Genomic DNA, 43,889 nt, shown 5'->3' with positions numbered 1-43,889 from the left:
GTCCGTCTATTTGGGCGACCGTTAGAAGCTGGCGAAACCGCCGCGCCCCGTCCGGTGAGATGGCTTCTATGAGGATCGACTGATTCCGTCAAACGCTTTTTTGCAATTTTATTGCGCTTATCTTTAAGGCACTGATTAACAGTCTAAATTTCCGAAATTCTGCCGTGTTTTCGTGATCGCAGAACGCTTGGCGTGGGTCTGCCCGGATCCGTCCATACGCTGTGATCTGAGCGTTCCTGGCCACGTAAAGCACCAGAGAATCCTTCTAAGCCTTGGATATTAAGGGATATTTCGAAAAATGATGGGATTCTTTGATCCGTAGAATCACTGATTTGATTCTGCGCGAGTCAGTTGCGCGCCTTCCTAAGAGACATGCGCCGTAGGGTCTGACTATCGAACCACCACCATAGGAGATGTCTGCGCGGCCGCAGCCTTTGCATATTCTCGCTATAAAGGTTTGCCACCTTCGGCGGCAGACCGGACCCGCCACCTTTGGCCATCACTGCCGTGATCATCCGGTTCTGAAAATGCCGCAGGCTATAGTTTTGCATCCGGCGATATTGCAGCAGCAGTGATCCCGGCGTCACCTTGAGCGGCTCACAGAGAAAGCCTGCGTCTTCGCAAGGTATCACCCGCTCATCTCGCCACTGGCTCTCATTATGCAGATCCGTCTTGGCCAGTGCTCCGATCAGACTGTCATCGCCGATAAGATCATTCGGTAAGCGCACACCCTGCTCGCGCATCTTCTGCAGAAATGATCCCTGCAGCGCATAGCAATCACCAAACAGCCCCCGTTCAGCCCGGAGCTGCTGCGCATAGAGGGAAGCCTTGCGGCCATTGCGGGGGAAGGCCGATGCAGCATTGGCCTGCGGATGAGCCTTCAGACATTCATGAAGTGCCTGAATCGAGCCCGGCAGGATCTCGGCATCTCCATCCATAAAGACATAGCATTCTGCCGGTGGCGCTTCTTCGAGTGCGAACCGGTTCCAGCTACGCGCTTTCCCGCCCTGGGCATATTCATGCACCTCAAGATGCTCACCCCCCATCTCCCGTGCGATCGACGCTGTCTTATCGCTCGATCCGTTAACGACGAGATGAAAGGCAATCGCCGGATCATCCAGCGGCAGACTTTGCAGGCATGCGCGTATCCGGCGCTGTTCATTATGCGCGAGAATCGCGCAGACTATCGGCGGCTGGGAAGCGGTGTTGTCCATTGCCAAAAGCTATAAAGCATCTGGCCCACGAAACGAGAGCCATTGCCGTTCGCCTTTGCAATCGCCACTTGGCGGGCATGACGGGGCAACACAACACCACAAAATCGCATGAGCTTGAGCAGGCCGGTTGGAAAACCATTCGCCGCTTCCTCCCCTATCTATGGCCGGCGGGGCGGCCTGATCTGCGCTGGCGGATCGGTTTCGCCATTGTGTTCGTCATTCTGGCGAAGGCCGTCGTGCTGGCTTTGCCCTTTGCCTATTCCACCGCAGTGGACACGATGTCCGCCGATGGAAACCCTGCCCTATGGGTCGCGCTGGGACTGGTGATTGCCTATGGCGCGGGCCGTTTTGCCACCACGGCCTTCGACAATATACGCAACATAATATTTGAAAGGGTGGGCCAGGATGCCGTGCGGCATCTGACCGAAGACGTCTTTCATCGCCTGCACCGCCTCAGCCTGCGCTTCCATCTGGGCAGGCGTACGGGCGAGGTCACCAAGATCATCGAGCGCGGAACCAAGAGCATCGATACGATGATCTATTTCCTGCTGTTCAATATCATGCCGACGGCAGTGGAATTGATCGTGGTCGGGGTGATCTTTCAAACCAAATTCGGCTGGCCGATCGTCGCTGCGACGATGGCCACTGTTGTCGCCTATATATATGTCACCCGGCTGATCACCGAATGGCGCACCAAATTGCGCCACGAAATGAACGAGCTGGATGGCCGGGCCTTGTCACGCGCAGTGGATTCGCTGCTCAATTACGAAACGGTGAAATATTTCGGCGCCGAAGCACGGGAGGAGGAGCGCTATGCCTCCGCAGCCCGCGCCTATGCCAAGGCCGCCATCAAATCGGAGAATTCGCTCGGCGCGCTGAACATTGTGCAGGCGGTGATTACCAATCTGATGATGGGCGGCGCCATGGCCTATACGGTGTGGGGCTGGAGCACCGGACGGTTCAGTCCGGGTGATCTGGTCCTGATCAATACTTATCTGATGCAGCTGTTCCGCCCGCTCGATCTGCTGGGCTGGGTCTATCGCACCATCCGGCAGGGGCTCATCGACATGGCACAGATGTTCCGCCTGATTGATACCCCGGTTGAAGTCAGCGATGTACCGGGCGCGCCGGCGCTGGTGGTGCGCCGGCCGACCGTGGTGTTTGATAATGTGGTGTTTGGCTATGAAGACGACCGCAATATTCTCCACGGGCTGAGCCTGGAAGTGCCCGCTGGCGGACACGTCGCCATTGTCGGTCCTTCCGGTGCCGGCAAGTCGACCATCGGCCGGCTGTTGTTCCGCTTCTATGATCCGCAATCGGGCCGCATTCTGATCGATGGTCAGGATATCGCACAGGTCACGCAGGAAAGCCTGCGCAGCGCGATCGGCATCGTGCCGCAGGACAGCGTGCTGTTCAACGACACGATCGGCTACAATATTGGCTATGGCCGCGAACATGCCGATGCCGCCGCGATTGAGCAAGCCGCACGCGATGCCGCGATTCTTCCCTTCATTCAGTCGCTGCCCACCGGCTTCGATACGGAAGTAGGGGAACGTGGGCTGAAACTGTCGGGCGGAGAGAAGCAGCGGGTGGCAATTGCGCGGACCCTGCTGAAAGACCCGCCGATTCTGTTGCTGGATGAAGCGACCAGTGCACTCGACACACGGACAGAGCAGGAAATTACCGGCACATTGCGCCGCGTGTCTCAGGACCGAACGAGTATCGCCATCGCCCACCGGCTTTCCACTATTGCCGATGCGGACACGATTTTCGTGCTGGAGGCCGGACGATTGGCGGAAAGTGGCAGCCACACACAATTGCTGCGCCAGGGCGGTCTCTATGCGGAGATGTGGGCGCGGCAGGCGAATGAACGGCTGCAGAAGGTCGCAGAATAAGCTTTCAAATCAGACCAATCTGGTTCTCGTCGCGCTCTGAAACCAGGGCCGCGTAAGTGATGGCCGGGGTTGCATCATACGCTGGATTGAGGCAGGCGCGCGATAGCCGGAAGGCCTGATTCAACTTTTACGACAATCCGGCGCGGATCTGCTTCGCGCCCTGCAACACGGGATCGCTTTATGAGCTTCACCGGTTCGCTGCGCCGCGACTGGCTTGCAAACCCCCGGGCTGACATCCTTGCCGGGATCGTCGTTGCCCTCGCCCTCATCCCCGAAGCTATTGGCTTTTCCATCATTGCCGGGGTCGATCCCAGGGTGGGGCTTTATGCATCGGTCGTGATTTCGGTGATCATTTCGATCACCGGCGGGCGTCCGGGCATGATTTCCGCCGCAACCGCCGCCGTAGCCGTGGTGGTGGTACCGCTGGTGCGCGAATGGGGCGTGAATTACCTGTTTGCCGCGACCATCCTGATGGGCGTGTTTCAGCTGATTGCCGCCGCCCTGCGCCTCGACTTGCTGATGCAGTTCGTCTCGCGCTCCGTGATTACCGGCTTCGTCAATGCCCTCGCCATCCTGATCTTCATGGCGCAATTGCCGCAGCTGACCAATGTCGGGTGGGAAACCTATGCCATGGTCCTGGCCGGTCTGACGATGATCTATCTGCTGCCCCGTTTAACTACGGCGGTCCCGTCACCGCTGGTGGCGATCCTTGTGCTCAGCGCGATCTCGATTTCAATGGATCTGCCGGTGAATACGGTTGGTGATATGGGCAAATTGCCTGAAGGCCTGCCTTATCTGATCTGGCCGGATGTCCCGCTCACCTGGGAGACCCTGCGCATCATTGCCCCTTATTCGCTCACCATGGCGGCGGTCGGCTTGCTGGAATCTCTGCTGACCTCGCAAATCGTGGACGACATGACGCATACCGATTCCAACAAGCAGCGCGAAGCAGGTGGTCAGGGCATCGCCAATATCGGTGCAGCCTTTTTCGGCGGCATGGGCGGCTGCGCGATGATCGGTCAGTCGGTCATCAACGTGACCTCAGGCGGTCGCACGCGGCTATCCACCATGACGGCGGGCGTCACGCTGCTGATCCTGCTGGCTCTTCTTGGCCCATGGGTTGGACAAGTGCCGATGCCATCGCTGGTTGCGGTCATGATCATGGTGTCGATCGGGACATTCAGCTGGAATTCCATCCCCAACCTGCGGATCCATCCACTGACATCATCCTTCGTGATGATTGCCACCGTCGTTGTCGTGGTCGCCACGCATAATCTGGCGCTGGGCGTGTTGGTCGGGGTGCTGCTATCCGGTGTGTTCTTCGCCTATAAGGTCCGCAACATGTCTCATGTCGTGCGTGTGCGGGAGGCAGATCAGGCGCTCTATACAGTGACCGGTCAGATCTTCTTCGCTTCGGTTGATCGTTTCCAGCAGGCGCTGGGCCCGGAAAGCACGCAGCCAGACCCGGCGGACCATGTGGTGATCGACGTCACCCGCGCACATTTCTGGGACATCTCTGCCATCGAGGCGCTCGACAAGGTGGTGGAACGGATGCGCCGAAATGGCCGCAGCGTGCAGGTGCTCGGCCTGAATGAAGCCAGCGCCGATCTGGTCGATCGTTTTGCCAATACTGACAAGACCGGTGTGGAAATCGGTCTGGCGCCGCATCCCTAAGCGGCGCCAGACGGTTACATTCCTTTACCGAGGTCGCTTCTGATCGCGTCGAGATAGTCTTGCCGCGACCAGTCGAGGCCCTCCGGCTGAAGATCGGGTCGATAGAATTGGCCCGATTTTCGTTCTCGCCCGCGATAGACCTTCAAGGGAATAACCGCGACGCCGGGCCCCGCAGGCAAATCCACTGTCCGAACATCCATATAGGTTGAATCTGCCGAGGTGGGGGCACCGATCAACTTGGTGTTGTCGAACAAGGTAAAGTAATCCACCGCGTCGAGGCAGGCGCTGCCGCAGCCTCCCCAGGTCACCACATAAACAGGGGTCGTGAAATCGCTGTCCGCCGATTGGGGTGGCGGCGCCTCTGAAGCCTGCTCATCCTCCGCCTCGCGATAGAATGTCTGGCCCTGCTTCAGTGCGGATTCCATACCCGTGGCAATCTCGGCGACGTAACCCGCCACATCCTCATTGCCGATCCTGCGGTATTTCTCGACGATCTCTGCGACATGGGCGTATTACCCGGACTTGCCCGCCAATCGACGTGTGCCGAACTCCTGTCGCGGCTCGCCATGGCCGATTTGCCCCAGAGAATTTCGGCAAGGTCATGGCTCCAGACCGATGAACCACCATTGTTACGCCTCAGATCCAGAACAAGCGCGGTGGCGTGTTTCAATTCTTCGCGGCGCGCGGCGACCTCTGCATAGAGCTGCTTGAACTCGGCAACACCTGCATCATCAGGTTGAAAATCTTGCAAACCGATCCAGAAGATCCCCGGTGCGGCTTCGCGCAAGGCGGTGGGCGTCTTTTCGCCATAAATCAGACGCGAAGCAAAATCCTCTGCTTCTTCATCCAATGACTGCCAGGATAAAGGCAGCGTGACATTGTCCCCGCCACGCATCGCAAAAGTACATTCCGCCGGTTCGTCGCCCAGCTTTCCGCTCCGCGCAAAAAATAGCTGAGAGGGGCGCACATACCACTGGCCCTCTTCGGAGGCGCGGAAATAGCGGGTCAGCAAAGTGTCCTGCAGAAATTGAACGATCGGCTCACCATTGCACGCGGTGATCCGGGCACGGTTCAGCGGCTCCGCACTATCTTGCGTGCGGGCATACAGCGCACCATCACGCCACAAGGCGACGAAGCCCGGCCAGGCAGCTTCGCTTTTTTGCTGATTGGTCGGGTCATAGACCACCGCATGGCCATCTTGAAGCTGCGCAGAAAATGCGGCCAGTGCGCGGCGGTAATCCAGCTCACTTTGGGCAGTTTCGGCAATTGCCAGCCCGGCGCTGCGCGCTTCGGCCAGCTGAGCGGGGAAGCCGGGATTTTCCAGATCATAGGGCCCGGGGTGATTGCGCAGATATTGATCGTAGGCGGCAAGGATATCCTGCCTTGCCGCTTGCGACCAATCCATTGGCGCAGCCTCCATAGGCTCAGCAGCGGGAGGCTCCGCCCGCAATGGTGCGGATAACAGAAGGGGCAGCGCAAGCGCCGCCCCTGAAATCTGAATTGCAGAAAGTTTTCGCATATCCGTCTTCCTTCTGAAGACGATCTACCCTGCTTTCGCGACAATTTTCAACGGCGGCCTTAACCAATAAAGCCTTTCCACTTCACCGCCTGGGCGACGATCACGGTTTCACCGTTGAAAGTGAGTGCTGGCGAACCATGCAGTTCCCAGCCCTGCTCCAGCGCATCCGAAACCCGGCGGCAGAATTTGTCGTCATCCGGCCCGGTCAGACAGCGATAGATGGGCTTTCCATCAGGCGGTGTGGTGCTCATGAACTATCTCCTCACAGAACATATTTGGACAGATCAGTGTCCTCGGCGAGATCGGCGAGACGTTCCCGCACATAGGCCGCATCCACGGCTATCGTTTCGCCTGTGCGCTCTTCTGCTTCAAAGCTGATATCTTCCAGCAGCTTTTCCATCACCGTCTGCAGACGGCGGGCACCGATATTCTCGACACTTTCATTTACCTGCGCCGCAATCCGCGCAATTTCGGCAATCGCTTCATCGGCAAAGTCCAGTGTCACCTGCTCGGTGCCGATCAGCGCGCGATATTGCGACACCAGATTTGCCCGCGTGTCGGTCAGGATTGAGACGAAGTCCGCTTCGGTCAGAGCCTGTAATTCGACCCGGATCGGCAGGCGGCCCTGCAATTCGGGCAGCATGTCCGAGGGCTTGGAAATGTGGAACGCGCCGCTGGCAATGAAAAGCACATGATCGGTCTTCATCGGACCATATTTGGTCGAAACCGTGGTGCCTTCGATCAGTGGCAACAGATCGCGCTGCACCCCTTCGCGGCTGACCGTGCCGCCGCGTTGATCACTAACGGCGATCTTGTCGATCTCATCCAGAAAGACGATGCCGTTTGTCTCGGCATTTTGCAGAGCGACCCGGGCGACATCGTCCTGATCCAGCCGCTTCTCCGATTCCTCATCGACCAGCTTGTCCCAGGCTTCAGGTACTTTCAGCTTGCGGCGCTTGAGATTTTGTCCGCCGCCAAAGGCCTTGCCCATCATGTCGGACAGATTGATCATCCCGACATTGCCGCCCATTCCGGGAATTTCCATCGGCATTGCGGGGCTGTCTTCAACCTCGATTTCGACCTCTGTGTCATTCATCGCATTCTGGATGATGCGCTGGCGGAAGCTTTCGCGGGTCGCCTCTGACGCGCCTTCACCGACAAGGGCATTGAGCAGCCGGTCCATCGCGGCCTGCGATGCGGCTTCGCGCACCGCTTCACGCCGGCGGTCCTTTTCCAGACGGATTGCTTCTTCAGCCAGATCACGCGCGATCTGTTCCACATCGCGGCCGACATAACCGACTTCGGTGAACTTGGTCGCTTCGATCTTCACGAAAGGCGCTTCGGCCAGCTTCGCCAGACGGCGGCTGATCTCGGTCTTGCCGCAGCCGGTGGGGCCGATCATCAGAATGTTCTTGGGCGTCACCTCATCGCGCAATTCCTGCGGCAATCGCTGACGGCGCCAGCGATTGCGCAAAGCCACTGCGACCGCGCGCTTGGCGTCCTTCTGGCCGATAATATGTTCATCCAGCGCGGCGACGATCGCCTTCGGCGTAAGATTTTCTTGCATAAATATCCGGAAATCAGAGGGTTTCGACCGTCACGCGGCCATTGGTAAAGACGCAGATGTCCGCGGCCACTTCCATGGCCTTACGCGCGATCATTTCGGCATCTTCTTCATAGGCGTCTATCGCCCGCGCAGCGGCCAGCGCATAATTGCCGCCGGAGCCGATTGCCGTAATGCCGCCTTCGGGTTCCAGCACATCGCCATTGCCGGTGAGCACCAGCAGGCTGTCCTTATCGGCCACGATCATCAATGCTTCGAGATTGCGGAGATATTTGTCGGTTCGCCAATCCTTGGCCATCTCCACCGCAGCGCGCAGCAATTGGCCCGAATGCTGTTCCAGCTTGCGCTCCAGCCTTTCAAACAGGGTGAAGGCATCGGCTGTCGCACCGGCGAAACCGCCAATAACATCATTTTTGGTGGAACCGCCGGTTTTCAGCCGGCGAACCTTGCGGGCATTGGGCTTCATCACCGTGTTGCCCATCGAAACCTGACCATCACCCGCGATGACGGTCTTTCCGTTCTTGCGTACGCCGATAATGGTGGTGCCGTGCCACTGTGTCAGGCCGTGGCTCGCTCTACTGTCATCCATGGCGGGCATATGGGGGGCGGCCCATAGGGTTCAAGCGATTCGCTGCCCTTCGCCCGCGGGAAACCAGAAAATGCGGTCAAATTCCGGGAAATGCGCCCGATTGCGCTTACATGCCGCCGCCTGGCCCTCCGGCTCCGCCGCCAGCACCCATCGCGCCGACCTGCCCGATATTGCCGAACAGATCTTCCAGAAAACTGCGTTCGCGGCCCAATGTCGGCGTCTCATCACTTTCGGGATTGATACGTACGACCTGAGCCATTCCGCTTTCGTCAGCCGAAATGACGTTGCCCTGCGCATCGAAAGCCACCGCCAGCACGCGCTGCTGCGCGATTCTAGGCGTGGTAAAAGGCGCCTGTTCCGTGCGGCTGGAAACATAATACCACACCGGATTGCCAAACTCGCTGGTGAAGGTGGGCCGGCCCAGCGTCTGTTCAACGGACAGCTGGTTATCAAGGCCCGGCTGGACCGACTGGACCAGCGCCTCATCCATCACATAACCGCGATGATTCTCGATCGAGCTGCACCCCGTCACCAGAATGCCCAGCGTCAGTATCGCACCGATCTGCCCGAGTTTCGCCATCATCAACCTTCCAACTGGATGCCAAGGTCAAAGCGTTTCATTTGCCTTGTGCATCGTCAAATCCTATCGCAGCACGCTTTAGGGGCAAGCACCGCGCTTCGCAATGGCGGTTGCCCCGCTGGCATTTAATCGCCGCTGAACGGCCACGGATAATATACATGTCATTCTTTTCCCGCCTCTTCCACCGCAAGCCCAGCGCAAGAGAGGAATTGCGGCCCCTATGGCACCGGATCGTCGAAATATCGCGCGAACCGGACTGGTACCGCGACAAAGGCGCCGCAGATACGCTGCCGGGCCGCTTCGACATGATCACCGCGATTCTGAGCCTGACACTGCTGCGGATGGAGACCGAGGAGGAACTGACCCCCGCCTCTGTGTATCTCACGGAATTGTTCGTCGATGATATGGACGGTCAATTGCGTGAACAGGGCGTGGGCGATGTGGTGGTCGGCAAACATGTTGGCCGGTTAATGTCGGTGCTGGGCGGGCGGCTGGGCGCCTATCGCAGCGGGCTCGCGGCATCCGAATTTGCCGAGTGGACCTCCGCCATTGAACGCAATGTAACCTTGCGCGATGGCGTATCCGCCACCAGCATGGCTGAAGGACTGAGAGAATTTTACGACCAATTGCTGGCAACCGACAAAACGGCTTTGCTGGCGGGACGGATTGAACGATGAGCGAAAACACCCCCGAATTACCGCCGGTGCAACCACCCGAAATGCCGCGCCCGATTGACCGGCGAAGTCTGGAAGACCGCGTCTATGAAATAGAGGCGAGTGCTGAGGAAGCTGCCGCACTGGCTCGCCGATTTGCGCTGGTGGCTGTGAAATCCTTATCCGCCCGGATCGAGCTGGAACCTGATGGTGATGCGATTCACGCCGAGGGGCGGCTGATCGCCCGTATCGTGCAGAGTTGCGCCATTTCGGGCGATGATTTGCCGGTGGAAATTGACGTTCCGGTAAGCTTCCGCTTCGCGCCTGAGCGCGCCATCGATGCGGATGAAATTGAGCTGGAGGAGGATGAATGCGACGAAATCCCCTTCACCGGCCACTTCTTCGATCTGGGAGAAGCCGTGTCGCAGAGCCTGGCGCTGTCTATCGATCCCTATGCTAGCGGCCCGAATGCAGAAGAGGTTCGTAAAAAAGCAGGGCTCATGGATGAAAGCGCCAGCGGCCCCTTCGCCGCGCTGGCCGCCCTAAAAACAGACAACTGAAAGCCGACACCTGAAAACTGGGCTCTCAAAACTGCGGGCCGCCCAGCCCGCCTTCAACGCGCGCAAAACAAAAGCCCGGCGAATCACGTGATTCGCCGGGCTTTTTGTTCGGTATCGACCGGAGCGATCTCCGCTGCGGTCAAAATGGAATATCGTCATCCAGATCGTCACCGAAGCCGCCCGCTGCGCCCGCACCGGCACCGGCACCGCCGGAACCACCGCCTTGATTCCAGCCGCCGCCCTGACCACCGCCGGAGCTGCCACCCTGGTTCCAGCCGCCACCTTGGCCACCACCACCTGAGCCGCCGCCCTGCGCGCCGCCGGGACCATCAAGCATGGTCAGCGTGCCATTGAAACCGCGCAGCACCACTTCGGTGGAATAACGGTCATTGCCCTGCTGATCCTGCCATTTGCGAGTCTGCAGCTGGCCTTCGATGTAAACTTTCGACCCTTTGCGCAGGAAACGCTCGGCCACATTGACCAGACCTTCGGAGAAGATCGCCACAGTGTGCCATTCGGTGCGTTCCTGACGCTCTCCGGAATTACGATCCTTCCATTGTTCGGACGTCGCAATCCGCAGATTGCAGACCTTTCCGCCATTCTGGAAGCTGCGGACTTCCGGGTCCGCGCCGAGGTTGCCGATCAATATGACCTTGTTGACGCTGCCCGCCATGATGTTTCTTTCCCTTAGCTAGAGGCCGAGCCCAAGCGCGACCCAATAGGTGATTCCAGCGAAGATGTAGGCGAGTGCGAACAGATAGAGCAACATGAAGATCGGCCATTTCCACCCATTCGTTTCGCGGCGGGCCACGGCGATGGTCGAAAGACACTGCGGCGCGAAGACAAACCACGCCAGGAATGACAGCGCCATCGGCAGGCTCCAGCGCGCCCCAAGCTGATCCGTCAACGCGGCAGCGGCCGCATCTTCATTGTCATTATCCACTGCATAGGTCGTGGCGAGAGAGGCAACGGCGACTTCGCGCGCCGCCAGTGCCGGGATCAGCGACAATGCCATATCCCGGTTAAAGCCGATGGGCTCAACCAGTACCGTCACGCCATTGGCAATCTGACCAGCGATGGAGGCATCAACCTGACTCTCACCCGGCTGCGCTTTTGGAAAGCTGAGGAGGAGCCACAGAACCACGGTGACGGTAAAGATTATCGTACCCGCGCGGCGCAGGAAGATGAAAGCACGCTGCCACAATCCAATCAGCAGATCGCGCAGAATCGGCAGCTGATAACGCGGCAATTCCATAATGAAGCCGCTCGCTGCGCCGGCTGTTACCGTCCTGCGCAAGATAAGCGCCACCACAATCGCGCCGACAATTCCGGCGACATACAGCGCGAACAGCACCAGTCCTTGCAACCCGAAGCCCGGCCCGACACTGCGGTCTGGAATGAAGGCCGCGATAATGATGGCATAGACCGGCAGACGCGCCGAACATGTCATCAAGGGGGCAATCAGGATGGTCGTCAGGCGGTCCTTCGGGTCGGCAATGCTGCGGGTCGCCATGATGCCCGGAATGGCGCAGGCAAAACTGGACAAGAGCGGAATGAAGCTGCGCCCTGACAGGCCCACCATCGCCATCAGCCGGTCCATGATAAAGGCCGCGCGGGCCATATAGCCGCTTTGCTCCATCACCAGGATGAAGGCGAACAGGATCACGATCTGGGGCAGAAAAACCACCACCGAACCGACACCGGCCAGCACACCTTGCGTCAGAAAATCACGCAGAATCGATTCGGGCAGGCTGGCATTGGTCCAGTCGATCAACATGCCCACGCCGCTATCCAGCGCATCGGCAAATGGCGTCGCCCAGGCAAACACTGCCTGAAAAATCACGAACAGCAGGCCGAACAGGATCGGCGGCCCTATCCAGGGGTGCAGCAACACCTTGTCGAGACTGGTATGCAGCCGGTGTTCCGTACTCTGTGACAGGATCACGCCCTTGGCGATATTCCTGGCCGCAAGCCGCCGTTCCGTGGCGGTAACATGGGTCTGCGGGGCGACTTCTTCATTGTCAGCACGCTTTTCCGCTGAAGCCAACGCGCCGATCAGTTCATCGATTCCCTTTCGGCGGACCGCCACCGTGGGAATGACCGGCACGCCCAGCGCTTCTGACAGAGCAGCCGGATCGAGGATCAATCCATCCCGCTCAGCCAGATCAAGCATGTTAAGCGCGACGATGGTCGGGAGGCCGAGTGCAATAATCTCCTGCGCAAATACCAGATGCTGATCCAGATTGGCCGCATCCAGCACCAGAATAAACACTTCAGGCTGCGCTTCCCCGGGAAATTCACCCAGCACGACCTTGCGCGTGACTTCTTCGTCAGGGCTGGCGGAATCGAGGCTGTAACTGCCGGGCAGATCGATCAGCTCCAGCGGCTCGCCCGAGGGCAGAACCATGCGGCCGGCCTTACGCTCAACCGTAACGCCCGGATAATTAGCGATTTTTTGACGCGCGCCAGTGAGCACATTGAACAAGGCGCTCTTCCCGGCATTGGGGTTGCCGACCAGCGCAGCGGTTCTCAGCCGGCTCATGCCAGTTCCTCCACCTGCATCGCGAGCGCATGCGCCCGGCGCAGCGCGATGGTCATACGGCCAACAGTCAGGGCAATGGGATCTTTACCGGCGAAAACGCCGCGATGGGCGACGGTCACTTCCGCGCCTTCCTCAATCCCCAGCGCGCGCAGTCGCTTACCTTCGTCCGCCGCCAGAAGAGACCAGTCAACCGCGGTAATTCGGGCGCGGCTACGAGGGGAGAGAGCATCGAGTGTCATGAAAGCTCGCCTGCCAGATGCACTGGTTAATTGCAACTGCTTCGCAATATGTGGTGATTTTAATCTTGTGGCCGGGCGTCAAGTGGTGGGATAGCGCAGCCGCCCGAGGAAGCGGGAAATGCTAAACCCATCGCGATTGCGCAGCAGCTGACCTTTGAACTTCTCAAACCGCATCACACCTTCGATCCGGCGATCAAGAAACGCCCGTGTCTCGCGCTTATCCTCGCTCTCATCGCTGATGAAAACGCTCAAGGTCGCGCCATAAATCGCCGCCAGCGTGGCGCGCTTGGTATAGTGGTTGTAATCGGTGGCATTATCGCCTGCCAGACGCCACATGACATCAGCGCTGGACCAGCCCAGCTTCATGGCCCGGTTCACATTTTGCGGCATGGCCTGAATGGCCAGAGCGCGGCGCAAGGCTTCCTCCAGCCCTTCGACCGCATCCAGACGAAACTGGACCAGTGCACGGATCCGTTCGCGTATGGGCATGGTCTGCAATATGTCTGCCGACAATTCCCGCTTCATCCGGTCATCAACCGATGCCACCCATGCAGCGATCATATCCATCGCGCCGCCGGGAAAGGCGAGATCCAGCACGGCCGGATCGACGCCGCTTCGCTGCGCTACAGAGGTCAGCGCCTCTTTACCCCAGCCGTCAAACACCGCCGCCTTGGCGATCTGCGGCGCGAGTTCCAGACGCAATTCGTCGAGCGTGTAATCCTGCATATCCATCCTCAAAAGGAAGGCCCGTATGTCTGCGCGCCTTCGCGTTCGTCAGCGGGTTTCGCGCTGCGTTCAATTTCGCGCATCGTCGCGCTGTTGGGGCCTTGCAACTTGGCGTAATCCATCGCCGAGCGCCCCGAATTATCGGCGCGGTCCGGATTGGCGCCAGCCTCCAGCAATGCCCGCATCATCGCCGTATCGCGGCTGTGGACGGCAGAAATCAGCGGCGTCTCCCCGGCGGAATTAGGGGTATCCACCCGCGCGCCCGCTTCAACCAATGCGGCAACACCATCGGTAAAGCCAAGCTGAGTCGCCAAAATCAGCGGGGTCACGCCATTCTTGTCTGCGATATTCGGATTTGCGCCCTTCGCAGTCAGAAAGCGGATCCAGGTCAGATCGCGGCGTTCGGTGACGATATGCAGGGCAGATTGCCCGGTTGTCACATCACGCGAATTGGCGAGGGTCGAGCCCGGCTCATCCAGCATCTGGGTGACGGTTTCACCGTCCTTTTTCTTCACCGCTTCGAGAAACTTGTACCCTTCTGAAAACATTTGCGCCTGCGCGGGCACAGAGCCAAGCATCATCGCCGCAGCGATCAGCCCGGTAAAAACAGCAATCAGACGGGAAAGCCCGGGTAGGGACACGCGATATCTCCTTTCGATCGGTGACGAATATGGATTCACATCCTATATTCGACCCTTGCCGCAACACCGTTAGCAGACCATGAACCGCCACGCTATGATCAAGACCTTATTCAAATCGCTTGCCGCAGCCTGCCTCGCGGCCACTCTCACCGCTTGCAGCGCCGCTTCTGATCAGGCGGCTGCGCAGGATCCGCCCCTTGAAGGCGCGCGAATCGGCGGGCCGTTCACGCTGACCGACAAGGACGGAAATGAGGTTAAGTGGTCCGATTTCGATGGGAAATATCGCATGGTCTATTTCGGCTATGCCTATTGCCCCGATGTCTGCCCGCTGGATGTCCAGCGCATGATGCAAGGCTATAAGGGCTTTGCCAAAAGCCATCCCGATCTGGCCAAACAAGTGCAGCCGATCTTCATCACGATTGATCCTGAGCGCGATACGCCGGCGGTTGTGGGTGAATTTGCCGCTGCATTTTCTGACGATCTGCTCGGCCTCACCGGGACGGCGGAGCAAGTCAAGAAAGCCGCCGACGCTTTCTCCGTTTATTATCAGAAGGGGGAGGTTCGTGACGATGGCAGCTATCTTATGGATCACAGTCGCGGAGCCTATCTGATGGGCCGCGAGGGCGAACCAATTGCCTTGCTGCCGGTAGATCAGGGCGGCCCGCAAGTGGCCGAGGAACTGGAAAAGTGGGTTCATTGAGAGAGCGTTTCTGGGAGCTTCCACTCAAACAGCTCGATTCCGAAGAATGGGAAGCACTGTGCGATGGCTGCGGCCGGTGCTGCCTGCACAAGCTGGAGGATGAGGATAGCGGCGCGATTGCGGAAACCAATGTAGCGTGCAAATTGCTCGATACCCGCACCGCGCGCTGTTCCGATTACCGCAACCGCAAAAGCTTCGTACCGGATTGTATGCGGCTGACGCTGAAATTGGTGGATGAGGTCACATGGCTTCCCGCCAGCTGCGCCTATCGCCGCCGCGCAGAAGGCGATCCCCTGCCCGAATGGCATTATCTGCTGACCGGAAGTACCCGCGCCATGGAAGCGGCGGGAGTCAGCGTCGCTGGCCGTGTCATCAGCGAAACCGATGCCGGGCCGCTCGAACAGCATTTGGTCGATTGGGGCTTCGGAGAGCGGGAAGAGGATGAGGACGACTGGTGAGAGGCTGGCTCAGCTCTCGGCAAAAGGAACCTGTGACCTTGCATCTGGCGGGCCGTGATCTGCCGCTGATGATCCGCCGCCACCCGCGTGCCAAACAGCTGACCTTGCGCCTCGCCCCGGATGGAACCGAGATTCGTCTCACGATCCCACGCTGGGGCAGCACAAGCGATGCGGTGGATTTTGCACGAAGCCGCGCGGAGTGGCTCGAACGTCAGTTGCACCGCATTCCCCCAGCCTCACCGCCGATCCCCGGTGGAACGCTCCATTTTCGCGGGAGGCCGCTACGGATAGACTGGGCACCCGATCATCCGCGTATCATCGCACTCAGTGACAAGGCGCTGCGTCTTGGCGGTACCAGGGAAGCATTGACCGGACGGCTGCAACGCTGGCTGGAAAAACAGGCCCTGACGTTGCTGCAACAGGATCTGTCCGATTATTGCGAGGCCGCCGGACTGGACACACCGGATCTGCGCTTGAGTAAAGCCCAGCGTCGCTGGGGAAGCTGCGCCGCCGATGGCACGATCCGCATTAACTGGCGGCTGGTGCAAGCCCCTGATCATGTGCGCAGATCGGTCGTTGCCCATGAAGTCGCGCATCTGGTTCACTTCGATCATTCCGCCGATTTCCATGCGCTGCTGGCGGAAATCTACGGGAACGGCTTGGATGTGGCCGAGCAATGGCTGAAATCGAGCGGTCGCACACTCTACACCCAATTTGGGTGAGAGAAGCGCACAAAGCAGCGTATCGCGGATGAGCACTGGTGAAATGGTATCAAGCGCTCTAAGTAAGGCGCCATGAGCTTCTGGCGCAAAATATCACCAAAGCGTGCGGTTCAAGATTTCAGCAGTGAATGGAACCGGCCCAACCCCTATCGCTGGCGCGTGGCCGCGGTATCTCTGGCTGCGACCTTTGCGCTGCTTGCCGTCTTCATCCCCGAAAGCCAACGCGTTGAACCGGCCAAGCCGAAAGTGACCTATATCACCAGCTGGCGCGCTGACCGGACGGATGAGGAAATCATCGCGTCCAATATCGCCAATCAGATCCGCCAGGACAAATTGCAGGAATTGCGCGAAGCCAAAGAGGAGCGGCGCAAGGAACTCTATCGCGAACTTGGCCGAGCGACCTTCCTCGACGTGGACGCGATGGAAGCGGAAATCAAAGCGGAACAGGCCGCCAAGGAGGACCGGGACGCGGCTGACGCTGACCCGGCGCCGCAGGCAAGTGATGCTGCCAGCGAAGCTTCTGAAACGACCGAGAGCGGTGATCAGTAAAGACGACAGGCGCTGGCTGACCATCGCCGCCACATTGGCGGAGCGAGGCAGGCCTTCGAGTGCCCCCAACCCCGCCGTTGGCGCGGTGCTGGTGAAAGATGCCATCGTCATTGGCCGCGGATGGACTCAGGCGGGAGGACGCCCCCATGCCGAGGCGATGGCTTTTGCACAGACCGGTCAATCGGCTCGCGGTGCCACGCTCTATGTCACGCTGGAACCTTGCGCCCATCACAGTGAAAGAGGCCCGGCATGTGCCGATCTGGCCGCTGAGGCCGGGATAAAGCGCCTGGTTGTTGGGGTAACAGATCCCGATCCACGTACCGCCGGTAGCGGAATGGAACGGCTCCGAGCTGCCGGTGTCGAGATTGCCCTCGCCAATGATCCGGCCTGCGGCATGAGTCTGGCCGGTTATCTGTGCCGTACGCGCTACGGCCGCCCTCACATAACGCTCAAACTCGCCATGTCGCTCGATGGTGCGATAGCGACCGCCAGCGGCCAGAGCCAATGGATCACCGGTGATCTGGCCCGGGCACACACCCACCGCGAACGTGCGCGCGCAGACGCTATTCTGGTTGGCGGGGCGACATTACGCAGCGACACACCGCAGCTGAATGTGCGCCTGCCCGGGCTTGAAGATCATTCACCCGAGCGCTGGGTTCTTTCGAGCCATCCGACACCCGATGGCTGGCATCAGCTCCCTGCTGTTGAAGAGCTCGGGCGAATGGCCCCGCACCAATATCTCTTCGTTGAAGGGGGCAGTTCAGCAGCCGCTTCTTTCCTGAGGGCGGATCTGGTGGACCGATTGCTGATTTACCGCGCGCCGATCCTGATTGGCGGCGGCAAATCGGCCATTGCCGATTACGGGCTGGACGATCTTGCCTCGGCCCATAACATCTGGTCACTCTCTGCCAGACGGCAGCTTGGCAGGGACACGCTCGAAGTATATGACCGCACGCCATGTTCACCGGAATAATTACCGCCACTGGCACTATCACTCATGCTGACCAGCGCGGCGATCTGCGTATTGTCATTTCCTGCCCGTTCGACCCGGCGATGATCGTCATTGGCGCCTCCATCGCCTGTTCGGGCGTGTGCCTGACCGTTGTCGAACGCGGCGGCAGCGCCGGAGACGCCTGGTTCGCGGTGGATGTCTCCGCCGAAACACTCTCCTGCACGGCGCCGGGCATGTGGGACAAAGGCAGTACGATCAATCTAGAGCCTTCGCTTAAGATCGGAGATGAACTCGGCGGCCATATCGTCAGCGGCCATGTCGATGCTGTGGGAACCCTCATCAGCAGGGAAACGGAGGGGGATTCCACGCGGCTAGTCATTCAAGCTCCCGCCGACCTTGCCCCCTTCATCGCGCCCAAGGGCTCGATCACCGTTGACGGCATATCCCTGACGGTCAATTCGGTGGAGGATCAGGCCGATCGCTCGGTGCTGTTTGGGCTAAACATCATTCCGCATACGGCTGAGGTAACGACTCTGGGATCATTGGTAGTCAATGATCCGGTCAATCTGGAGATTGATACGGTCGCACGCTATCTTCAGCGGATGCAGAGCCTGCGCAGCTGATCACCCGGCTGCAGCGCGGCTTATTGCAAAAAGGATTTAGGCCGCTCCCCCGAAAGGAAGCGGCCCTCTCTCCCACTCAGGCAGTTACATCGGCCAATGCACCGATGAACTTATCTATATTGCCCATGGTCAGTCCGGCGACATTGATGCGTCCGGAGCCAGCCATGTAAATGGCGTGGTCGGACCGCAGGGCCTGGATCTGATCCTTGGTCAAAGGCAACATGGAAAACAGGCCATTTTGATGGCCCAAAGGCGTTAGATCGAGCGATCCGGCAGTGCCGGCCTCTGCCAGACGATCACGAACGGCGCGCATACGTTCACGCATACGGTCCAGCTCAGCCTGCCAATTCTGGGTCAGCTCGCTGTCGCGCAATACGAAACGAACAGCCGCCGCGCCATGATCAGGCGGCATGGACCAGCTCGACCGGGCCAGTGCGTGGCCGTTGGACAGAATGGCATCCAGCTGCCCGCCATCTTGCGCGTAAACATACAGCGCACCGACACGGTCACGATAAAGACCGAAATTCTTGTCACAGCTATAGGCAATCAGCGCTTCATCGACTTTGCCGATCACGGCGCGCAGACCATAGGCATCTTCTTCCATGCCGCGACCAAGGCCCTGATAGGCCAGATCGACAATCGGCATGACCGGACTGTCCGCCAGTATCGCGGCGATCTCGTCCCACTGATCCGGCGTATAATCGATCCCTGTGGGGTTGTGGCAGCAGCCATGGAGCAGGACAGCGTCACCTTCCCGGCCCTCTGCCAGCGCCTTTTTCAGCGCATCCAGATCTGCCGTTCCCGCTTGCGTGGCATGGGTGAAGGAGACGACCTCAAGGCCGATATCCTTCAGAATCTGGCCGTGGTTCGGCCAGCTGGGATTGCCCATGATGATGCGGTTGATGCCAGATTTACCGGCCAGCGCCGCAGCCAGCCGCACAGCGCCGGTGCCGCCGGGTGTCTGCATGCCTTCAATACGGCCATTGCGCGTCGGATTTTCGCCGAAAATATACGGCATCAGCGCATGGACAAACCCCATGTCACCTTCCGGGCCGAGATAGGCTTTGGAATCCTGTTCAGCGACCAGCTTGTGCTCCGCCGCCTTGATCGATTCGAAAACCGGCGTCGCGCCGTCATTGGTCCGATATACACCGACCCCCAGATCAATCTTATCCGCACGCTCATCATCATTATACAATTTGATGAGCGCGAGCAGGGCGTCGGGCGGCTGTTGGTCGAGTCTGTCAAGCATGAAGCGGCTATTGCCGGGCAAGTGCGCCGCTATCAAGCATGAAATTTCACATTCCCATTATAAAAACGTCAGGATCAGAAAGGCAGCCATTTCTGCTTCTTGGAAAATTTCATATAGCCTGCATTGACGCCCAGCCTCAGCCCCGCGCCCATACGTATCGGGATCAATACCTTATCGCCCTTGCGCAGATAGCTGACATTGAATCCTCCGATCAGATAGGCCTGCCCCTCACCAGCCGGAAAGCGCGTGTAAAGATCCTCTGTGTCATAGAGATTATAGACCAGGATGAAGGTGTTGCCGGCATTGGCGCCCGCGTCGAAACCGATAGAAGGTCCCGTCCAATATACCGGGCGCTCGCCCTCCACCTTGTGGAAGAGCGTGCCTGAACCATAGCGCAGACCGACGATGAAGGCACCGCCGCCTTCCCGTCCGACAATATAGCCATTGGGCTCGCCCTGCTTGCTCAGCAAATCTTCGATTACCCGCGCGAGACCCTCGGCCCCTTTCCCGAACAGCCCCTCGGCGGCACCGATCAGATCATCCTCTTTATAGGTGTCGCCCGTGGACGCGTTGCTGTTGGCATTACTGGCCGCCGCAGATGGATTGGCGATGGGCGCCTGTGCCGGCGCCTCCTGCGTCTGGTATTCAGGCGCCGCCGGGACCTCTTCCGGATAGGAATAAGGATAGGACTCAGGAGACTGGCTAGGAGCAGGCTGCGAATCCGGTGCCGACAGATCACCATCGATGGCAGCATCAGGATTCACGGATTGGACAGATTGCGCCATCGCTGGTGCTGCACCAAGCAGCATGGCCATGGGCAACAAGATGGCAGCCGCATGACGGCGGCAGCTGGTTATAAGATCAAACATGTGGCGCGCGTCCATCCCTCCAAGCCGAATATATACAAGCATGACATGACGGCATCATGCCTGAAGCAACAATGAACACGCGGCAAGGGGATTCCCTTTTACGGTCAAGCGAGCCGCGATGCTGCGCGCAATTTCCCGCGGATACGCCTTAATTTCACTTAAGCAGCCGAGTTTTCCACTCCGCCACTTGCGGCATCCCCAACCCCTCGTTATAGCGCGCCTTCACATCGCCGAGAGCGATGCGGAGACGTGGGTGAGTGGCTGAAACCAGTTCCCTGCTAAGGAACCGTACTCTATCCGGGTACCGAGGGTTCGAATCCCTCCGTCTCCGCCATTCTTCATTGAAGTTTTCATATTTTCTGAAAAAATTCAGCTCCCCTTCCGCTCCAACGAAATTTCGCTTGCAGGGCTTAACAAGACTTTTCGATCGGATGGTTCCCAAGGCTCCCTGCCGCCGAATTGAAATCCGGCCTCGGAACTGGATTTGCGACTACGCAAATCACAAGCTGTCGAAAACGCAAATGAGATATATATCATTAGCAATAATTACATTGTTTTTCAGTTTGCTACCTGGCTGCAAGAACAAAAGTCTAATTCAAGATGAACTCAACAGAAAATCTATAGCTGGGTGCTACAAAAATAATAAAATGCCCTCTATATACATTGGAAGAAACCAAATATACTTCGATGGAAAATTGGTTGCAAAAGAATATTTTTACGATTTTGACGGAAGGACGGCAAACAAGATAATTTCGATAAATCCTCGAGTTTATTTACATGAAGGCCGTTCCAGATATAGTTTTGAGGAAGTGTCAGGTTTCCCGGCAGAATATTCCGCTATTTTTGGGTTTGTAAAAGATGGAGAGCAAGGGCACCAGATACGCTTGAACTTTATTGGCGGCCGCAACCCGATCTACCAAAAAACAGCGGATGAAGGCTGTGGCTGAGGGAGAGATCGAGATTTCTCGCACCACTGCCAAGCACTCCCTCGGCACGCCATCGACCACGTTGAGCATGCGGAACCGTCTGTCGCACACGATTTGGTCGTCAACGAAGTCGAGGCTCCATCCCCACTTCCGGATCGACAATCAGCGAGCTTTTGTGGCTTTAGGCGAAAATCGCTGCTTGGCCTGTTTTGATTCGAGAGGCTACTCTGGTCCTGTTTTTCGGACAGTCGTCCCGCTCAACTCCGGGCGGCGTTCGATATGGCATCCGAGACGAGAAAATTCGCTCCGGCTTTCCGAACTGTCGAACAGATCATCCCCGTCCTTGCTCACGGATTTTTGGCGGAATCGCGAAATCGATTGGCTGATCTGACAAGCGCCAGATCGCAGCCCACGCTGTACCACCCCTTCAATGTTAATGCGATGCATTCGCACTTATTGAAAAGGGGTTTCAATGCTCGGGGTAATAGGTTTCGTCGGCAGTCGTTCTGATCGGTTGCGAGATCGTCGCGGCAGACGCAAGCGGGCCATCGCCAGAGGGGCGGGATCCCTCATTGCTTGCGCGATCATCACAGCAAATAGCGCCGCCCAGGCGCAGTCGGACGATCGACCGGATGACCAACGACGCGTGTCTCGCCACGAGGATCGGAACACGATCAGGGACGTCGCCGAAATCATCGTCACCGGCGTTCAGGAAGGTCAGGTCACCGAAGACTTCGGCTCCTATACCACGCGCTCAACCGGCGCGGCGCTCGGCCTGCCACTCAGGCCACGAGAAATTCCGCAGGCGGTTACAGTCATCACCAGCCAGATTATGGAGGACCAGAGCCTTACAAATCTTGATTCCGTGCTGCAAAGCGCGCCTGGCGTGACACGCAATTATATTGATTCCGAGCGCGTCAGATACTCCTCACGCGGCTTTGGCGTCGACAACATCATGTATGACGGCGTGGTGAGCTCGCTCGACAACGGCATCGGTTTCATCGACACCGCGCTTTACGATCGCGTCGAGATCGTGAGGGGCGCGACCGGCCTTCTCACGGGCTCTGGCAATCCATCGGCATCGATCAATCTGATCCGCAAGCGGCCAAAAAATGCGTTCGCCATCGGCGCGTCCGCGCTGGCAGGATCGTGGGAAAACTATCGCGGCTCGCTCGACCTTTCGGCACCGCTTACGGGCAGCGGGAAAATTCGTGCGCGTGTCATTGGCGTCTATCAGGATCAGGAATCCTATCTTGATTTCTACCAGCCGAATAAGGCCATTGGCTATGGCGTGGTCGAGGCTGATCTGACCGATCATACGATCCTGACCGCTGGGGTCGAATATCAGGATAGTCAGCCAGAGGGATCGTCCTGGGGCGCCGCTCCGCTTTTCTACAGCGACGGCTCGCTGACGACGGATCTACGCCGTTCCGCAAACCTGTCGCCGCCTTGGACCTATTTTGACGTGGAATCCCTGACAGCGTTCCTCAACCTGTCTCACGATTTTGCCAATGGCTGGAAGTTCAAGAGCGCGCTGACCCATTCGAAGCTGGACTCCGACGCGGAACTCTTTGCGCTGACGGGTGTCGATCCCACCAATCCCCGCCGAAATATCGGCTTCTATCCCGACCGGCAGACTGGTTTTTCCAGCGTCCCGGTGATGGCGGCCGGTACGAAGTTCAGCAGCAAGACGAAGCAGGACACGGTGGACTTGCAAACCAACGGTCCGATCGAACTGTTCGGCAGGGAGCACCAACTGATCGTCGGCGCCACGCTCTCGTGGATGAAACGGAATTCTCCGGGATCTCGCCTCGCGACCAACCTGTATTTTCCTTTCTCGACGACGCCTGCGCCATCACTCGACCAGGTGGATGAGATCCCTCGCCTGGACTTCGAGAACAACTCGCTGCCATGGTCCAAGGAGTCACAGGTCAAGACCAGGAAATACGGACTCTATGCCGCGGCTCGTCTGTCGCCCACGGAGGACCTGAAGGTCATTCTCGGTGGCCGCTTCAATCGCTATGAGCTGGATGAGGACGAGGTCGGGTCCGACAGTCTCCGGTATCGGCAGAACAGGTTCACCCCCTATGCTGGCACAACCTATGACATAACCAAGAATTTCACGCTGTTCGCGAGCTATACCGAGATATTCAAGCCGCAGACAGATCGGCGCGACCGCAACGGCAACATTCTGGAACCGACCAAAGGCAATAGCCGGGAAGTCGGCATCAAAGGCGAATTCTTCCGTGGCGACCTCAACCTCTCCTTGACCCTGTTCGACACGCGGCTGGACAAATTAGCGCAGGAGGATGTCGGGTTCTTCGACCCGAACAATCCGCTCAGCAGCGCTTATATCGCGGTCGACGGGACCAAGACCAGAGGATTCGAGCTGGAAGCAGCTGGGGAAATTCTTCCCAACTGGAATGTCTCAGGCGGCTTCACCTGGCTTAAAAGCGAAGCACCCGACGGCGAACGTCTTAATGCACAGGAACCTCGCAGGACGCTCAAATTCTTCACGAGCTATCGCCTGCCGGGAGCATTGGATGGACTGACAATTGGTGGCGGCATCCACTGGCAAAGCAATATCGAATTCAGGGGAATCAACCGGCCGGATGGCGCGGGCGGGATATTGAAGGACCAGACAGTCGTGCAAGGAAGCTACGCGCTGGTCAATGCCCTCGCTCGCTATGCGTTTAATGAAAGTCTGTCTGCTTCGGTGAACGTCAATAACCTGTTCGACAAGCGTTATTGGATGCGAGCCGGTTTCTATGACACAGCCGCCGTGGGCGCACCGCGAAACGCCATGTTTACCATACGCCTCCGTTACTAAGGGTGCCACTGGAGTCTTGTACAGCGGGTTCCGACCTCATGAGGTCGGAACCCACCGCAAGTCAGGTGCGATCAATCTCCGGATGGATGGCGGGTCGAAGACCTGGCGCCGCACCGGTCATAGGGCTTATTCCTGGGCTGGGCATTTCGCGGGCGTAGTCCAGTGCGGCGGAAATGGTTCGGTGAAAGAGGAAGATGTCGGCCGCAGAGAGCGCAGAAGCCGAGGTATCGAGCAGCAAACCCAGCGATGGTGGAAGCTTGAGCGGCCAGCGTTTCGCACCCAGCAGCGATGCGGAACGCTGCCGCTGACGACGGCCGAGTTCGCCGAGCAGGACGATCTCACCCGAAGAGACGAAGGGTGAGCCGATGCCGTGAAGACGCGCCGCGGGCAACAGCCGTGGCAAAAGGGCGACGACAGCCGCTAGCGCGGAAACGCCTTCTTCTTCAATACCGGCACAGCGCAGCAGCCCCTCGCCCGAGGATGGTCCCGGCGCAGGCGCAGCCAATAAGCGCATGGCCTTGATGATCAAACGCTCATGATAATGGCGCGCCTTCATGCTCGTTGGCTTGGCGTACATCACAGTAGCCGGGCTGAAATACGGATTGAAAAATGTCGGCTCATTTCAGTGTGTCCTGTTGGTCGGCGAATGGCTTCGTCGGCACGCAACTCAGTCGCATTGAAAAACTAAGGTATGGAAAACTAAGGCAGATCCCTTCTTTGAGCATTGGCCTTGCCAGCCATTTTCTTTTGCGATTCTGCCAATCTGGGCGGCTCTCAGGCCCCATCGCTATCGGTTAAACAGAGTCACTGCGGGGTCTGGCGATATCTCGAAACTCTTTGGCGGGATCGCGCAACGCGTTCGCCATGGAACCGCCCTATTGCCCTTGCTGCAATCAATTCGCGTTTGCAAAACAAGAGGGCGGGGTTTCCTTGAACGAACAGATAGCGGGAGTGCTCGGGATAGCGGTCTGTCTCGCGTCGGTTCTGATGCTGCGGAGAGCATGGCGAGATGCAGGACTGCGGCGCAAGCTATGGGCGGCAGGCGGATGGCTGGTGCTGATCCCAGCCAGTATTCTTATTGCCCTATGGTGGGGGGTGGTCGTGGGCCTTGCTGTAATGCTGCTGACTTTCAGCCTCTGTGCGATGACGGTGGTAAAAGTTGGTGAGGAGCGCCGGCCCGCTCGCCCGGCGAAGTCGCGCATCAGGGAAGAAATGGGCCTTGATCCCGATGAGCGACGCCGTTCACGCTGGCGAGGCTGGGCGAGAGGCGCGGCGGCGATACTTCTCACCGCGATCACCGCCAACGCCATCGGCGCAGCAGCGGCTGGCATCGCGCCGGGTGCCCAGTCCGACCGCTTCGCAACGGGCGTTGTCATCGTGCCGCTGCTTTGGGCATGTCTTATCATCTGGATGCTGAGTGACCGCGTGATGCTGCGCCCCGTCCTCAGCATGACCGCCGCATCCGCCATCGCGGGTGCCGTTATTGCCTGGACCTTGCTGTCATGACTGATCCCCTCCGCCCCGCAATGCGCAAGCCGCTGTTTTCCAAAGGCTGGGTCAGCGCCGTGCTGGCGGGGCATTCCGCGCTAGGCCTCGCGTTCAGCGCGGCGATTTATCTTATTTGCCTGACGGGAAGCGTCGTGGTGTTCGTCGAGGAGCTGGAGCGCTGGGAGCAGCCCACGGCTCCCAAGGTGGTCTCTGTTTCCCCTGAAGTGATTGATGAGGGACTGGCCGCTCTCCGCGAGATGGGGCCGAAGGATGCAGTGCGATCGGTTTCAGCGACGCTTCCATCGGCCGCCAATCCGCATTTCGTGCTCTCCGCCCGAAGTGGTGACCGGCTGAACAGCGGGAGTTGGTTTGCCGATACATCGGGCCAGCCTGTGATGAAGGTGCGGCACGATGTCAGCGACTTTCTGGTGGGGCTGCATATCAATCTTCATCTCCCCTATGGCATCGGCACGGTGATCGTAGGGCTGGCAGGGATGGCTCTGCTGGCGCTGGTCATTTCCGGCATTCTTGCTCATCCGCGCATCATCAAAGACGCGTTTCGGCTCCGCAGCGGTGGCTCTGCACGCCTGAGTCAGGCCGACCTCCACAACCGCATCGGGACCTGGGGCTTGCCCTTTCACCTCATTATGGCGTTCACCGCCGCTTTCCTCGGCGTTTTCCTCATCGCCTTGGGTAGTGTCGCTGCGACCACCTATCAGGGGGACATGACCAAGGCCTTTTCCGACCTTACCGGACCTTCCGCCCGAGGGGCGGCTGACGCGCCGCGGACCGATCCGGTTCCGCCGAGCGCGTCGTTCATCGCCGCAGCGACCGAAGGCGTCCCCGGCTTCACGGTCCAATCGGTCTCCATTCAGCAGCCGGGCGCAAAGGAGCAGCGGATCGGGATCGGCCTGCATGATCCGCGTGGTCTCCCTCTCAGAGAAAGCGTCTTATACGATAGCAAGGGCAACAAGGTCTTCGGTTCCGACGTCGCCAAGCGGTCGTTCGCCCAGCAGGTGATATTCGCGATCCAGCCGCTCCACTTTGGCTGGTTTGGCGGGGGCTTCGTCAAGCTTGCCTATGGTCTTCTCGGCCTGTCGATGTGCAGCATAACAGCCACCGGAATCCAGATCTGGTTGACCCGTCGACGCGACAAGGGGCGCCCTGCGCCAATCATGGAGCGCTTGTGGGCGGCCACTATCTGGGGGCAACCGCTGGCGCTCACGCTGGCAGCGATCCCTTCGCTTGCAACGGACGCCGAGGGCGCGCCGCTGCTTGGGTGGGCAACAGGCACAATAGCGGCCTATGCCTTGGCCTGTGTGCCCTTCATGCAGGCGCGTCTGGCAGCGTGGCTGCGTGCTGCGACGGCCGTAGCGCTGGCAGGACTGGCATTGCTCCATGCTGCGATTGGTGCCGCGGGCGGACTTTCCGCTGTCGATCCGATGAGCTGGGCGGTCGATGCCGCGCTGCTCCTGACCGCGTTCTTTGTCGCCCGACCGATGCTCAAATTCCGGCGTGCTACCGTCGAAGCTCCCTCTCTCTGATGCACATAGCTCGCTTCACAATCCGGATTTCGCAAAGGAGGGTGCCGGGTGAACGCCCTGTTCCCGCACGATTGTTCCCCGTCGTGGTATTGAAGACGCGTAACCGAACGATTGTTCCCCTGTCAGATTGAGCAATCCCGCCAAATGATGTCGCAATCCCGCCATAATATTGATAACGATTCGCAATTTCGCGGCCTTTCTGGCAGATGAAAGGGCACTCTTGTGGATCACAATGATGCAAAACAACGATTATGATGATTTTGAACCGGCGGAGATTCCCAGGCCAGTTTCGGCGGTGGGAATGGAGCTTTTCACCAAAGGTTTAGAGCAAACTCGGCATCAGCATCGCGAGGCGCAACTCATCCTGGCGGTCCGTGGCCTCATCACATGTGAGGTGGCACACGGTTTATGGATGGTGCCGCGGCAGTGCGCATTGTGGATCCCCGGCGACACGGAGCATAGCGTATGCTGCGTCGGTGACCTTGAAGTCTACACGCTCTTCATCGACCCCGAACTTGCTCGTAACCTGCCTGAAGAATGCAGTACCTTCTCGACCACACCGCTGCTTCACGAGCTGCTGATCGCCGTGACCAGACTACCGCCGCTGTATGATGTCGAAGGCGCTGACGGCCGTCTCATTCAGACCATGCTCGACCAGCTTGAGCGCGCGCCCATGGGCAGTCTCCACCTGCCGATGCCGGCGGACCCACGATTGAGAACTATCGCCAAGGCCCTGTCATCAGATCCCGCCAATCGCACGACCATAGGGGAATGGGCGCGGATCGTCGCCATGAGCGAGCGCAGTCTGTTCAGGCTCATCATGAGCCAGACCGGCATGAATTTTGGGCGGTGGCGCCAGCAGTTCCAGGTGATGTTCGCGATCGAACGTCTGACTGAAGGCGCATCGGTCCAGACCGTCTCGTTCGATCTGGGCTATGAAAGTGCGAGCACTTTCATCACGATGTTTAAGAAAGTCATGGGACAACCACCGGGGCAGTTCCTGGCCAGCCGACGATGTGCTGCATCTGCGGCAAAGGCGGAACAAAGCAAGCCCAAAGTCATAACCACGATGAAGGAGGCTCAGCAGGCACTGAGGCTGTGATCGCGATGCGGCTTGCTGAGCCAGTTAGATTCCAGCACGCCAAGAATGTCGTCTGGCCGATATCCTCAAGCGCTTTATTCTGGAATACGCATCCCGATCGCCCGATGTGGCGCCTGCTAAACCACTCATCGCCTCATCCTCTCCCAAGCCAGAGCTTTTTTGCCTTTGTTCTTGATATGTCAAATTGAGGCATTCACTGTTTAGAAGACTATGCCGAAGGTCACGGTCGCATCATGCCAATTCGCCGAAGCTTAAATGCTAGGAATCATCCCCCTCGGGAGGGGTATATTCTATGACTGGAGCACTTGGCACATAGCGTTCATATTCTATCAATTGCCGGGCTGCGGCCGCCATTTCACCGCCATGGGGATTATAGGCAACAGGCGCCAGATATCCCCGCGCTTCATCCTTGAGCCCCTTTTCGAGCATCAATTGCCCGACAGTCATCCGCAAACCGAGATCGAATGGCGCCAACGATACCGCCCGTCTGATTCCCTGCACCGCCACCTCAGACGGGGCCTCCCCTTGCTCGACATAGAGGCGATAATAATAAATCAGGGGGACCGGGTGATCGTTTTCCAGCCGGTTGAGCGCGACGATGGTTTTGCGCGCTTCTGTATATGTGGCTGCAGCGTCCGTTTCTTCGTCTGCCTTGGCAAACAGCGCATAGATCTTGCGCGCATAGCCTTCCGGATTCGTGCCGTCCTGTTCGATGGCCTTGTTTGCAGCAGCGAGAGCCTTATCAATATGGCCAGAATCCAGTTCAGCCTCGGACAGCTCCGCCAAAACGGCGCTGTCATCTGGATATTCTGCGGCCACTTCTCGTGCATCGGCCACTGCCTCTTGCGCGATTTCCTCATTAACGCCGCGCTTGGAAACGATGCGCGTCGGCATGATCGCCGCTTCACCCTCGCGCAATTCCCGTATCGTTATCTCACCAATCTTCAGCGTACCGGGTTTCAGCTGAAAGCTGAGAATCCGCCGGCGCATCAAATAGTCCGACAGCTCATCTTCCAGCTGCTCCAGATCGCCGAAAACTTCCTGTCCTGCCTCAAGTGACGCTGTTCCCTGGGCAACCCGCAGCATATATTCCCGCAACTGGCCGCTGCGTTCCTTGCTGAAAGTGAGATAATGATACAGCAGCCAGCTGCGGCCATAAAACGAGTCATAGTTTCGCCCGCGATTGGCTTCATAAAGGCTGCTATCCAGCAATTCCTCAATCGGCACTTTCGGCAGGGAGAGCAGTTCATAAGCGCGGTGCATCGGCGCACGGCCAACGTTGATAGTCCCGTCTGGTTCAAACGATGCGGCAGCCCAGAATTCTGCGGCCCCTTCACTCAACCATTCCACTGGTGGCGCGGTTGATGCCGCAGTCAAAAAGTGATGCGTATATTCGTGGAGCAAAACCGCCATGGACTGGCTGATTTTTCTGCCACTGACGATTCCATGAGGGACAATCGCCAGAGAGCCTTCTGCTCTGGGCAGGTAGAAGCCGCTGACATAGCGATTATCGCCGCCATACAGTTTCCGCACCTTTCTGCGATTATCGACCTGATAGATGGTCAGCCTGTTGGAGGGGCTCGGCGTGTCAGGCTCCGTCGAAAGCAGAAATTTCAGCGCTGCGTGAAAGTGCTCAAGACTTTCCGCAAACCGGCGCAAATTGCCTTCGCTTTCATTCGCGTAAATGACGAAGTGCTCGCTCGATGCCTCCCGCCATTTGGCTTGTGCCGGTTGCCCAACCCCGCAGACGGCCAAGACCATAGCACACAGCGCACCAGCGATGCGGAAACCAAAGTAACGACGCAAAATTCAATCCCCTTTGCACCAGCTCTCCAAATAAGAGCTCCAAAAGCAAGAGCTTTATGTGCGCCATTCTATTAGTTTATTGATATTTCGGGTGAATTACAGGAATGGATATTTGGAGTAGCAGCTCCTCTGTCTCGCTCCTCCCAAATCGCCACTTGGCCTGAGCACCGTATCTGTTTCTCCGATAAAAACTAATCAGGTTGATGGGGTCGGACCGGTCATTTTTTCTGGCCGGACGATCCGGTCATAATCGGCCTCGCTCACCGCACCACTTGCTACGGCTTCTTCGCGCAAAGTCGTGCCGTTCTTATGCGCAGCCTTGGCGATGGCGGCGGCTTTGTCGTAACCGATACTGGGCGCAAGCGCTGTGACCAGCATCAGCGAATTTTCTACCAGCCGGGCAATATTGTCGCGGCGGGGTTCAAGTCCGGCGAGCAGATTGTCTGTGAAACTTGCCGCCACATCACCCATCAATCGGATCGACTGCAGCATGTTATAGGCCATGACCGGGCGGTAGACGTTCAGTTCGAACTGCCCCTGACTCGCCGCAAAGCCGAGCGTGGCCTGATTGCCGAATATCTGCGCACAGACCTGTGTCACGGCTTCGCATTGCGTGGGGTTTACCTTGCCCGGCATGATTGATGATCCGGGCTCATTCTCCGGCAGGGAAAGTTCGCCCAGCCCGGAACGAGGGCCGGAACCGAGATAGCGAATATCATTGGCGATCTTGAACAGGCTGGCGGCCAGCGTGTTGATGGCGCCGTGCGAAAACAACAGCGCATCCTGCCCGGCCAGCGCTTCGAACTTATTGGGCGCCGTGGTGAAGGGATAGCCAGTCTGACCGGCGATTTCTTCGGCGAATTTCACATCAAAACCTTCTTGGGAATTAAGCCCGGTGCCAACCGCCGTGCCCCCTTGCGCCAATTGCTCAATACCCGGCAAAGTAAGGCGCAAGCGCTCGATTCCTGCTTTGACCTGCTGTGCATAGCCGGAGAATTCCTGCCCCAGCGTCAGCGGCGTCGCATCCTGTGTGTGGGTCCGACCGATCTTGACGATGGCCGCCCAGTCATGGGCTTTGCTCTCCAGCATATCTCCCATTTTCGTTAATTTGGGTATCAGCTCCTCGCGGATTGCCAGCACTGCGGCAATATGGATCGCGGTCGGGAATGTATCATTCGATGACTGGCTCATATTCACGTGATCATTGGGATGAACCGGTGTTTTGGTTCCCAGCTCCCCGCCCAGCAATTGATTGGCGCGATTGGAGAGCACTTCGTTCATATTCATATTGCTCTGCGTGCCCGATCCGGTCTGCCATATGACGAGCGGAAAATGATCGTTCCACTTATCCGCCAGCACTTCATCCGCAGCGGCCACGATGACATCGGCGCGTTCCGCATCCAGCAAACCCAAGGCCTGATTGGTGTGGGCTGCGGCGCGCTTCACACGCGCCAGCGCATGGACCAGTCCAGTGGGCATATGCTCCACACCAATGCGGAAATTCTGCAGTGACCGCTGCGTCTGGGCGCCCCACAGCCGGTCCGCCGGAACGGCGATTTCGCCCATCGTGTCACGTTCAATCCTGCTACCGGTCATGCTGATCCTCCGATGTATCAATCATGGAATAAGCGTCAGGGTGCAGGCGAAGTTCCGCTATTCCGCATCAATGGCGGCAATCACATTCTCCAGCCATTCACGTGCCTGGCGCCCGCGCCCGATCCGGCTGACAAATTCCTGCCCCCGCGCCACACTTTTGAGCCGCGATCCGGGCAGCCAGCGATCCTCCCGGTCATGATAGGATAAATTCGCGCGTTTCAGCCAGCGTGGTTTGTTCCACAGGCTGGGCGGCCCCTCCTCCACCGTCAGGCGCAAGGCCGGATGGGCCGTTCGCGCCTCCCTTCCCGGCCCGCGATAGATCGTGTCATTGGTGATTTGCCCCGCCATCACATGCGGGTGCTTCAGTGCGCGCAATTCAGACCATTGCCGATCATCCGCGCGGCGCAGATCAAGGATTGTCTCAACCCGCAAATATCCAAAAATCCGGTGATGCGGTTTTTCCTGTTCCGCTTTGAAAAGGCCGAAGAACAAAAAGACGTCGCCGACTGCAACCCCTTGATTCGCAAGGTGAGTCTGCGCCGCGCCGCATTGGCCCAACAACGCTTCACCGCAACTCAGGAACATCGGGTCGTGATGACATCCATTATTCCGCCCAATTTTGCCTTTGCTTGCACGGTTCGCTTGAACCCCCAAACCAAGATCTTCATAGGTTGTCTCAGGAGGTCCCGAAGACGGGATTGGCAGGCTGACCGGTCTGCCCGAAATGATCGGTGAAGGACCACCTCCTGAAGAAGTGTCGAAACCTTTCCGGCTGAACACGCATTGCATAGCATATGTGAGTGCCCTTCCTCAGGGAAACGGGCAAGATCTTTGAAATGGGCCAGCGCTTATTTCGCCAGTTTGATATCGGAGGACTGATTGCAAGTGAAACCAGCATCTTGGGCCACCAGCCAGCCGCAGACAGAGGATAATCGGATGATCGATCGTAGCAACCTGCGCGCGGCCTATCGGCTCGAGGAAGAGGAATGCGTTAATAAGAGGCTGGACCAGGCCGCCCCTATTTCCGACCTCCACCCGACGTCCTCCGCCATTGCCAGCAAGCTGATTGAGGGTGCCCGCAAACATAAGGCGAATGGTCTGGATGCGTTTCTGCATTCTTACGGACTGGCAACCGAGGAAGGTATCGCGCTGATGTGTCTGGCCGAAGCGCTGCTGCGCGTGCCGGATGAAACCACCGCCAATGCGCTGATCCATGACAAGATCGGTAAGCTCGACTGGGGCGAGCATTTGGGCACCAGCAGCTCCACCTTCGTGAATGCCGCCACATTCTCGCTCATGCTGACAGGTGAAGTGCTGCGCGGCGGTGAAAGCAAGGAAGCGGGCCTGAGCCATGCACTGGGCCGTGCGGTAGGCCGACTGGGCGACCCGGTTATCCGCCGCGCAACCCTGCAGGCGATGCGCATCCTGGGCGGGCAATTCGTTTTCGGCCGCACGATCGATGAAGCGATTCAGCGCGGCAAGCCGGAAGTGAAGAAGGGGCTGACCCATTCTTACGACATGCTCGGCGAAGCTGCGATGACGTTCGAGGATGCGGAGCGTTATCGCCAGTCCTATAAGAGCGCGATTGCGAGGCTGAAGCAAGAATCCGGCAAGGGGATCGTGAAATCTCCTGGCATCTCGGTCAAACTGTCCGCGCTTTATCCGAAATATGACTATCTGCATCAGGAAGAGGCAGTCGCCAAACTGGTGCCGGTCGTGCGTGAACTGGCCTTGGATGCGCGTGACGCAGACATTCATTTCACGATTGATGCCGAAGAAGCTGAACGGCTTGAGCCATCGCTGGACGTGATCGAAATTCTCGCTGCGGATGACGAATTGTTCCGCGGCGGATGGGAAGGCTTCGGGATGGCCATTCAGGCCTATCAGAAGCGCGCCGCGCCGTGGTGCGAATGGGTCGCTTCCCTTGCACGCCGCTATAACCGCAAATTCATGATCCGCCTGGTGAAGGGCGCCTATTGGGATACGGAGATCAAGCATACCCAGGTCGGCGGGCATGATGATTACCCCGTATTTACGCGGAAAGTTTCCACCGACGTTTCCTTTCTCGCCTGTGCGCAGAAATTGCTGGCGGCCAGCGATGTGATCTATCCCGCTTTCGCCACGCATAACGCCTATACTGTGGGTGCGATCAAGGCGATGGCCGGCAAGAAGAAGTTCGAGTTTCAGCGCCTGCACGGCATGGGCGAGGATGTTTATGCCGCATTGGCGCAGCATGAAAAGAGCGCCGGCGAGCAGGTCACGCCCGTCCGGCTCTATGCCCCCGTCGGCGGGCATAAGGATTTGCTGGCCTATCTCGTCCGGCGTCTGCTGGAAAATGGCGCCAACAGCTCCTTCGTCAACCGCATGGCCGATGCCGAAGTGCCGGTTTCGGATCTGGTCACCAATCCCATTGAGGAACTTGAGCAGCTCCATCCCAAACGCAATCCTTCCATCCCGCTGCCGGTGAATATCTTCCCCGGCCGCGTAAACAGCATGGGCGTTGATCTGGCCGATCCGGTCGTCCGCCGCCCGATGCTGGACCGGTTGCAGGAACTGAACGAACAAGTCTGGGCAGCAGCCCCGACCGTGCTGGCTGGGAGCGGCGGACCAGTGCGTGAAATACGCTCCCCCTTTGACCGAAGTCAGGTTGTCGGCACCGTGCTGGAAGCGGCCCCCGAAGATGTCGATCTTGCCTATAAAAGGGCCAAGGAAGCGCAGCCGCGCTGGGATGCGCTCGGCGGCCTCGCCCGGGCCGATCTGCTGGATCGTACCGCGGATCTGTTTGAGGAGAACATGGCGGAGTTTATCTCCATCTGTCACCGTGAAGCGGGCAAAAACATCATCGACGGCGTGCTGGAAGTGCGCGAAGCCGTCGACTTCCTGCGCTTTTACGCCAGCGAAGCCCGCATGCTGTTCGCAGCGCCCCTGCCGCTTCCCGGCCCGACAGGCGAGGAAAACCGGCTCGGCCTGTATGGGCGCGGTATCTTTGCCTCGATCTCACCGTGGAACTTCCCACTCGCGATTTTCACCGGCACGATGGCCGCGCCGCTTGCCGCCGGGAATACGGTGCTTGCGAAACCGGCTGCGCAAACACCGCTGGTCGCCGCACTCGCTACCCGGCTCTGTCATGAAGCAGGCATTCCCAATGATGTCCTGCAATTGCTGCCCGGTGGCGGCGATGTCGGAGGAAGGATGACCTCCGATGAACGCGTGTCGGGCGTGGTCTTTACCGGCTCGGTCGGTACGGCGCGCGCTATCAACCGCAGCCTGGCCGATCGTGATGCGCCGATTGCGACGCTGATTGCCGAAACAGGCGGGCAGAATGCCATGATCGTCGATTCATCCGCTCTGCCAGAGCAGGTAACCCGCGACGTGGTGGCCTCCAGCTTCCAAAGTGCAGGTCAGCGCTGTTCCGCCCTGCGGGTGCTTTACCTGCAGAACGAAGTGGCCGACACCATGCTCGACATGATCAAGGGTGCGTTTGAAGCACTGGTGATCGGGGACCCGCGCGATATGTCGACGGATGTCGGTCCGGTGATTGATGAAGATGCGCGCGAGAAGCTGGAGGCCCATGTCGCCGATATGCAGGCCAAGGGCTTCAAGGTGCATCGCCGCGAATTGCCCGAAGGTCTGGAAAATGGAACCTTCGTCGCCCCGACCATCATCGAACTGGATTCGATTCATGATCTGGATGGCGAGAATTTCGGCCCAATCCTGCATATCGTCCGGTTTGATATCAACGAGCTGGAAGAGGTGATCGAGGATATCAATTCTACCGGCTTCGGTCTGACCATGGGCCTCCACAGCCGGATCGATGCCACCCGCCGCCGGGTGGAAGCGCATGTCAAAGTTGGGAATTTCTACGTCAATCGCAATCAGATTGGCGCAGTGGTTGAAAGCCAGCCCTTTGGCGGTGAGGGCCTGTCCGGCACCGGCCCCAAGGCTGGTGGCCCGAACTATCTGGCCCGCTTTGCCACCGAACGGGTGACGACTATCGACACCACTGCGGCAGGCGGAAATGCCAGCCTGATGGCTGAGGGATAATATCGGGATAATTCACCCCGCCTCTTGAACAAAGCATCGCCATCCGCAATCCCATGCGGATGGCGATTCTCAGCGATAAATGGATCAGGGACAAAGCCCTGAACAACAAAATGATCGAACCCTTCGTAGAAGGGCAGAAACGCGATGGCTGTATCAGCTATGGCCTTTCATCCTATGGCTATGACGCGCGCGTGGCGGAAGATTTCAAGATCTTCACCAATGTCGATAATGCGATCGTCGATCCGAAGGATTTCGCCGCAAACAGCTTTGTTGATCGCAGCACCGATTGCTGCATCATTCCCCCCAACAGCTTCGCTCTCGCACGCACGGTGGAATATTTCCGCGTGCCGGAAGATGTGCTGGTGATCTGCCTCGGCAAATCGACCTATGCCCGCTGCGGCATCATTGTGAATGTGACCCCGCTCGAGCCAGGCTGGGAAGGTCACGTCACGCTGGAATTTTCCAACACCACCCCCTTGCCCGCAAAGATCTACGCCAATGAGGGCGCCTGTCAGTTTCTGTTCCTGCAGGGTAACGAGCCGTGCGAGACGACCTATGCCGACCGGGCCGGCAAATATATGGGGCAACGCGGCGTCACTCTTCCCAAGCTGTAAGACAGCGCTGACGCTGCGCCGATATGGAGAGAAGCATGAGCGGTGAGAATAAGTCTGAGATAGCAGAATTGCGCGCGGAGCTGGCGGCTTTACGCGAAGAGCAAAACCGCCTGGCCCAGCGCGTGCAGCAAGGCGATGACTACCGCGACCTGATCAACCTGCAATGCGCCTATGGCTATTATGTTGATAAGGGCCTGTGGGACGACGCAGCCGATCTGTTTGCCGAAAATGGCACGCTGGAGATCGCCGGACGCGGTGTCTATGTCGGGCGCGAACGGGCGCGGGCCTATCTCAAATGCCTGCCTGAATATGGCCATGGCGTGATTTTCAACCATATGCAGCTGCAGCCGGTTATCCATATCGATAGCGAGGCGGGAACCGCAAAGGCGCGCTGGCGCACCTTCATCACCATCGGCTGGCTCGGCAAGGAAGGCCGCTGGGGTGAGGCTACCTATGAAAACGAATATGTGCGCGAAGATGGCAAATGGCGGATCGCCAAGCTGCACGGCGTAATCAATTTTTACGCCGAATATGAAAAGGGCTGGCACAAGGGCGGCGTGCCCCTGCTGCGTTCGATTGACGGCCTCGAACCCGACCTGCCGCCGAGCTTCGATTATGAGGCCTATCCTGAACCGGTCATCACCCCATTCCATTATAACGAACCCTGACACCCGTCAGGGCGCCAGGGTTCGTCATCGGGGGGCTGTTGAAGCTTAGAAGCTTGTTCGGAGGCTAATCTTGAAATTACGCCCCGGCAGCGGGGTGTATTCCTTGGTGAAGCTGGTGGCACGGCGGCCTTCGCTGTCGAAGATATTATCCGCCTGAACCATCAGCGTGATGTTCTTATTGCCTTTCCAAGGCTGCCACGCTGCGGACAGGTTGACGAAAGTGAACTCGTCAGTCGGCGTTTCATGTTCGGCAACGTCGTCCTGCTTGCCATACCATTCCACTTCCGCCCGCAGATTTACCGCATCCATCTGCGCTTCCACGGCGCCCAGCAGGCTGACCGGCGGAATGCGCGGGACCGGGCTGCCATCGGCCAATTCTGCATGGGTGTAGTCACCCCGGAAATCGGCCAGCAGCGTCAGATCATCGGATTTGTAGAAGGGGAAGGACACTTCGCCTTCCACCCCGAAGTGATCCGCATCATCCTGCAGGAACTGATGCACTTCCAACCCGTCTTCTTCGCCGCCCGTTTCGGCCAGATAGATGAAATCGTCGAACCAGTTTTTATAAACCGACACACCAATTTTCACATCGCCGACATTGCCGCGAACATAGCCCTCCAGGCCCAATGCCTTTTCAGTGCTCAGGTCGGCATCGCCGATTTCATATTGCTGGGTCGCCACATGCGGACCATCGGCAAACAGTTCCTGAGCCGAAGGGGCGCGTTCCGATCGGCTGAAATTGACACCTGCCCGCAAATATTCGGTCAGGCCATAGGACAGGCCGAGCGCACCCGAGAAGCTGTCAAAATCGCGCGATATATCCTGATCGCTGAGATCAATATCCTGATGCTCATACCGTGCGCCGATCTGGACATTGACGGGGCTCAGATCCACCTCTTGCAGAGCGAACACCGCATATTGGTCGGTCAGGTTTTCAGGAATGAAGGCTTCTTCGCCTGTCGCCGAGAAATCCTGATGGTAATATTGCGCACCGAAGGAGCCGCTCCAATTATCGCGCCGCGACTGGACGAATTCCATCCGCGCTTCAACACCGCTGACATCGAAAACCGTGCCGGTTTCGTCGCCTTCAAATTCTGTATGGGTGTAGTCACTATAGCCGACACGGGTGCGAATTTCGTCGATGAAACCATCGCCCGTATCCAGCACCCCGGCCAGATCGACACGATATTTCTTCATGCCAATAGTGACATCGCCTTCCTCTTCATGATCGTGGTCGTGATCATCGTCGGCGCCTTCTTCATGATCGTGATCATGGTCTTCGTCATGACCTTCCTCTTCATGTTCATGCACATGGCCGATGCCCGGCAGACTGGGAACGCCGTATTTCGTGTCATAATAACCAAAGGAAACACCGAGGCTGCTCTCACCAGAGAAGAAGGAAACGCCCGTGCCCAGGCTGTATGTTTCGGTTGCGCTGTTGGGCAGCTTATCCTTGATGGACGCTGCTTCCTGCATTTCCTCGGCTTCGTGATCGTGCCCTTCCTCGATCTCTTCCGCGGCGGAGGCCAGCAATTCCTGCCGCAAAGCGTCTGATGCTGCATAGCCCGGAATCTCAAGATCATTCGTCTTGCGATAGGAACCGTCGACATGGAAAGCGACCTGCTTCCCAACCGGAACATCAACCGATGCGCCCACTTCGCGAAGGTCTGAGACCGTATCGAAAGCGGTCATCGTGTCGATATGGATCGGCTCATCCGGAACGGCTGGCGGAATGCGCTTGTCATGAATGTTCACCGCACCACCAATGGCCTGACTGCCATAAAGCAACACCGCAGGGCCGCGCAGCACTTCCACCCGGTCCACCAAGAGCGGATCAACAGTTACGGCATGGTCGGAAGATGCAGAGGATGCATCAATCGTTCCGAGACCATCGTTGAGGATGCGAACGCGTTCACCAGAAAAACCGCGCAGGATCGGGCGCGAGGCACCGGGCGCAAAACCGCTGGCGGAAACACCGGGCAATTTGACGAGCACGTCGCCGATCTGCCCCGCCTGGTTACGCTGCAATTCCATACCGCTGACGACGGAAGTCCCGGCGAGGAGGTCCAAACGATCGAGGCCCGGTGCCTTCACCACAATATCGCCGTGAAAATCATCATCACTCTGTACCGGCTTGGGCGCCTCCTCCTGCGCCATGGCGGAGGTGGCAGGAATCAGTGCGGCACAGGCGAGCAGAATTGCACGCGTTTTAAACATAGGGGACCCTCAATCGTTGGTTGATTTGTTATAACCTCACACTGAGATAGTATAACATTACCGTTTCTGTCGAGCGTTTTTTGCAACTGCGGCATCATCTCCCTTGCATGACCTACGCGAAAGGGCCGGGAATGCGCTGCCCGGCCCTTTTTAGATGTGTTGTGGCGCGGTGCGCCGACGAATTATTTCAGCTTCAGCGCATCGCGGATGGTGTAGAACATGTCCGTCTGATCCGTCAGTCCGGCAAAATTGGCTGCGCGAGGGCCATAGGCGGCAACGCGCAATTGGGTACCGGTATGCCCCATGGACCCTTCTTCGGAATTGCCATAGCTGACCGTCATGATTGCATCATCCTTGGTCAGCAGGCTCTCGGTCAGGCCGGGTGCTTTCGCAGTGTTGTAAACGATCTGGCTGCTATGGGCGTGATCCGCGGTGACGATGACCAGCGTGTGCCCATCCTGCCGTGCGAAAGCCAGCGCGACCTGCACCGCTTCGTCCAGATCAACCGTTTCGCCAATCTGGCCGCAGGGATTGGCGGCATGATCCTGCTTGTCGATCGATGCGCCTTCCACCTGCAGGAAGAAACCTTTCGGATTATCCTGCAGCAGGCTGATCGCTTTTTGCGTCATATCGGCCAGCTGCGGGATGTTGGCTGTGCGCTCGGGGTTGGCTGCACAGCGCACCGGCGCCTTTTCCAGATTGCCGTGATGGCTGGCCCGCGGCCCGTTCCAGCGCACCGGCATATTGCCTTCAGAAAACACACCGATCAGCGGCGTATCCTGATTGGCCTGATCAACATCGCTGAGTTCCGCCGCACTACGAACAATGCGATAACCGCGCGCTGCGGCCTGTTCGGCCAGGGTCATGCCCTGCCATTCACCAGCTTTGGCAGTTTCGGCAAAGCTGGCCGCGCCGCCACCCAGAACCAGATCCGCCCGGCGATCGAGCAATTGTTCCGTTATCGACCCCAAACCGCCATTTTCCAATGCGTTGGATGGGCAGCGCTCAGACGTGACAGAAGGAGCATAGCATTTACGCTGGGTCACATGGGCCAGTTGCGCCGCAGGTGTGGCGTCCTGAATTTCTGCCGTTGAGACATCACCAGTGGCATAGCCTGCGCGTTTGGCCAGCGCGAGCAGGGATGGATGCGGCTGCCCATATATATCGACGCCAATCGCCCCATTATAGCTCTTCACCCCGGTGGACCAGGCCGTTGCCGATGCCGCGGAATCGGTCACATAGACTGGCTTGCCGGTTTCGCGATCCAGAGAATAATGGGTGTATTGGCCCGTCACCGGCAGAGCGTCGATCCCCTTGAAATAGCCACCTGCACCCTCTGCATAATTGCGCGCGATAGTGATTTCGGAATCGCCCATGCCATCGCCAATCAGCAGGATGACATTGCGCACCTCTCCATCGGAAATAAGGTCGCGATAGGTCGCAGTCATATCGCCATGAATCCGCCGCGCCCCTCCCGGCACACTCAATTCGCCCGTGGCATTGCGCGCCAGATCCGGTGCCTCGGCCTGCGTGACTGCCGGGACCGTGATTAAGGCCGCGATGGCGCAATGGAGCAAATACGAACAATGGCGGGTCGAGATCATGGAGGTGCCTTTTCAATTCACAAGTTGGCTAGCGCCAAATGCGCGCCTCTGCCCCAACTGTTACGATGGCATGACAATCGCGTCCTTCTCTATCGGACTGTTGAAATCCGCAGGCGGTGTAGTGCAGCTCTGCGTCCGTTTTCCCATACAAAAGGCCGGGCGCGCAAAGCGGCCCGGCCTCTGTGATGCCTGTTATTGAGAGTGACTTAACTGAATGAACCATCCGTGTTGGATGCGCCATCCATGACCTGTTCAGCCAGGGCCAATTCCGCACCGTCATCAGCATTGGGAATATCAACGGCGACATCCGGCTCAGCGTCATCAGCCATCTGAGTCATGGCCCCTTCAATACCATCAGCGAAGGCCGACAGGAGCACGGCATCCTGCGTGGGGCTGTCCAAATCGGCCGCACCATCATCGGACAGAGGCTCCGCTACAGGATCGAGGCTAACCGGCGAAGCTCCGGGATCGTACTCTTCCAGCAACAAATTAGCATTGCCATCGCTGTAACGATCATACGTTACACCATTGAGAATATAGCTTCCTTCCGAAGTGTACTCACTAAGGTTCAAGACTTCATCTGGAAATAAAGTCGTATCGGCACGGTACCGAACGATCATGAAGGTTTCCCCGTCAACCTTGAGATCGCTCGTCTGGAGGATGAAATCTGCACCGATATATGGTGAAATTCCATCACCGTCGTCCGTATTATCCATTTCAATTACTTCTATTGAAGTAATCCGAGCAGGGAGGAGGGTCGCCCCCGAAGCGCTGTAACTTAACAAGGCATTGAACCCATCAATGACGAGCGTGTCCAGACCATTGCCGCCATCAATCAAGGCGAAGCTATCGTCAGTTACACGGATGACATCATCGCCAGCCCCGCCATGGAGCACATCTGCGCCGCCGGCCCCGCTTAATACATCGTCGCCATTGCCGCCAACCAGCGTGTTCGCATTAGCATCTCCAGAAATATCAACTCCGGCCTGAACGCCTACCCCGCCCAGATCCGCACTGCCATAGATCACATAGGATGCGCCGCTGTTATTCCCGCCGACGCTCGATTCGGGCGCGCCGATCAGAACATCATCATAACCATCACCATTGATGTCACCGGCAGAAGAAACTGATTGGCCGAACAACCTGTCTGCATCAGCACCGGAAATGGCCAGTCCCTGATCCGGTGTCATGGACGCGACATCCAGAAGACGGCCTCCGCTCCCGTCGTCTTCACCAAAGCCATTGGCTCCGCCAAAAATGAGATAGGCATTGCCGGTAGCCGTGCCATTCTGACGCGCGCCGATGATTATGTCCGCATAGCCATCGCCATTTACGTCACCAGCCGAAGATACGGAAATGCCGAAATTATCTCCTGATGTGACACCCTGAATGGTGAAACCTTCAGCTTCGGAGATATTGTCAGAACTGCTTGGCAAGGAAGAACCGCTTTGTCCGAATAGAACAAAAGCACTGCCCACGGAGCCTCCGCTACCCCAGGCTCCGGTTACGATATCGGCAAAACCGTCGCCATTTACATCGCCCGCTGAAGAAACTCCTTCGCCCAAAAAGCTAGCAACAGCACCCGAAAACCCGAAGCCCTCGCTGTCGACATCCACCACTTCTGGAGATGAAGGATCACCATCTGAATAAGATTCACCGCCGAAGAGTATGTAGTTTTTTCCCGAGAAGCCCGACCCAGTCTCGGAAACGATAAAATCATCGTAGCCATCGCCGTTGAAATCACCGGCAGATGATACAGCCGTGCCTACTTCATTGCCTGACGAGTAATTTAATGTAAAACCATCGCTACCAGTCATAGTCTCAAGATTGCCTATTGAGACCATGTTTTCGGCACCGAGAACAAGATAGGCTGCGCCAGTGTTGCCATTCACGCCACGTGCGCCCAGCAGCAAATCGTCAAAGCCATCACCATTTACGTCGCCAGCAGAATGCACTGAATAACCGAGTTGATCACTTACAGCGGTAAGGTCGAAGCTGACCCCATCGGAGCCAAGTGACCCGACATCAACATCGGATGAACGGCTGCCCGAACCGAAAATTGCGAACGCGCGGCCAATCGCACCATTAGCATTATAAGCGCCAACAACTATATCGGCGAGGCCATCACCATTCAGATCACCAGCATCGGCTACGGACCAGCCAAGATAGCCCGCTTCTTCACTCCCATTAATGATGAAACCCTGATCAGACGTAAAATTGGTCAAATCAAGTGTCGCGGTTTCCGTCCCTGTCAAAGCACCGGACAATTGCGTTCCGCCGTAGATAACATAGACGGCACCGGCTTCATTACCGCCAGTTGTATTCGCATCTGAAAAACCGACAGCGTAATCGTCCACGCCATCGCCATTAACATCGCCCAGACCGCTGACCGAAAAACCCTGTTTCTGACCAGCCTCGAGACCCGTTGTACTATACCCCTGTTCGGCCGACATGTTAGCCGTAGAGATCGGTTCTGAGTTTGAATCAGTTACGGTAATGGCGACATCACGTTCGAAACTTGTGGAACCGTTGGAGATCGTGACTTTCACATCATAGACATTATCGCCGCCATCATCCGCCGGGTTTTCAAAGTCCGGCGCGGTGAGAAAAGACAATTCACCTGTCGTTGGGTCAATAATGAAATAATCCTGATCAACACCACCGGTGAGCGTGAAAGTTAGAGCAGCATCCTCCGGATCCGTCGCGGTAATAGTGGTGGCAAGAGTATTATTCTCTGCCATCGAATCGCTATAGGAATCTTCCACGACCGGTGGATTGTCCTCAACCGTCACCTCAATTTCCTGACTTACACTTTGTGTTCCGTCAGAAACCTGGACAGTGATCCTATAGACGTTGTCTGTGTCTGGATCGAGAGGATTTTCAAAGTCAGGCGCGCTGCTAAATGACAAGGCACCTGTATCTTCATTGA

At 58.0% G+C, this 43,889-nt stretch carries 39 protein-coding genes and 1 tRNA gene (1 of these 40 only partly in view); 19 read left to right on the top strand and 21 right to left on the bottom strand.

Annotated elements, in window-relative coordinates:
• Positions 1-347: 347 nt before the first annotated feature.
• Positions 348-1,214 (bottom strand): glycosyltransferase family 2 protein, encoded by an 867-nt coding sequence (locus GRI91_RS09280; protein WP_160736354.1) that lies wholly within the window; start codon positions 1,212-1,214, stop codon positions 348-350.
• Between the two features lie 77 nt (positions 1,215-1,291).
• On the opposite strand from GRI91_RS09280, the gene GRI91_RS09275 reads away from it, so the two are divergent.
• Both GRI91_RS09275 and GRI91_RS09270 read left to right on the top strand, forming a co-directional pair.
• Complete coding sequence (locus GRI91_RS09275) at positions 1,292-3,109, top strand: ABCB family ABC transporter ATP-binding protein/permease (RefSeq protein WP_160736353.1); 1,818 nt, start codon at positions 1,292-1,294, stop codon at positions 3,107-3,109.
• A 180-nt stretch (positions 3,110-3,289) separates the two neighbouring features.
• Positions 3,290-4,783: a SulP family inorganic anion transporter gene (locus GRI91_RS09270; RefSeq protein ID WP_160736352.1), complete on the top strand. Its 1,494-nt coding sequence runs from the start codon at positions 3,290-3,292 to the stop codon at positions 4,781-4,783.
• A gap of 14 nt (positions 4,784-4,797) precedes the next feature.
• Here the strand turns inward: GRI91_RS09270 and GRI91_RS09265 are convergent, their stop codons facing one another.
• From GRI91_RS09265 to GRI91_RS09240, 6 genes are all read right to left on the bottom strand, one after another.
• Positions 4,798-5,241 carry a hypothetical protein gene (locus GRI91_RS09265; RefSeq protein ID WP_160736351.1) on the bottom strand — a complete coding sequence of 148 codons (444 nt, stop codon included), beginning with the start codon at positions 5,239-5,241 and terminating at the stop codon, positions 4,798-4,800.
• Entirely contained in the window at positions 5,193-6,302 is a 1,110-nt protein-coding gene (locus GRI91_RS09260) for a S41 family peptidase (RefSeq protein WP_160736350.1), read from the bottom strand. Before GRI91_RS09260 ends, GRI91_RS09265 begins: the two co-directional genes overlap by 49 nt.
• A 59-nt stretch (positions 6,303-6,361) precedes the next feature.
• Positions 6,362-6,553 (bottom strand): DUF1737 domain-containing protein, encoded by a 192-nt coding sequence (locus GRI91_RS09255; protein ID WP_160736349.1) that lies wholly within the window; start codon positions 6,551-6,553, stop codon positions 6,362-6,364.
• Between the two features lie 11 nt (positions 6,554-6,564).
• Positions 6,565-7,869, bottom strand: coding sequence for an ATP-dependent protease ATPase subunit HslU (gene hslU, locus GRI91_RS09250; RefSeq protein WP_160736348.1), 1,305 nt, complete (start codon positions 7,867-7,869; stop codon positions 6,565-6,567).
• 13 nt (positions 7,870-7,882) lie between these two features.
• Positions 7,883-8,455 carry an ATP-dependent protease subunit HslV gene (hslV, locus tag GRI91_RS09245; RefSeq protein WP_160736347.1) on the bottom strand — a complete coding sequence of 191 codons (573 nt, stop codon included), beginning with the start codon at positions 8,453-8,455 and terminating at the stop codon, positions 7,883-7,885.
• A gap of 106 nt (positions 8,456-8,561) precedes the next feature.
• Positions 8,562-9,038: an outer membrane protein assembly factor BamE gene (locus GRI91_RS09240; RefSeq protein ID WP_237437761.1), complete on the bottom strand. Its 477-nt coding sequence runs from the start codon at positions 9,036-9,038 to the stop codon at positions 8,562-8,564.
• 155 nt (positions 9,039-9,193) lie between these two features.
• On the opposite strand from GRI91_RS09240, the gene GRI91_RS09235 reads away from it, so the two are divergent.
• Both GRI91_RS09235 and GRI91_RS09230 read left to right on the top strand, forming a co-directional pair.
• Positions 9,194-9,712, top strand: coding sequence for a ubiquinol-cytochrome C chaperone family protein (locus GRI91_RS09235; protein WP_160736346.1), 519 nt, complete (start codon positions 9,194-9,196; stop codon positions 9,710-9,712).
• Positions 9,709-10,248, top strand: coding sequence for a YceD family protein (locus GRI91_RS09230; RefSeq protein WP_160736345.1), 540 nt, complete (start codon positions 9,709-9,711; stop codon positions 10,246-10,248). The genes GRI91_RS09235 and GRI91_RS09230 overlap by 4 nt, the downstream gene beginning before the upstream one ends.
• Positions 10,249-10,387: 139 nt before the next feature.
• On the opposite strand, the gene ssb is transcribed toward GRI91_RS09230, so the two are convergent.
• The 5 genes from ssb to GRI91_RS09205 form a co-directional block, all read right to left on the bottom strand.
• Complete coding sequence (gene ssb, locus GRI91_RS09225; RefSeq protein ID WP_160736344.1) at positions 10,388-10,921, bottom strand: single-stranded DNA-binding protein; 534 nt, start codon at positions 10,919-10,921, stop codon at positions 10,388-10,390.
• 18 nt (positions 10,922-10,939) lie between these two features.
• Complete coding sequence (feoB, locus tag GRI91_RS09220; RefSeq protein WP_160736343.1) at positions 10,940-12,790, bottom strand: ferrous iron transporter B; 1,851 nt, start codon at positions 12,788-12,790, stop codon at positions 10,940-10,942.
• Entirely contained in the window at positions 12,787-13,029 is a 243-nt protein-coding gene (locus GRI91_RS09215) for a FeoA family protein (protein ID WP_160736342.1), read from the bottom strand. Before GRI91_RS09215 ends, feoB begins: the two co-directional genes overlap by 4 nt.
• 78 nt (positions 13,030-13,107) lie before the next feature.
• Positions 13,108-13,761 (bottom strand): COQ9 family protein, encoded by a 654-nt coding sequence (locus tag GRI91_RS09210; protein ID WP_419866833.1) that lies wholly within the window; start codon positions 13,759-13,761, stop codon positions 13,108-13,110.
• Positions 13,762-13,763: 2 nt separating this feature from the next.
• Positions 13,764-14,396, bottom strand: coding sequence for an ankyrin repeat domain-containing protein (locus GRI91_RS09205; RefSeq protein ID WP_337190346.1), 633 nt, complete (start codon positions 14,394-14,396; stop codon positions 13,764-13,766).
• Positions 14,397-14,475: 79 nt separating this feature from the next.
• Between GRI91_RS09205 and GRI91_RS09200 the strand changes: the two genes are divergently transcribed.
• The 6 genes from GRI91_RS09200 (at position 14,476) to GRI91_RS09175 (ending at position 18,400) form a co-directional block, all read left to right on the top strand.
• Positions 14,476-15,096, top strand: a complete 621-nt coding sequence (locus GRI91_RS09200) for an SCO family protein (RefSeq protein ID WP_160736340.1) — start codon at positions 14,476-14,478, stop codon at positions 15,094-15,096.
• Positions 15,084-15,554: a YcgN family cysteine cluster protein gene (locus tag GRI91_RS09195; protein ID WP_160736339.1), complete on the top strand. Its 471-nt coding sequence runs from the start codon at positions 15,084-15,086 to the stop codon at positions 15,552-15,554. Before GRI91_RS09200 ends, GRI91_RS09195 begins: the two co-directional genes overlap by 13 nt.
• A gap of 32 nt (positions 15,555-15,586) precedes the next feature.
• On the top strand, positions 15,587-16,276 hold the full coding sequence (locus tag GRI91_RS09190; RefSeq protein WP_337190345.1) for a M48 family metallopeptidase: 690 nt from the start codon (positions 15,587-15,589) through the stop codon (positions 16,274-16,276).
• Between the two features lie 72 nt (positions 16,277-16,348).
• On the top strand, positions 16,349-16,825 hold the full coding sequence (locus tag GRI91_RS09185) for a hypothetical protein (protein WP_160736338.1): 477 nt from the start codon (positions 16,349-16,351) through the stop codon (positions 16,823-16,825).
• Positions 16,779-17,798, top strand: coding sequence for a bifunctional diaminohydroxyphosphoribosylaminopyrimidine deaminase/5-amino-6-(5-phosphoribosylamino)uracil reductase RibD (ribD, locus tag GRI91_RS09180; protein ID WP_160736337.1), 1,020 nt, complete (start codon positions 16,779-16,781; stop codon positions 17,796-17,798). The genes GRI91_RS09185 and ribD overlap by 47 nt, the downstream gene beginning before the upstream one ends.
• On the top strand, positions 17,783-18,400 hold the full coding sequence (locus GRI91_RS09175; protein WP_160736336.1) for a riboflavin synthase: 618 nt from the start codon (positions 17,783-17,785) through the stop codon (positions 18,398-18,400). The genes ribD and GRI91_RS09175 overlap by 16 nt, the downstream gene beginning before the upstream one ends.
• Positions 18,401-18,476: 76 nt before the next feature.
• On the opposite strand, the gene GRI91_RS09170 is transcribed toward GRI91_RS09175, so the two are convergent.
• Together GRI91_RS09170 and GRI91_RS09165 are read right to left on the bottom strand one after the other, a co-directional pair.
• A complete protein-coding gene (locus tag GRI91_RS09170) occupies positions 18,477-19,652 on the bottom strand; it encodes an amino acid aminotransferase (RefSeq protein ID WP_160736335.1) in 1,176 nt (391 codons plus the stop codon).
• Between the two features lie 74 nt (positions 19,653-19,726).
• Positions 19,727-20,521, bottom strand: coding sequence for a DUF1134 domain-containing protein (locus GRI91_RS09165; RefSeq protein ID WP_237437760.1), 795 nt, complete (start codon positions 20,519-20,521; stop codon positions 19,727-19,729).
• Between the two features lie 243 nt (positions 20,522-20,764).
• Between GRI91_RS09165 and GRI91_RS09160 the strand changes: the two genes are divergently transcribed.
• The 3 genes from GRI91_RS09160 (at position 20,765) to GRI91_RS09150 (ending at position 24,277) form a co-directional block, all read left to right on the top strand.
• A tRNA-Ser gene (locus tag GRI91_RS09160) sits at positions 20,765-20,855 on the top strand.
• Positions 20,856-21,042: 187 nt separating this feature from the next.
• A complete protein-coding gene (locus tag GRI91_RS09155; RefSeq protein ID WP_160736334.1) occupies positions 21,043-21,468 on the top strand; it encodes a hypothetical protein in 426 nt (141 codons plus the stop codon).
• A gap of 625 nt (positions 21,469-22,093) precedes the next feature.
• Positions 22,094-24,277, top strand: a complete 2,184-nt coding sequence (locus GRI91_RS09150) for a TonB-dependent siderophore receptor (RefSeq protein ID WP_160736333.1) — start codon at positions 22,094-22,096, stop codon at positions 24,275-24,277.
• A 61-nt stretch (positions 24,278-24,338) separates the two neighbouring features.
• On the opposite strand, the gene GRI91_RS09145 is transcribed toward GRI91_RS09150, so the two are convergent.
• Positions 24,339-24,833, bottom strand: coding sequence for a hypothetical protein (locus GRI91_RS09145; protein WP_160736332.1), 495 nt, complete (start codon positions 24,831-24,833; stop codon positions 24,339-24,341).
• 374 nt (positions 24,834-25,207) lie between these two features.
• Here GRI91_RS09145 and GRI91_RS09140 point away from each other — a divergent pair, with 374 nt between their 5' ends.
• From GRI91_RS09140 to GRI91_RS09130, 3 genes are all read left to right on the top strand, one after another.
• Positions 25,208-25,783: a hypothetical protein gene (locus tag GRI91_RS09140; protein ID WP_160736331.1), complete on the top strand. Its 576-nt coding sequence runs from the start codon at positions 25,208-25,210 to the stop codon at positions 25,781-25,783.
• Positions 25,780-27,309 carry a PepSY-associated TM helix domain-containing protein gene (locus GRI91_RS09135; RefSeq protein WP_160736330.1) on the top strand — a complete coding sequence of 510 codons (1,530 nt, stop codon included), beginning with the start codon at positions 25,780-25,782 and terminating at the stop codon, positions 27,307-27,309. Before GRI91_RS09140 ends, GRI91_RS09135 begins: the two co-directional genes overlap by 4 nt.
• A 232-nt stretch (positions 27,310-27,541) precedes the next feature.
• Positions 27,542-28,411 carry an AraC family transcriptional regulator gene (locus GRI91_RS09130; RefSeq protein ID WP_160736329.1) on the top strand — a complete coding sequence of 290 codons (870 nt, stop codon included), beginning with the start codon at positions 27,542-27,544 and terminating at the stop codon, positions 28,409-28,411.
• A 258-nt stretch (positions 28,412-28,669) separates the two neighbouring features.
• On the opposite strand, the gene GRI91_RS09125 is transcribed toward GRI91_RS09130, so the two are convergent.
• From GRI91_RS09125 to GRI91_RS09115, 3 genes are all read right to left on the bottom strand, one after another.
• A complete protein-coding gene (locus GRI91_RS09125) occupies positions 28,670-30,217 on the bottom strand; it encodes a tetratricopeptide repeat protein (protein ID WP_160736328.1) in 1,548 nt (515 codons plus the stop codon).
• 195 nt (positions 30,218-30,412) lie between these two features.
• Complete coding sequence (gene fumC, locus GRI91_RS09120) at positions 30,413-31,813, bottom strand: class II fumarate hydratase (RefSeq protein ID WP_160736327.1); 1,401 nt, start codon at positions 31,811-31,813, stop codon at positions 30,413-30,415.
• 57 nt (positions 31,814-31,870) lie between these two features.
• Positions 31,871-32,602 carry an Nmad3 family putative nucleotide modification protein gene (locus GRI91_RS09115; RefSeq protein ID WP_160736326.1) on the bottom strand — a complete coding sequence of 244 codons (732 nt, stop codon included), beginning with the start codon at positions 32,600-32,602 and terminating at the stop codon, positions 31,871-31,873.
• Between the two features lie 147 nt (positions 32,603-32,749).
• On the opposite strand from GRI91_RS09115, the gene putA reads away from it, so the two are divergent.
• From putA to GRI91_RS09100, 3 genes are read left to right on the top strand one after another with little or no spacing between them, the layout of a single operon-like run.
• Entirely contained in the window at positions 32,750-35,857 is a 3,108-nt protein-coding gene (putA, locus tag GRI91_RS09110; protein WP_160736325.1) for a bifunctional proline dehydrogenase/L-glutamate gamma-semialdehyde dehydrogenase PutA, read from the top strand.
• Positions 35,858-35,916: 59 nt separating this feature from the next.
• Entirely contained in the window at positions 35,917-36,471 is a 555-nt protein-coding gene (gene dcd, locus GRI91_RS09105) for a dCTP deaminase (protein ID WP_160736324.1), read from the top strand.
• A gap of 35 nt (positions 36,472-36,506) precedes the next feature.
• Positions 36,507-37,139, top strand: a complete 633-nt coding sequence (locus tag GRI91_RS09100) for a nuclear transport factor 2 family protein (RefSeq protein ID WP_160736323.1) — start codon at positions 36,507-36,509, stop codon at positions 37,137-37,139.
• 45 nt (positions 37,140-37,184) lie between these two features.
• Here the strand turns inward: GRI91_RS09100 and GRI91_RS09095 are convergent, their stop codons facing one another.
• The 3 genes from GRI91_RS09095 to GRI91_RS09085 form a co-directional block, all read right to left on the bottom strand.
• Complete coding sequence (locus GRI91_RS09095) at positions 37,185-39,356, bottom strand: TonB-dependent receptor (RefSeq protein WP_160736322.1); 2,172 nt, start codon at positions 39,354-39,356, stop codon at positions 37,185-37,187.
• Between the two features lie 182 nt (positions 39,357-39,538).
• Entirely contained in the window at positions 39,539-40,960 is a 1,422-nt protein-coding gene (phoA, locus tag GRI91_RS09090) for an alkaline phosphatase (RefSeq protein ID WP_160736321.1), read from the bottom strand.
• Between the two features lie 206 nt (positions 40,961-41,166).
• Positions 41,167-43,889: the 3' portion of a cadherin domain-containing protein gene (locus GRI91_RS09085; protein ID WP_160736320.1), read on the bottom strand. 1,192 nt of this gene lie beyond the right edge of the window; only the last 2,723 of its 3,915 coding nucleotides appear in the window; its start codon lies off the right edge, out of view; its stop codon occupies positions 41,167-41,169.

It is taken from the genome of Altericroceibacterium endophyticum (genome assembly GCF_009827595.1).
GTDB lineage: Bacteria > Pseudomonadota > Alphaproteobacteria > Sphingomonadales > Sphingomonadaceae > Altericroceibacterium > Altericroceibacterium endophyticum.
Note: the sequence above shows the minus strand (reverse complement) of the source record. Positions and strands in the feature narration are given on the sequence as shown.

Bases quoted from the DNA above. Each gene is read 5' to 3' on its own strand.
- GRI91_RS09280 (WP_160736354.1), bottom strand. From the start codon at position 1,214: ATGGACAACACCGCTTCCCAGCCGCCGATAGTCTGCGCGATTCTCGCG.
- GRI91_RS09275 (WP_160736353.1), top strand. From the start codon at position 1,292: ATGACGGGGCAACACAACACCACAAAATCGCATGAGCTTGAGCAGGCC.
- GRI91_RS09270 (WP_160736352.1), top strand. From the start codon at position 3,290: ATGAGCTTCACCGGTTCGCTGCGCCGCGACTGGCTTGCAAACCCCCGG.
- GRI91_RS09260 (WP_160736350.1), bottom strand. From the start codon at position 6,302: ATGCGAAAACTTTCTGCAATTCAGATTTCAGGGGCGGCGCTTGCGCTG.
- GRI91_RS09255 (WP_160736349.1), bottom strand. From the start codon at position 6,553: ATGAGCACCACACCGCCTGATGGAAAGCCCATCTATCGCTGTCTGACC.
- hslU (WP_160736348.1), bottom strand. From the start codon at position 7,869: ATGCAAGAAAATCTTACGCCGAAGGCGATCGTCGCCGCGCTGGATGAA.
- hslV (WP_160736347.1), bottom strand. From the start codon at position 8,455: ATGGATGACAGTAGAGCGAGCCACGGCCTGACACAGTGGCACGGCACC.
- GRI91_RS09240 (WP_237437761.1), bottom strand. From the start codon at position 9,038: ATGATGGCGAAACTCGGGCAGATCGGTGCGATACTGACGCTGGGCATT.
- GRI91_RS09235 (WP_160736346.1), top strand. From the start codon at position 9,194: ATGTCATTCTTTTCCCGCCTCTTCCACCGCAAGCCCAGCGCAAGAGAG.
- GRI91_RS09230 (WP_160736345.1), top strand. From the start codon at position 9,709: ATGAGCGAAAACACCCCCGAATTACCGCCGGTGCAACCACCCGAAATG.
- ssb (WP_160736344.1), bottom strand. From the start codon at position 10,921: ATGGCGGGCAGCGTCAACAAGGTCATATTGATCGGCAACCTCGGCGCG.
- feoB (WP_160736343.1), bottom strand. From the start codon at position 12,790: ATGAGCCGGCTGAGAACCGCTGCGCTGGTCGGCAACCCCAATGCCGGG.
- GRI91_RS09215 (WP_160736342.1), bottom strand. From the start codon at position 13,029: ATGACACTCGATGCTCTCTCCCCTCGTAGCCGCGCCCGAATTACCGCG.
- GRI91_RS09210 (WP_419866833.1), bottom strand. From the start codon at position 13,761: ATGGATATGCAGGATTACACGCTCGACGAATTGCGTCTGGAACTCGCG.
- GRI91_RS09200 (WP_160736340.1), top strand. From the start codon at position 14,476: ATGAACCGCCACGCTATGATCAAGACCTTATTCAAATCGCTTGCCGCA.
- GRI91_RS09185 (WP_160736338.1), top strand. From the start codon at position 16,349: ATGAGCTTCTGGCGCAAAATATCACCAAAGCGTGCGGTTCAAGATTTC.
- ribD (WP_160736337.1), top strand. From the start codon at position 16,779: ATGCTGCCAGCGAAGCTTCTGAAACGACCGAGAGCGGTGATCAGTAAA.
- GRI91_RS09175 (WP_160736336.1), top strand. From the start codon at position 17,783: ATGTTCACCGGAATAATTACCGCCACTGGCACTATCACTCATGCTGAC.
- GRI91_RS09170 (WP_160736335.1), bottom strand. From the start codon at position 19,652: ATGCTTGACAGACTCGACCAACAGCCGCCCGACGCCCTGCTCGCGCTC.
- GRI91_RS09165 (WP_237437760.1), bottom strand. From the start codon at position 20,521: ATGTTTGATCTTATAACCAGCTGCCGCCGTCATGCGGCTGCCATCTTG.
- GRI91_RS09155 (WP_160736334.1), top strand. From the start codon at position 21,043: ATGAGATATATATCATTAGCAATAATTACATTGTTTTTCAGTTTGCTA.
- GRI91_RS09145 (WP_160736332.1), bottom strand. From the start codon at position 24,833: ATGAAGGCGCGCCATTATCATGAGCGTTTGATCATCAAGGCCATGCGC.
- GRI91_RS09135 (WP_160736330.1), top strand. From the start codon at position 25,780: ATGACTGATCCCCTCCGCCCCGCAATGCGCAAGCCGCTGTTTTCCAAA.
- GRI91_RS09130 (WP_160736329.1), top strand. From the start codon at position 27,542: ATGATGCAAAACAACGATTATGATGATTTTGAACCGGCGGAGATTCCC.
- fumC (WP_160736327.1), bottom strand. From the start codon at position 31,813: ATGACCGGTAGCAGGATTGAACGTGACACGATGGGCGAAATCGCCGTT.
- GRI91_RS09115 (WP_160736326.1), bottom strand. From the start codon at position 32,602: ATGCAATGCGTGTTCAGCCGGAAAGGTTTCGACACTTCTTCAGGAGGT.
- putA (WP_160736325.1), top strand. From the start codon at position 32,750: ATGATCGATCGTAGCAACCTGCGCGCGGCCTATCGGCTCGAGGAAGAG.
- dcd (WP_160736324.1), top strand. From the start codon at position 35,917: ATGGCGATTCTCAGCGATAAATGGATCAGGGACAAAGCCCTGAACAAC.
- GRI91_RS09100 (WP_160736323.1), top strand. From the start codon at position 36,507: ATGAGCGGTGAGAATAAGTCTGAGATAGCAGAATTGCGCGCGGAGCTG.
- GRI91_RS09095 (WP_160736322.1), bottom strand. From the start codon at position 39,356: ATGTTTAAAACGCGTGCAATTCTGCTCGCCTGTGCCGCACTGATTCCT.
- phoA (WP_160736321.1), bottom strand. From the start codon at position 40,960: ATGATCTCGACCCGCCATTGTTCGTATTTGCTCCATTGCGCCATCGCG.